This is a genomic window from Citrobacter sp. MGH110, from assembly GCF_001037515.1.
GTDB lineage: Bacteria > Pseudomonadota > Gammaproteobacteria > Enterobacterales > Enterobacteriaceae > Citrobacter > Citrobacter portucalensis.
In genome coordinates this window covers 519,041-576,711 of sequence record NZ_KQ089831.1, presented here as the reverse complement: position 1 = coordinate 576,711, position 57,671 = coordinate 519,041, and the positions used below count along the sequence as shown (strand labels likewise).

General features: G+C 51.3%; 55 protein-coding genes and 1 pseudogene (2 of these 56 running past the window's edge). 29 read left to right on the top strand and 27 right to left on the bottom strand.

Features of this window, described 5'->3' with window-relative positions; all coding sequences use genetic code 11:
* Window positions 1-1,563: pseudogene (locus SK38_RS18780) on the bottom strand (aryl-sulfate sulfotransferase) (it extends 234 nt beyond the left edge of the window).
* Window positions 1,564-1,959: 396 nt separating this feature from the next.
* Here SK38_RS18780 and SK38_RS24340 point away from each other — a divergent pair.
* A complete protein-coding gene (locus SK38_RS24340; protein ID WP_003828416.1) occupies window positions 1,960-2,136 on the top strand; it encodes a hypothetical protein in 177 nt (58 codons plus the stop codon).
* A gap of 65 nt (window positions 2,137-2,201) precedes the next feature.
* Here the strand turns inward: SK38_RS24340 and zupT are convergent, their stop codons facing one another.
* Window positions 2,202-2,975, bottom strand: coding sequence for a zinc transporter ZupT (gene zupT, locus SK38_RS18775; RefSeq protein ID WP_048236777.1), 774 nt, complete (start codon window positions 2,973-2,975; stop codon window positions 2,202-2,204).
* Between the two features lie 147 nt (window positions 2,976-3,122).
* Between zupT and ygiD the strand changes: the two genes are divergently transcribed.
* Entirely contained in the window at window positions 3,123-3,911 is a 789-nt protein-coding gene (gene ygiD, locus SK38_RS18770) for a 4,5-DOPA-extradiol-dioxygenase (RefSeq protein ID WP_032945034.1), read from the top strand.
* 85 nt (window positions 3,912-3,996) lie between these two features.
* Here ygiD and SK38_RS18765 read toward each other — a convergent pair whose 3' ends face one another.
* From SK38_RS18765 to tolC, 3 genes are all read right to left on the bottom strand, one after another.
* Window positions 3,997-5,157 (bottom strand): glutathionylspermidine synthase family protein, encoded by a 1,161-nt coding sequence (locus SK38_RS18765; RefSeq protein ID WP_008785828.1) that lies wholly within the window; start codon window positions 5,155-5,157, stop codon window positions 3,997-3,999.
* Between the two features lie 5 nt (window positions 5,158-5,162).
* Window positions 5,163-5,840: a DUF1190 family protein gene (locus SK38_RS18760; RefSeq protein ID WP_003024591.1), complete on the bottom strand. Its 678-nt coding sequence runs from the start codon at window positions 5,838-5,840 to the stop codon at window positions 5,163-5,165.
* 147 nt (window positions 5,841-5,987) lie between these two features.
* Window positions 5,988-7,466, bottom strand: a complete 1,479-nt coding sequence (tolC, locus tag SK38_RS18755; RefSeq protein ID WP_100247260.1) for an outer membrane channel protein TolC — start codon at window positions 7,464-7,466, stop codon at window positions 5,988-5,990.
* 199 nt (window positions 7,467-7,665) lie between these two features.
* Between tolC and nudF the strand changes: the two genes are divergently transcribed.
* Genes nudF through parE form a run of 5 tightly spaced genes read left to right on the top strand, consistent with a single transcriptional unit; the run spans window position 7,666 to window position 12,071 of the window.
* Entirely contained in the window at window positions 7,666-8,298 is a 633-nt protein-coding gene (gene nudF / locus SK38_RS18750; protein ID WP_032945031.1) for an ADP-ribose diphosphatase, read from the top strand.
* Window positions 8,295-8,717, top strand: a complete 423-nt coding sequence (locus tag SK38_RS18745) for a DUF1249 family protein (protein WP_003024582.1) — start codon at window positions 8,295-8,297, stop codon at window positions 8,715-8,717. Before nudF ends, SK38_RS18745 begins: the two co-directional genes overlap by 4 nt.
* 24 nt (window positions 8,718-8,741) lie before the next feature.
* Window positions 8,742-9,569: a 3',5'-cyclic-AMP phosphodiesterase gene (gene cpdA / locus SK38_RS18740; RefSeq protein ID WP_008785825.1), complete on the top strand. Its 828-nt coding sequence runs from the start codon at window positions 8,742-8,744 to the stop codon at window positions 9,567-9,569.
* Window positions 9,569-10,150, top strand: coding sequence for an esterase YqiA (yqiA, locus tag SK38_RS18735; protein WP_003024575.1), 582 nt, complete (start codon window positions 9,569-9,571; stop codon window positions 10,148-10,150). Before cpdA ends, yqiA begins: the two co-directional genes overlap by 1 nt.
* 28 nt (window positions 10,151-10,178) lie before the next feature.
* Window positions 10,179-12,071 carry a DNA topoisomerase IV subunit B gene (parE, locus tag SK38_RS18730; protein ID WP_003024571.1) on the top strand — a complete coding sequence of 631 codons (1,893 nt, stop codon included), beginning with the start codon at window positions 10,179-10,181 and terminating at the stop codon, window positions 12,069-12,071.
* A gap of 106 nt (window positions 12,072-12,177) precedes the next feature.
* Here parE and SK38_RS18725 read toward each other — a convergent pair whose 3' ends face one another.
* The 4 genes from SK38_RS18725 to qseB all read right to left on the bottom strand — a co-directional run bounded on the left by SK38_RS18725 (window position 12,178) and on the right by qseB (window position 15,219).
* Entirely contained in the window at window positions 12,178-12,492 is a 315-nt protein-coding gene (locus SK38_RS18725; RefSeq protein ID WP_003024557.1) for a putative quinol monooxygenase, read from the bottom strand.
* Window positions 12,493-12,522: 30 nt separating this feature from the next.
* A complete protein-coding gene (locus tag SK38_RS18720) occupies window positions 12,523-13,104 on the bottom strand; it encodes an NAD(P)H-dependent oxidoreductase (RefSeq protein ID WP_003828397.1) in 582 nt (193 codons plus the stop codon).
* 109 nt (window positions 13,105-13,213) lie between these two features.
* The gene (qseC, locus tag SK38_RS18715) at window positions 13,214-14,563 is read right to left on the bottom strand and encodes a quorum sensing histidine kinase QseC (RefSeq protein WP_048236775.1); all 1,350 of its coding nucleotides are present in this window, start codon (window positions 14,561-14,563) and stop codon (window positions 13,214-13,216) included.
* On the bottom strand, window positions 14,560-15,219 hold the full coding sequence (gene qseB / locus SK38_RS18710; protein ID WP_048236774.1) for a quorum sensing response regulator transcription factor QseB: 660 nt from the start codon (window positions 15,217-15,219) through the stop codon (window positions 14,560-14,562). The genes qseC and qseB overlap by 4 nt, the downstream gene beginning before the upstream one ends.
* A 148-nt stretch (window positions 15,220-15,367) precedes the next feature.
* On the opposite strand from qseB, the gene SK38_RS18705 reads away from it, so the two are divergent.
* From SK38_RS18705 to ftsP, 4 genes are all read left to right on the top strand, one after another.
* Window positions 15,368-15,766 (top strand): YgiW/YdeI family stress tolerance OB fold protein, encoded by a 399-nt coding sequence (locus tag SK38_RS18705; RefSeq protein ID WP_003024544.1) that lies wholly within the window; start codon window positions 15,368-15,370, stop codon window positions 15,764-15,766.
* A gap of 118 nt (window positions 15,767-15,884) precedes the next feature.
* Window positions 15,885-18,143 carry a DNA topoisomerase IV subunit A gene (gene parC / locus SK38_RS18700; protein WP_003828391.1) on the top strand — a complete coding sequence of 753 codons (2,259 nt, stop codon included), beginning with the start codon at window positions 15,885-15,887 and terminating at the stop codon, window positions 18,141-18,143.
* A 195-nt stretch (window positions 18,144-18,338) separates the two neighbouring features.
* On the top strand, window positions 18,339-19,076 hold the full coding sequence (plsC, locus tag SK38_RS18695; protein WP_003024540.1) for a 1-acylglycerol-3-phosphate O-acyltransferase: 738 nt from the start codon (window positions 18,339-18,341) through the stop codon (window positions 19,074-19,076).
* Between the two features lie 71 nt (window positions 19,077-19,147).
* Window positions 19,148-20,560, top strand: coding sequence for a cell division protein FtsP (gene ftsP, locus SK38_RS18690; RefSeq protein WP_008785819.1), 1,413 nt, complete (start codon window positions 19,148-19,150; stop codon window positions 20,558-20,560).
* A gap of 16 nt (window positions 20,561-20,576) precedes the next feature.
* Here the strand turns inward: ftsP and SK38_RS18685 are convergent, their stop codons facing one another.
* On the bottom strand, window positions 20,577-22,052 hold the full coding sequence (locus SK38_RS18685; protein ID WP_048236773.1) for a TrkH family potassium uptake protein: 1,476 nt from the start codon (window positions 22,050-22,052) through the stop codon (window positions 20,577-20,579).
* Window positions 22,053-22,251: 199 nt separating this feature from the next.
* On the opposite strand from SK38_RS18685, the gene SK38_RS18680 reads away from it, so the two are divergent.
* On the top strand, window positions 22,252-24,423 hold the full coding sequence (locus tag SK38_RS18680; protein WP_003024532.1) for a YgiQ family radical SAM protein: 2,172 nt from the start codon (window positions 22,252-22,254) through the stop codon (window positions 24,421-24,423).
* Window positions 24,424-24,526: 103 nt separating this feature from the next.
* Here the strand turns inward: SK38_RS18680 and SK38_RS18675 are convergent, their stop codons facing one another.
* The 4 genes from SK38_RS18675 to yqhD form a co-directional block, all read right to left on the bottom strand.
* Window positions 24,527-24,982, bottom strand: a complete 456-nt coding sequence (locus SK38_RS18675) for an HIT family protein (protein ID WP_008785817.1) — start codon at window positions 24,980-24,982, stop codon at window positions 24,527-24,529.
* 44 nt (window positions 24,983-25,026) lie between these two features.
* Window positions 25,027-26,481 (bottom strand): DASS family sodium-coupled anion symporter, encoded by a 1,455-nt coding sequence (locus SK38_RS18670; RefSeq protein ID WP_003828381.1) that lies wholly within the window; start codon window positions 26,479-26,481, stop codon window positions 25,027-25,029.
* Window positions 26,482-26,669: 188 nt separating this feature from the next.
* A complete protein-coding gene (gene dkgA, locus SK38_RS18665; protein ID WP_008785816.1) occupies window positions 26,670-27,497 on the bottom strand; it encodes a 2,5-didehydrogluconate reductase DkgA in 828 nt (275 codons plus the stop codon).
* 224 nt (window positions 27,498-27,721) lie between these two features.
* Entirely contained in the window at window positions 27,722-28,885 is a 1,164-nt protein-coding gene (gene yqhD, locus SK38_RS18660) for an alcohol dehydrogenase (protein ID WP_048215537.1), read from the bottom strand.
* Window positions 28,886-29,079: 194 nt separating this feature from the next.
* Between yqhD and SK38_RS18655 the strand changes: the two genes are divergently transcribed.
* Window positions 29,080-29,979 carry an AraC family transcriptional regulator gene (locus SK38_RS18655; RefSeq protein WP_048215538.1) on the top strand — a complete coding sequence of 300 codons (900 nt, stop codon included), beginning with the start codon at window positions 29,080-29,082 and terminating at the stop codon, window positions 29,977-29,979.
* A gap of 70 nt (window positions 29,980-30,049) precedes the next feature.
* Here the strand turns inward: SK38_RS18655 and yghB are convergent, their stop codons facing one another.
* Window positions 30,050-30,709, bottom strand: a complete 660-nt coding sequence (yghB, locus tag SK38_RS18650) for a DedA family general envelope maintenance protein YghB (protein WP_003024510.1) — start codon at window positions 30,707-30,709, stop codon at window positions 30,050-30,052.
* A 131-nt stretch (window positions 30,710-30,840) separates the two neighbouring features.
* Complete coding sequence (gene metC, locus SK38_RS18645; RefSeq protein WP_032945009.1) at window positions 30,841-32,028, bottom strand: cystathionine beta-lyase; 1,188 nt, start codon at window positions 32,026-32,028, stop codon at window positions 30,841-30,843.
* Between the two features lie 250 nt (window positions 32,029-32,278).
* Between metC and exbB the strand changes: the two genes are divergently transcribed.
* Both exbB and exbD read left to right on the top strand, forming a co-directional pair.
* Entirely contained in the window at window positions 32,279-33,013 is a 735-nt protein-coding gene (gene exbB, locus SK38_RS18640) for a tol-pal system-associated acyl-CoA thioesterase (protein WP_003024507.1), read from the top strand.
* A 6-nt stretch (window positions 33,014-33,019) separates the two neighbouring features.
* On the top strand, window positions 33,020-33,445 hold the full coding sequence (exbD, locus tag SK38_RS18635; protein ID WP_008785812.1) for a TonB system transport protein ExbD: 426 nt from the start codon (window positions 33,020-33,022) through the stop codon (window positions 33,443-33,445).
* Window positions 33,446-33,522: 77 nt separating this feature from the next.
* Here exbD and SK38_RS18630 read toward each other — a convergent pair whose 3' ends face one another.
* Both SK38_RS18630 and SK38_RS18625 read right to left on the bottom strand, forming a co-directional pair.
* Window positions 33,523-33,930 (bottom strand): hypothetical protein, encoded by a 408-nt coding sequence (locus SK38_RS18630; protein WP_008785811.1) that lies wholly within the window; start codon window positions 33,928-33,930, stop codon window positions 33,523-33,525.
* 1 nt (window position 33,931) lies between these two features.
* Window positions 33,932-34,336, bottom strand: coding sequence for a hypothetical protein (locus SK38_RS18625; RefSeq protein WP_008785810.1), 405 nt, complete (start codon window positions 34,334-34,336; stop codon window positions 33,932-33,934).
* 104 nt (window positions 34,337-34,440) lie between these two features.
* Between SK38_RS18625 and SK38_RS18620 the strand changes: the two genes are divergently transcribed.
* A complete protein-coding gene (locus SK38_RS18620) occupies window positions 34,441-34,944 on the top strand; it encodes an ESA_00282 family adhesion-associated protein (RefSeq protein ID WP_008785809.1) in 504 nt (167 codons plus the stop codon).
* A gap of 68 nt (window positions 34,945-35,012) precedes the next feature.
* Here the strand turns inward: SK38_RS18620 and SK38_RS18615 are convergent, their stop codons facing one another.
* Window positions 35,013-36,053 (bottom strand): aldo/keto reductase, encoded by a 1,041-nt coding sequence (locus SK38_RS18615; protein WP_032945003.1) that lies wholly within the window; start codon window positions 36,051-36,053, stop codon window positions 35,013-35,015.
* Window positions 36,054-36,208: 155 nt separating this feature from the next.
* Here SK38_RS18615 and yghX point away from each other — a divergent pair, with 155 nt between their 5' ends.
* The 11 genes from yghX (at window position 36,209) to hybG (ending at window position 46,076) form a co-directional block, all read left to right on the top strand.
* Window positions 36,209-37,096 carry a YghX family hydrolase gene (gene yghX / locus SK38_RS18610; RefSeq protein ID WP_020996329.1) on the top strand — a complete coding sequence of 296 codons (888 nt, stop codon included), beginning with the start codon at window positions 36,209-36,211 and terminating at the stop codon, window positions 37,094-37,096.
* A gap of 215 nt (window positions 37,097-37,311) precedes the next feature.
* Window positions 37,312-38,952, top strand: coding sequence for a methyl-accepting chemotaxis protein (locus SK38_RS18605; protein ID WP_048236772.1), 1,641 nt, complete (start codon window positions 37,312-37,314; stop codon window positions 38,950-38,952).
* A gap of 84 nt (window positions 38,953-39,036) precedes the next feature.
* Window positions 39,037-39,324, top strand: a complete 288-nt coding sequence (locus SK38_RS18600) for a DUF2623 family protein (protein ID WP_003024490.1) — start codon at window positions 39,037-39,039, stop codon at window positions 39,322-39,324.
* Between the two features lie 188 nt (window positions 39,325-39,512).
* A complete protein-coding gene (hybO, locus tag SK38_RS18595) occupies window positions 39,513-40,631 on the top strand; it encodes a hydrogenase 2 small subunit (protein WP_003024486.1) in 1,119 nt (372 codons plus the stop codon).
* A 2-nt stretch (window positions 40,632-40,633) separates the two neighbouring features.
* Window positions 40,634-41,620 (top strand): hydrogenase 2 operon protein HybA, encoded by a 987-nt coding sequence (gene hybA / locus SK38_RS18590; RefSeq protein ID WP_003828357.1) that lies wholly within the window; start codon window positions 40,634-40,636, stop codon window positions 41,618-41,620.
* Window positions 41,610-42,788: a Ni/Fe-hydrogenase cytochrome b subunit gene (gene hybB / locus SK38_RS18585; RefSeq protein WP_003828354.1), complete on the top strand. Its 1,179-nt coding sequence runs from the start codon at window positions 41,610-41,612 to the stop codon at window positions 42,786-42,788. The genes hybA and hybB overlap by 11 nt, the downstream gene beginning before the upstream one ends.
* On the top strand, window positions 42,785-44,488 hold the full coding sequence (hybC, locus tag SK38_RS18580; protein WP_048236771.1) for a hydrogenase 2 large subunit: 1,704 nt from the start codon (window positions 42,785-42,787) through the stop codon (window positions 44,486-44,488). The genes hybB and hybC overlap by 4 nt, the downstream gene beginning before the upstream one ends.
* On the top strand, window positions 44,488-44,982 hold the full coding sequence (locus SK38_RS18575) for a HyaD/HybD family hydrogenase maturation endopeptidase (protein ID WP_032944999.1): 495 nt from the start codon (window positions 44,488-44,490) through the stop codon (window positions 44,980-44,982). The genes hybC and SK38_RS18575 overlap by 1 nt, the downstream gene beginning before the upstream one ends.
* Window positions 44,975-45,463, top strand: coding sequence for a hydrogenase-2 assembly chaperone (hybE, locus tag SK38_RS18570; RefSeq protein WP_008785804.1), 489 nt, complete (start codon window positions 44,975-44,977; stop codon window positions 45,461-45,463). The genes SK38_RS18575 and hybE overlap by 8 nt, the downstream gene beginning before the upstream one ends.
* Window positions 45,456-45,797: a hydrogenase maturation nickel metallochaperone HypA gene (hypA, locus tag SK38_RS18565; protein WP_003828349.1), complete on the top strand. Its 342-nt coding sequence runs from the start codon at window positions 45,456-45,458 to the stop codon at window positions 45,795-45,797. The genes hybE and hypA overlap by 8 nt, the downstream gene beginning before the upstream one ends.
* A gap of 30 nt (window positions 45,798-45,827) precedes the next feature.
* Entirely contained in the window at window positions 45,828-46,076 is a 249-nt protein-coding gene (gene hybG, locus SK38_RS18560) for a hydrogenase maturation factor HybG (RefSeq protein WP_003024459.1), read from the top strand.
* Between the two features lie 94 nt (window positions 46,077-46,170).
* Here the strand turns inward: hybG and yghU are convergent, their stop codons facing one another.
* Window positions 46,171-47,037, bottom strand: a complete 867-nt coding sequence (gene yghU / locus SK38_RS18555; protein ID WP_048236769.1) for a glutathione-dependent disulfide-bond oxidoreductase — start codon at window positions 47,035-47,037, stop codon at window positions 46,171-46,173.
* Between the two features lie 218 nt (window positions 47,038-47,255).
* On the opposite strand from yghU, the gene SK38_RS18550 reads away from it, so the two are divergent.
* Together SK38_RS18550 and gss are read left to right on the top strand one after the other, a co-directional pair.
* Entirely contained in the window at window positions 47,256-49,544 is a 2,289-nt protein-coding gene (locus tag SK38_RS18550) for an FdhF/YdeP family oxidoreductase (protein ID WP_048236768.1), read from the top strand.
* A 153-nt stretch (window positions 49,545-49,697) separates the two neighbouring features.
* The gene (gss, locus tag SK38_RS18545; protein WP_048236767.1) at window positions 49,698-51,557 is read left to right on the top strand and encodes a bifunctional glutathionylspermidine amidase/synthase; all 1,860 of its coding nucleotides are present in this window, start codon (window positions 49,698-49,700) and stop codon (window positions 51,555-51,557) included.
* A gap of 1,545 nt (window positions 51,558-53,102) precedes the next feature.
* Here gss and SK38_RS18535 read toward each other — a convergent pair.
* The 7 genes from SK38_RS18535 to tssM all read right to left on the bottom strand — a co-directional run.
* Window positions 53,103-53,561 carry a lysozyme inhibitor LprI family protein gene (locus tag SK38_RS18535; protein ID WP_048236766.1) on the bottom strand — a complete coding sequence of 153 codons (459 nt, stop codon included), beginning with the start codon at window positions 53,559-53,561 and terminating at the stop codon, window positions 53,103-53,105.
* Window positions 53,562-53,683: 122 nt separating this feature from the next.
* Window positions 53,684-54,055: a hypothetical protein gene (locus SK38_RS18530; RefSeq protein WP_048236764.1), complete on the bottom strand. Its 372-nt coding sequence runs from the start codon at window positions 54,053-54,055 to the stop codon at window positions 53,684-53,686.
* 8 nt (window positions 54,056-54,063) lie between these two features.
* Window positions 54,064-54,504 (bottom strand): hypothetical protein, encoded by a 441-nt coding sequence (locus SK38_RS18525; protein ID WP_048236763.1) that lies wholly within the window; start codon window positions 54,502-54,504, stop codon window positions 54,064-54,066.
* 19 nt (window positions 54,505-54,523) lie between these two features.
* Window positions 54,524-55,396 (bottom strand): hypothetical protein, encoded by an 873-nt coding sequence (locus SK38_RS18520; protein ID WP_048236762.1) that lies wholly within the window; start codon window positions 55,394-55,396, stop codon window positions 54,524-54,526.
* A 32-nt stretch (window positions 55,397-55,428) separates the two neighbouring features.
* Window positions 55,429-55,908, bottom strand: coding sequence for an Hcp family type VI secretion system effector (locus SK38_RS18515; RefSeq protein WP_048236760.1), 480 nt, complete (start codon window positions 55,906-55,908; stop codon window positions 55,429-55,431).
* A gap of 22 nt (window positions 55,909-55,930) precedes the next feature.
* Complete coding sequence (locus SK38_RS18510) at window positions 55,931-57,277, bottom strand: VasL domain-containing protein (RefSeq protein WP_048236759.1); 1,347 nt, start codon at window positions 57,275-57,277, stop codon at window positions 55,931-55,933.
* 10 nt (window positions 57,278-57,287) lie between these two features.
* Window positions 57,288-57,671: the 3' portion of a type VI secretion system membrane subunit TssM gene (gene tssM, locus SK38_RS18505; RefSeq protein ID WP_156183274.1), read on the bottom strand. 3,048 nt of this gene lie beyond the right edge of the window; the window shows 384 of its 3,432 coding nt (coding positions 3,049-3,432); its start codon lies off the right edge, out of view; the stop codon is at window positions 57,288-57,290.

The following is a 57,671-nucleotide window of genomic DNA, read 5'->3' as shown; positions in this document are numbered from 1 at the left end:
ATAACCGCGCTCTTTCCCGTATTCCCAAACTTGCTGAACGGTTCCTTTTTTCTCGTCAATTTTATATTCGACGAACCGGGAGTATTTCATTGTAGGTAGAGCCGGTTGTTCGAGTCCACGGCCATCGCCATTGTCAAAGATGGTTAGTGTTCCTTTGCTGGAGAGCCAGGCGGTGTGTTGGGTGTAGGTAAAATCGAAATCAGTATTCTCGCACTTACCGTTTTCATCACACTTCAGCGCGTTGCCCTTATCATCAACCGGTTTTAACAGTTTGCTTGCCAGCGCCTTATTCCAGCCTTTAGACGGTGCCAGGATCCATTTCACCTGTTTATCGCGACCGATTTTGACGACACCCTGATGGCGGGAAGAAAGAATGATGGAGTCATCTTTAGCGTCATAGGCAATGGAGTTGACGTGAGCCCAGTTACGGCCCGCACCAACGCCGAGGGCGTCACCATAGGGGGTATCTGGCTCCAGTTTCGCCTGTTGGCCTGCGTGAGCGAGATCCACGTTGACGCATACCGCGCCTGCGTCCAGCGCACCCAGTAGCGCGTCACGCATCGGGTCGAGAATTTGTGTCAGATCCCATACGTCAACAACACGTCCAGATTTATCGACTTCAATAATCTGGTCGCGGATGGTATGTACGTGAAGGCCATCTTCTTTGCGATAATCGCGTTTACCCACGCGAAGCAGTACGGTGCCGTTCACTGTTTCGACCGACTCATGCGACGCGTCGAGGAATCCGCGAGGCAGCTTATGGTCGGCCAGAACTTGCCCCAGCATATCGAATTCATACCAGTGCTGGCCCTGGACGGCGGTGAAGGTGCCTCGCGGTGTTTCACGAATACCCATCAGGTAGCCGCGCTTGTTGATATCCATGTCATGGCCGTCATAGAAGGTGTCCTGATCCAGCCACCACCGATATTCACCTTCCGTATCGACGACAAAGGTAAAGGGTGCGATATCAAAGGGGAGTGCGCCGCCAGCAGGACCCGCATCCAGGATGCCGGCATTTTTATCTTTTTCGCCATGCCAGTGGAATTCTGCACCCTGCGGGGTAAAGGTGTGGGTATTCACCAGATAAAGACGATCTTCAAAACCCGGTGCTACTTTAATCACTTTTGTTTGCTGCAAATCAGATATTGAGCGGTTATCCATGTAGTGATTTACGATGGCGGAAGTTTGCACCACATAATCATCTTTCATGGCCTTACCGTTTTCTTTATATTCAACGGTTACCTTATTTGCGAACTTTTGATAAAGGCCAAAAATAGGAATGCCATCGTACGTGGCGAGTGACTCTTTGCCGACGGTATAAGTCACCGGAACGCCTTTTTCACCTTTACCATGGACGGTAACTTTAACATCTGAAATAACGTGGCTATCTAATTCAACCAGCGCAGTAAGCGGGGCATTTCCATAAGGGTCAACTACTATTGCGCCCAATTTTCCTGCAGGTTAGGCCGGTTGAAAACCAGCGGCAAGAGAGTTTCCTGCTGCTAATCCAAATGTCAGTGCCAGAGTCCCTGCCAGAAGTGTTTTTCGGTATTGTGTAAACATGGATATATCTCCTTATATTACCTATAAATATAATCTTGCTGAATATATTATGTTATTACTGTTTTGATAAAATAAAGCAGCATTGCTAATACTACTTTTGTAATGCATTAATTAATATTGATGAAATGTATTATTCTTCAGGAGCTAATTTTTATTATTTTTTTGATAGTATGAGTGAGATATTTTAAGAACAATATTTATTATTGCGTAGTGTGATCTTGTCGACATTGTTTTAATTGTTTATAACGAGTTTGGCTAATAGCGTAGCCGCTGATTTATATGATCGAAATCATATATTTGTTTCTGAAATATGCCACTATATGAGTATGTCAGAATAAGGTTGTGTAAAATTTTAACGTTAAATGTTTAATGATGTTAAATTTTAAGGGTAGAAGAATGTTTATTGCCTGGTATTGGATTGTATTAATTGCACTCGTTGCGGTGGGTTATTATTGCCATATGAAACGTTATTGTCGGGCATTCCGCCAGGACAGAGATGCCTTACTTGAAGCGCGAAACAAACTCTTTCGTCGCTCTGGTGAAGATAACAGCGCGATTAAGGAACAGGATTAGTCCTTCATATTCTGCTATGGATGAGCGGATGCTGTAAATTTGCAGGGTGGCATCCGCCCTCTGGATTATCCGATTCCCATCGACTGGAGGATGACGAGGCTTAATCCCATCACCGACATTCCACATAACACCCCATAACTAGGATTATTATTGGGATCGATCTCTTTTGCCAACGGCATCAATTCATCGACGGACAGCGCCACCATAATACCTGCGACAGCCGCCATTATTGCCGCCATCACCACCGGTGATATCAGGCTACCGAGAATTAACCACGCCAGTACGCCGCCCAGTATTTCTGCCATACCTGAAATCCCTGCCCAGAATATCGCCGTACGTTTGGAGCCTGTGGCGGCATAGACGGGACCCGCCACCGCTAATCCTTCAGGAATATTGTGCAATGCAACGGCGAGGGCAATACCAAAGCCCAGCTCAAGGTTGCTACTGGCGGTAACAAACGTCGCAATCCCTTCAGGAAAGTTGTGCAGGCTGATGCCGAGCGTTAATAAAATCGCGGTGCGTTTAATAGAGCCGGGTAGAGGCTGCGTTGTTTTTTGTACCAGATCCTGAGGGTGCGCGTGCGGCAATAGACGATCCAGGCCAAAGTAGCCCAGTAAGCCGACGATAAACATTCCGTAGCCCAGCACTGGCGACATACCTTCAGCGACCAGCGCAGCAGGTAGCATCTCCATAAGGGAGATCAGTAACATAATCCCGGCGGCGAAGCCTAAAGAAAAGGCGAGAACGCGGTTAGACGGTTTTTGCCCTAACACGCCGAGAAATGCGCCGATAAACGTGGCGGCACCTGCCAGTAAAGTCAGAAGTAAAGGTACTGACATCGACAAATAAAACTCCTTATCAATCTGCTATCCGGGTTGGATCGTCAAAATAACTGATGATCTTCATCATCGTTATCTGAGTTCTTCATCAACCGAATAAGCGTATTGTGGTGGTATCAAAATGACTCCCTCAGTAAGGATATCATCATGTCTTCAACTCGTATGCCAGCATTGTTTTTGGGTCACGGTAGCCCGATGAATGTTCTGGAAGATAACGTTTATACCCGTGCCTGGCAGCAACTGGGGGAAACGTTGCCGCGTCCGAAAGCCATTGTGGTGGTCTCGGCGCACTGGTTCACCCGTGGAACGGGTGTGACTGCGATGGAAGCCCCCAAAACGATCCACGATTTTGGCGGTTTTCCGCAAGCATTATATGACACCCATTACCCGGCTCCCGGCTCGCCTGAACTGGCGCAGCATCTGGTTGACTTACTTGCTCCAGTGCCTGTGACCCTGGACAAAGAAGCCTGGGGTTTTGACCACGGTTCCTGGGGCGTGCTGATCAAGATGTATCCGAATGCGGACATTCCGATGGTGCAGTTGAGTATCGACAGCACCAAACCCGCGTCATGGCATTTTGAGATGGGCCGTAAGCTGGCGGCGCTGCGTGATGAAGGCATTATGCTGGTGGCCAGTGGTAACGTGGTGCATAACCTGCGCACTGCGCGTTGGCACGGTGAGAACACGCCTTATCCGTGGGCGACTTCATTCAATGACTATGTTAAGGCAAACCTGACATGGCAGGGACCGGTTGAGCAGCACCCATTGGTGAACTATCTCGATCATGAAGGTGGATCGTTGTCGAACCCGACGCCGGATCACTATCTGCCGCTGCTGTATGTACTTGGGGCTTGGGATGGTAAAGAGTCTGTCACTATCCCGGTAGATGGTATTGAGATGGGAAGTTTAAGTATGTTGTCGGTGCAGGTTGGATGATGAATGCCCGATGGCACTGCGCTTATCGGGCATTAAGTTCGCGCCGTAGGCCGGGTAAGGCGAAGCCACCACCCGGCACTCTCAATTATTCGACAAAAATATGCGGATAGAAACGTGACAGATCCTGCGTGATCAACGCGCGGTCTTCACGAATGCCGATCCCGGCTGGTTGATCGTTGATCAGCCAGCTGCCAATCAGCATATAGCTGTCGCCAAACTTCGGTAGCTGATGGAACTGCTGCACGATCATGCCTTCTTCACCGTACGGTCCTTCCACGGATTCGATCGTTTTACCGTTCTCAACGATGGAGACGTTAGCCCCCTCGCGCGAGAAGATCGGTTTTACGACGAATTTATCCATCTGCGGATGGTCGTCTTCGGCGAAGTACGCTGGCAGCAGGTTCGGATGGTCCGGGAACATTTCCCATAACAGCGGCAACAGTGCTTTGTTGGAGATAATGCTCTTCCAGGCCGGTTCCAGCCAGCGAACGCCAGCGTCTTCCAGCTTGGTGGAGAACATTTCACGCAGCATGAATTCCCACGGATAGAGCTTGAACAGGTTAGCGATTACCTGATCCTGCATGTCGGTGAACTGACCTTTTTCACCAAGACCAATATCTTCTACATAGAGGAATTCTGTAGCGATCTCAGCTTCGGCAGCGCAATCCTGCAGATACTGGATCGTACCGCGATCTTCTACCGTATCACGACAGCAGGTCAGATGAAGCAGTTGAAAACCATACTGCTCACGCAGCTCGGTGAAACGCTCGATCAGTTTTTCCTGCAGACTGTTGAACTGATCGCTGCCTTCCGGCAGGTTGCCCGCATTGAGCTGATCTTCCAGCCAGATCCACTGGAAAAACGCGGCTTCGTACAGCGAGGTTGGCGTATCGGCGTTGTTTTCTAAAAGCTTGGGTTCACCCGTGCCGTCCCATGCCAGATCGAGACGTGAATAGAGCGACGGTTGCTGTGTCTGCCAGGACTGGCGGACAAAGCCCCAGGTATGCTTCGGAATGCGAAACTTGGTCATCAACTCATCGCTGGCGATGACCTTTTCCACCACCTTGAGGCACATTTGATGCAGCTCTGCGGTGACCTCTTCCAGCTTTTCAACCTGAGCAAGAGTGAGCTTATAGTACGCGTCTTCACACCAGTACGGCTCGCCGTACATCGTGTGAAAATTGAAACCGTATTCGGTGGCTTTGTCGCGCCAGTCCGGGCGCTCAACAATACTGACTCTTTCCATGACGATCAGCCACCCATTGAACGTGTGGTGGTACCGCTTGCGCTACGCTGCATGGTGCTCTGTTTGGCCACAGACTCACCAAATCCGCCGCGGGTTACGGTAGAGGTGGTGGCTGGTTTCGGTGCCATAGCGGTTTTCGGTACGGTCATGGTGCGACCCGGCGTTGCTGCGCCGTAGTTTTTACCGCTGGCATCCGTGTATTTGCCGTAAGCCGGGCTGGCTGGGTTTTTCGAGCTGAACAGCGGTTGCTGAGCGCCCATTCCGCCGCCCATCAGTCGGCCCATCATGTAGCCCGCCATCAGCGGCATCCAGAAGCTGCCGCTGCTTTGATTCTGTGCCTGAGCCTGGCCTTCACCGGTCGGTGCCATACCCGCTTGCGCAGGAGCCTGCTGGCACTGGCCTTCGCCGAATTCAGCGATACAGTCTTCACGAGTGGCGTATTTTGGCGCGGTACGTTCAGCTTCTTTCAGCGCATTGTTAAACGCGGTAGTACATTCGGCGCTTTTACCCGGATTCGCCGCAGAGCAGTCGTCAGCGTTCTGATAAAGCGAAACCGTTTCGTCGCTCTTTTCACAGCCCGCGAGCATAAACACAGCGGTAACTGCCAGGGCGACAGGAGTCAGATGGCGCGCGCTCCAGCTTTTGCGGAACGAGGCGTGATGTATAGATTTTGTCCGTTTCATTTATGTCTTCCAGTACCCAGTGGTAACTCTGCTCAGAATAGAGGATGACTGGTCGAAATTGAAGCGGTAAGAGGCGAGAATGCGGAAGAAGGGGCGGATCTTTACGTTGTCTTACGTTCAGACGGGGCCGAAGCCCCGTCATCAGCATCAGTTACGGAACGGGTTGTTGCCGGTGCTGCTGGTTGAACGTGCTGCTGTCGGCTGTGCCGCAGGCGTCGCGCTGTTGGACGTATAACCGTCCGCTGCGGCGTCTTGCTGCGCATTTTCCGGCGCGATCGTATCCGGAGTCGTGGATACTGGTTTACCCAGCGTATTGTTCAGTGCCACCAGATCCTGCTCGTTCAGCGTACCGAGCGCAGATTTGACGTTTAACTGGTTAATAAGATAGGTATAACGCGCATTCGCCAGTTGCTGCTTAGCGTTGTACAGCGTGGTGGTGGCATCCAACACATCCACAATGGTACGTGTACCTACGGAATAGCCGGCTTCCATCGCATCCAAAGAACTTTGTGCAGAGACAACCGCTTGTTTGTAAGCGTTAATGCTACTGATAGACGCATTAATGTTGTTGAACGAAGAACGAACGGTCTGCACCACGCTGCGGTGTGCGCTTTCCAGTTGTTCACTCGCGCCAACAAAGTTGTACTGCGCTTGTTTCACCTGCGAGTTAACCATCCCACCCTGATACAGCGGCAGTGAGAAGCTCAGACCGATTTTATTCTGGCCCATGTTGCTGTCGTCATACTGGGAGGTGTTGGTTTTAGACCCGCTGTACGAGGTATCAGAAACGCCGGTTGAGGCGGTCAAATCCAGGGTCGGTAAATGACCATCCTGCGCCAGACGAATTTGCTCACGTGCCAGATCCTGGCTCAAACGGGCCTGCAATAACGACAGGTTGCGGTTTTCTGCTTCTTTCAGCAGCGCGTTCACCGCCTGCGGTTTGTTGGTCTTAAAACCATCAACGTTCAGTGAAGCCAGTTCCGGGTAGTAGTTACCGGTTACCTGGCGCAGCTGTTCTACCGCGTTATCCAGATTGTTACGCGCGGTAACTTCATTCGCCAGTACAGTATCGTATTGTGAACGGGCGTTTTGTACGTCAGTGATGGCAACCAGGCCAACGTTAAAACGCTGAGTGGTCTGATCTAACTGACGATAGACCGCATCTTTCTGTGCCTGAGTGTAAGAAAGCACGTCAATTGCGTTTAGTACGTTAAAATAGGCCGTGGCGGTATTCAGGATCAGCGTTTGCTGATCGGTCTGATAGGTCACGTCCTGGATGCCCGCTGATTTTTCTTGCAGCGTCAGGGCACGCCATTTAGACATGTCAAAAATAGACTGAGTTAACTGCAAAGATGCGCTGGTGGCGTTGGAGTTGACGCCATTTGCATCACGGTAGCCATTGCTGTAGGTGTAATCGGCACCTAAACCCAGTTGCGGCAGTAATGGGCTACGCGCTTCGTTAATTTTTTCGAATGCAGCATCGCGATCGGCGGCGGATTTACGCAATTCCGGGTTGCTCAGGCGTGCTTGCTGATAAACCTGCATCAGGTTTTCTGCCTGGCTCAAAGTACTGAACCCCGACAGGCTCAGGCCGATAAGGATGGGGAGCAATTTCTTCATTTGCATTCCTTGTTGTGAAGCAGTATTTAGCGCTGATCAAATTGTAAAAATATTTGCTGATTCTAGCAGAATCCGCCACTTCAAAAAGTTGGCGTTACGTGCCATACGGCGTTAATTTGCATCAATTTAACACAAGGGCGTTCAAACATCAGTCAAACGACCTTGAAATTCACATTTTAATCACTATTGGTTTCAGGACAGCACAATGCGTAAACCAGACAACTTGCCAATGACTTTCACTAAAAATGATGTAGAAATTATTGCACGAGAAAAGCTATACCGCGGTTTTTTTTCACTGGATCTTTATCGGTTTCGCCATCGCCTGTTTAACGGGGGGATGAGCGGCGAGGTAACGCGCGAAATTTTTGAGCGCGGACACGCGGCAGTCTTGCTACCCTTTGACCCTGAGCGAGATGAAGTTGTGCTGGTCGAGCAGATCCGTATCGCGGCATTTGATACCAGCGAAAGCCCGTGGTTACTGGAAATGGTGGCCGGGATGATCGAAGAGGGCGAAACCGTTGAAGATGTAGCCCGTCGTGAAGCAATGGAAGAGGCCGGGCTGGAAGTTAAACGGACGAAGCCCGTTCTGAGCTATCTGGCAAGCCCGGGTGGCACCAGTGAGCGCCTGTCTATTTTAGTCGGCGAAGTGGACGCCACGACCGCGAGCGGGATCCATGGTCTGGCTGATGAAAACGAAGATATTCGTGTTCATGTGGTGAGCCGGGAACAGGCTTATCAATGGGTTGAAGAGGGGAAAATCGACAACGCAGCGTCTGTCATCGCCTTGCAATGGTTACAGCTGCACTATCAAGAGTTAAAAACTGAGTGGAAAAAATGAAGCGTTACACACCTGACTTCCCTGAAATGATGCGTCTGTGCGAAACCAACTATTCGCAATTGCGCCGCCTGCTGCCACGTAATGATGCGGCCGGTGAAACAGTGAGCTATCAGGTAGCAAACGCACAATATCGGTTAACGATCGTGGAATCGACCCGATACACTACGCTTGTTGCGATCGAACAAACGGCACCGGCCGTCACATACTGGAGCCTGCCGTCATTGACCGTGCGCCTGTATCATGACGCAAGGGTGGCTGAAGTGTGTTCAAGTCAGCAGATCTTTCGCTTCAAAGCGCGGTATGATTATCCAAATAAAAAGTTGCATCAACGCGACGAAAAGCATCAAATTAATCAGTTTTTGGCCGACTGGTTACGGTACTGTTTAGCACATGGAGCGATGGCGATTCCGGTTTATTAGCGTCGTGAAACCTAAGGACACCATTTGGAAAGCCTGTTAACCCTTCCTTTGGCTGGTGAGGCCAGAGTCAGGATCTTACAAATTACAGACACTCACCTGTTTGCCGAAAAGCATGAAACGCTGCTGGGTGTGAACACCTGGGACAGCTATCAATCCGTACTGGATGCAATACATGCAGAGTCGCCTGAGTACGATCTGATCGTCGCGACGGGTGATTTGGCGCAGGATCAATCCGCTGCGGCTTATCAGCATTTTGCTGAGGGCATCGCAAGTTTTCGTGCGCCCTGCGTTTGGCTACCGGGCAATCACGATTTTCAGCCGGCAATGTACAGCGCGCTGCAGGATGCGGGCATTTCCCCGGCCAAACGCGTTTTCATTGGCGAACAGTGGCAAATATTGCTGCTCGACAGCCAGGTGTTCGGCGTTCCCCACGGTGAGTTAAGTGAATTCCAGCTCGAATGGCTGGAGCGTAAACTTGCTGATGCGCCAGAGCGTAATACCTTGCTGCTTCTGCATCATCATCCTCTGCCTGCGGGCTGCAGCTGGCTCGATCAGCACAGTCTGCGTAATGCCGCTGAGCTGGATAACGTGCTGGTGAATTATCCTCGCGCCAGGTATCTATTGTGCGGGCATATTCATCAGGAACTGGATCTGGACTGGAACGGTCGCCGTCTGCTGGCGACGCCGTCGACCTGCGTGCAATTTAAACCGCACTGTTCCAACTTCACATTGGATACCATCAGCCCAGGCTGGCGGACGCTGGAGCTTTTTGCCGACGGGACGTTGCAGACTCAGGTACGTCGTCTGCAGGGTAATCGGTTCCACCCTGATACCGCTTCAGAAGGCTACTGATGTCTACGCTTCTCTATCTTCACGGATTTAATAGCTCTCCTCGTTCGGCGAAGGCGTGTTTACTGAAAAACTGGCTGGCGGAACACCACCCGCACGTTGAGATGATCGTGCCGCAGCTACCTCCGTATCCGGCGCAGGCCGCAGAGATGCTGGAATCGATCATTCTTGAACACGGCGGAGAGTCGCTGGGGATTGTCGGTTCCTCTTTAGGCGGCTATTACGCCACCTGGCTGTCGCAATGTTTTATGCTGCCGGCAGTGGTGGTGAACCCTGCCGTACGGCCTTATGAACTGCTGGTCGACTATCTCGGTCAAAACGAGAACCCCTACACGGGGCAGCAATATGTGCTAGAGTCACGCCATATTTACGATCTTAAAGTCATGCAGATTGACCCGCTGGAAGCGCCGGATTTGATCTGGCTGCTCCAACAAACGGGCGATGAAGTGTTGGACTACCGCCAGGCGGTGGCGTATTACGCCTCCTGCCGTCAGACAGTTATTGAGGGCGGAAACCACGCATTCACGGGCTTCGAAGATTATTTCAACCCGATTGTCGATTTCCTTGGACTGCACAGTTTCTGACGATCAATTCGAATTGCTTATTTAAACCATGACGCAAACTTATAACGCTGATGCCATTGAGGTACTCACTGGGCTTGAGCCGGTACGCCGTCGCCCTGGGATGTACACCGATACGACCCGTCCGAACCATCTTGGGCAGGAAGTGATTGATAACAGTGTGGATGAAGCACTGGCGGGCCACGCGAAACGCGTGGACGTGATCTTACATGCCGACCAGTCTCTGGAAGTCATTGATGACGGACGCGGCATGCCGGTAGATATTCACCCTGAAGAAGGCGTTCCGGCGGTTGAGCTGATCCTCTGTCGTCTGCACGCGGGCGGCAAGTTCTCTAACAAGAACTACCAGTTCTCCGGTGGTCTGCACGGTGTGGGTATCTCCGTTGTTAACGCCCTGTCCAAACGTGTGGAAGTGAACGTGCGCCGCGACGGGCAGGTATACAACATCGCGTTTGAGAATGGCGATAAAGTGCAGGATTTACAGGTTGTCGGTACCTGCGGCAAACGCAATACCGGGACCAGCGTGCACTTCTGGCCCGATGAAAGCTTCTTTGACAGCCCGCGTTTTTCTGTTTCGCGCTTAACGCACGTACTGAAAGCAAAAGCGGTACTGTGCCCTGGCGTTGAGATCACTTTTAAGGATGAGGTCAACAACAGCGAACAGCGCTGGTGCTACCAGGACGGTTTAAATGACTATCTGAGCGAAGCGGTGAATGGCCTACCGACGCTGCCGGAAAAACCGTTTATCGGTAATTTCAGCGGTGAGACGGAGACGGTGGACTGGGCGCTGCTCTGGCTGCCGGAAGGCGGCGAGCTGCTGACCGAAAGCTATGTGAACCTGATCCCAACCATGCAGGGCGGTACGCACGTTAACGGTCTGCGTCAGGGACTGCTGGATGCGATGCGCGAGTTCTGCGAATACCGTAACATCCTGCCGCGTGGCGTGAAGCTGTCGGCGGAAGATATCTGGGATCGCTGTGCTTATGTGTTGTCGGTAAAAATGCAGGATCCGCAGTTTGCCGGACAAACCAAAGAGCGCCTCTCTTCGCGTCAGTGTGCGGCATTCGTCTCTGGCGTGGTGAAAGATGCATTCAGTTTGTGGCTGAACCAGAACGTGCAGTCAGCCGAACTGCTGGCTGAGATGGCGATTTCCAGCGCGCAGCGTCGTCTGCGTGCAGCGAAAAAAGTAGTGCGTAAAAAGCTGACCAGCGGTCCGGCACTGCCGGGTAAACTGGCGGACTGTACCGCACAGGATCTTAATCGCACCGAACTGTTCCTTGTCGAAGGTGACTCGGCGGGCGGATCGGCCAAGCAGGCGCGCGATCGTGAATATCAGGCGATCATGCCGCTGAAAGGTAAGATCCTCAATACCTGGGAAGTCTCTTCCGATGAAGTGCTGGCTTCGCAGGAGGTTCACGATATTTCCGTGGCGATCGGTATCGATCCTGACAGCGACGATCTAAGCCAATTGCGCTACGGCAAGATCTGTATCCTGGCGGATGCGGACTCCGATGGTCTGCACATCGCTACGCTGCTGTGCGCGCTGTTTGTGAAGCACTTCCGCACGCTGGTGAAACACGGTCACGTCTACGTGGCGCTGCCGCCGTTATACCGTATCGACCTCGGTAAAGAGGTGTATTACGCGCTGACGGAAGAAGAGAAAGCGGGCGTACTGGAGCAGTTAAAGCGCAAGAAAGGCAAGCCGAACGTGCAGCGCTTTAAAGGTCTGGGTGAAATGAACCCGATGCAGCTTCGTGAAACTACGCTGGATCCGAACACCCGTCGCCTGGTGCAGCTCATTATCGATGATGAAGACGATCAGCGTACCAACGCAATGATGGATATGCTGCTGGCCAAGAAGCGTTCTGAAGATCGTCGTAACTGGTTGCAAGAGAAAGGCGACCTGGCGGATCTCGAAGGGTAATTGCATGTAGAAAAGCCGGAGACGGGCGTAAAATGCCTTATCCGGCTCTCATCTGACGAAGCGATTTATGCCGGATAGCTAAGCGTCACCCGGCAAATCGACAATCTTAAATGCCCGACTCCAGAATACGAATATTCATGTCCAGCACGTCACCTTTCACGGCTTCGCTGTAGGCTTTCATATGCGGGGTCTGCAAATGCGCTTCAAGATGCGCGATGCTTTCCCATTGCTCAACCATCACGATTGAATCTGGCGCTGTGGTCTGAAAACTCACACCTGCGGCGTGATCCACCATCGGCGCATAGCCGTGGCAGCCTTCTTCTTTCAGTACGGTCGGAACGATTTTGGCAAACTGATCCAGTACCGCCTGGCGGTGATGTTGACCTGGACGTGTACGGATTTCTGCAATAACGGTAAGCATGGTTAACTCCTTCTAATTCCAGGTTACCAGTTAACCAAAAATTTCGGTCAGATGCTTGCGATATTCTGCGATATAACGCGGGACGTCCGGCATTTTAATCACGTCATTGGTGATAAAGGTCGGCAGCGCTTCCATTCCCAGGAACTGGTTTGCTTTATGGAACGGGAGATAGACGCCATCAACGCCAACGCCATGGAAGAACTGGTCTTTTTCAGTGAAGGCTTCCATCGGTGCGTTCCAGGTCAGGGACAGCATGTATTTTTTGCCCTGAATCAGCCCGCCGGAGCCGTATTTTTTTGAGGCATCTGAACGTGTGCGGCCGTCGCTGGCGTACAGCGTACCGTGACCTTCGGTAAACACGTCATCGATGTATTTTTTCACGGTCCACGGTGCGCCCATCCACCAGCCTGGCATCTGCCAGATAACCGCATCGGCCCAGACGAAATTCTGCACTTCTGCTTTTACGTCATAATCGCTGTCTGCGCGTACGACTTTAACATCATGCCCGAGGTCGCGCAGGATACCGTCCGCGACCTCGGTCAGGGTGTCATTCAGTTGACCATTAGAATGGCCGAATTTTTTCGCCCCGTTGATAATCAGAATGTTGCTCATTTTGTGTCCTCAAGGAAATACGTTTGAGGACGATTTTACTCCCACCAGCGGTACGGTGAAATTAGCAAAATGTGCAAAGTCTTTTGCTATATGAGCAACAATAACGCAATTACCAACTGACTTTTGCTTCAAAGCCACCTTCCGGAGCGTTGCCGAACGAGGCTGACATTCCATGCAGTGTTGCGATACGACGGACAATCGACAGGCCGAGACCGCTGCCGGTCACGCTTTGTCCCGGTGGACGATAAAAGCGTTCACCGATGTGTGTAAGTACCTCTGGCGCAACGCCAGGACCGTTATCTTTGACGCTGAAGTTACGGGCGTTGAGCGTCACTTCCACAATGCTCCCCTGCGGACTGTAGCGAATGGCATTATCCAGCAGATTTCGTACCATCAGGCTCAGCAACAGCGGCTGTCCTGTACGCGTGATATTGTGCGCGTTAATCTGCAAACGTACGTCAATGTGCGCCTGCTGGGCCGGGTGGTAGATATCCATCACCGCGGATTGCAGTAGCTCCTCCAGCGAGATTTCTGCCACATCCTGAAGATTATCGAGGGAGTCGAGGCGCGAAAGCGTCAGGAGCTGATCGACCAGTCGGGTGGCGCGTTCAATTCCCGCATGCAGCTGTACCAGCGCTTTTTCCCGCGTTTGCGGGTCGTCGTCTGACAGTTGCACCACTTCGGTTTGCACCTTCAGCGCGGTCAACGGACTGCGCAGCTCGTGAGCGGCGTCAGAGGTAAAGCGCCGTTCGCGGACCATCATAGAGTGGATGCGGGTAAACAGCTGATTAAGCGATTCAACCAGCGGGCGCACTTCGCTTGGCACACCTTTCGGGTCGAGCGGTTCTTCTGACTCCGGGGCGCGCCAGCGCAGAGCTTGCGCCAGTTTTTTTAGCGGCCTGAGTTCGCGACTCAGCATGACCACCAGGATCAGCAACATCAGCGGCAGCGCAACCAGCCACGGGGTTAACTGTGCGGTAAGGATCGACAGCGCCATATCCTCCCGGTATTCCCACTCCTGGCCCACCACAATGCGATATTTTCCATCAGCGGAATTCAGCCACAGGAAGCGCCAGGAATCGTTGTCGCCCCTTAGTTGGCCGTCGCTAAACCCCTCCCGGCTGTAGCTGTAGGGAATATCCTGGCCATTGTCGCCATCGTGTAGCACCGTTTTGCCGTCGGTGGAGTAGATGGCAAACGCCAGTGCGTCGTCATCAATATGGCCATGTTTCAGTTTTTTTGGCGTGCGGGCCATATTGTTTGAGGTGGTGACATCGCTGATATCCAGCGTGCTAAGCCGCTTGGCGAACAGCATCAGCTGCGTATCAAACAGCTCATCGACATTATCGGTAGTCTGCCTCCAGGCCACAAAACTGGATACGGCCCAGGTTGCTGAGGCCAGAATCAGAAAAATAAGCGTTAGCCTGACTCGCAGGCTGAGGCGTTGTGTGAGTTTCATGCGCCACCCAGGGTATAGCCAATGCCATGCACGGTACGGATAAAGTCGCTGCCGAGCTTACGGCGTAAGTGATGGACGTGGACCTCAATCGCATTGCTGGAGACATTTTCGTCCCAGGTATACAGTTTTTCTTCAATCAGTTTGCGGGGCAGGACGCGACCTTTGTTGCGCATTAGCAGTTCCAGCAGCGCGAACTCTTTAGGTTTGAGTGACAAAGGTTCACCCGCCGCCGTGGCGACCAGCGCGCCGGGATCGAGCGTTACCTGGCCATGACACAATGTGTTGCTGGCCTGGCCGCTGGCACGACGTACCAGTGCCTCCAGTCTGGCGGCAACTTCGATCAGCGCAAAGGGTTTGCACAGATAGTCATCTGCGCCCAGGCGCAGGCCTTCAACGCGTTCTGCCAGTGCGTCGCGAGCGGTCAGAATCAGCACAGGCTCCTGCTTTCCGTTGGCTCGCCATTCGCGCAAAATGTCCCGTCCGTCTATGCCTGGCAGCGTCAGGTCGAGGATTACCGCATCGTAAGGTGCGCTGTAGAGTGCTTCTTTCCCTTGGCGACCTTCGGTAAACCAGTCGATGCTGAAACCCATTTTACTCAGACCTGTTTTCAGGCCATCGCCAATCAACGTGTCATCTTCGATCAGTAAAATACGCATATGTTCATCCCTGCGAACTCATTTGCAGTTAGTAAACCTGTGGCTACAGCCTCTGTACAGCAAAAAAAGTATCTTTTTTTGCCTTAAGAACTTGTTAAGGATTAACTTATTTAATAGTCGTAAACCAACATGAAAGGGAGACATGACGATGAAAAAATTAGCTGCAATGGTTGCCGTAATGGCACTGTGTTCCGCACCTGTTCTGGCAGCTCAGCAGGGCGGCTTCTCTGGGCCAACAACAACCACCACGCAGAGCCAAAACGGCGGATTTGTCGGCCCGAACGGTAGCAGCACGACGGTAGAAAGCGCCAAATCACTGCGTGATGACACCTGGGTTACCCTGCGCGGGAACATCGTTGAGCGTATTTCCGACGACCTGTACGTGTTTAAAGATGCGACCGGCACGGTGAATGTGGATATCGACCACAAGCGCTGGAACGGCGTAACCGTCACACCGCAGGATGTGGTTGAAATCCAGGGTGAAGTGGATAAAGACTGGAACTCCGTTGAAATCGACGTAAAACAGATTACCAAAGTTGCTAAGTAATCCCCATCAGGGCCGCATTCGCGGCCCTTTTCTTTGTGACTCAACACGCCAGATAGGGTAGTATCTGCGGCAATATTGCCCTTCAATAGAGGGGTACAAAGTTGAGGAACCACGATTAATGAGCGATATGGCAGAGCGCCTGGCGCTGCATGAATTCACGGAAAACGCCTATCTGAACTATTCCATGTACGTCATCATGGACAGGGCGTTGCCGTTTATTGGCGATGGTTTGAAACCCGTTCAGCGTCGCATCGTATACGCGATGTCCGAACTGGGGCTGAATGCCAGCGCCAAATTTAAAAAATCCGCCCGTACCGTCGGTGACGTGCTGGGTAAATACCATCCGCACGGCGACAGCGCCTGCTATGAAGCGATGGTGCTGATGGCGCAGCCGTTCTCTTACCGTTACCCGCTGGTTGACGGGCAGGGGAACTGGGGGGCACCGGACGATCCGAAATCCTTCGCGGCGATGCGCTATACCGAATCCCGTCTGTCTAAATATGCGGAAGTCCTGCTGGGCGAACTCGGTCAGGGAACGTCGGACTGGGTGCCAAACTTCGACGGCACCATGCAGGAGCCGAAGATGCTGCCTGCTCGTCTACCAAATATTCTGCTGAACGGCACGACCGGTATTGCCGTTGGTATGGCAACGGACATTCCGCCACATAACCTGCGTGAAGTGGCAAAAGCAGCGATTACTCTGATTGAGCAGCCGAAAACGACGCTGGATCAGTTGCTGGATATCGTGCAAGGGCCGGATTACCCGACCGAAGCGGAGATTATTACTTCGCGCGCGGAAATTCGTAAGATTTACGAGAATGGACGCGGCTCCGTACGTATGCGTGCGGTATGGACGAAAGAAGACGGCGCGGTGGTGATTTCCGCGCTGCCGCATCAGGTTTCCGGGGCAAAAGTGCTGGAGCAGATCGCTGCTCAAATGCGCAATAAAAAGCTGCCGATGGTAGACGACCTGCGCGACGAATCGGATCACGAAAACCCGACCCGTCTGGTGATTGTCCCACGCTCTAATCGTGTGGATATGGAGCAGGTGATGAACCACCTGTTTGCCACTACCGATCTCGAAAAAAGCTACCGTATCAACCTGAACATGATCGGTCTTGATGGTCGTCCGGCGGTGAAAAACCTGCTGGAGATCCTCACCGAATGGCTGGCGTTCCGCCGCGATACCGTGCGTCGCCGCCTGAATTATCGTCTGGAAAAAGTGCTCAAGCGCCTGCACATCCTTGAAGGTTTGCTGGTGGCGTTCCTCAACATTGACGAAGTCATCGAAATTATTCGTCATGAAGATGAACCTAAGCCTGAGCTGATGTCGCGGTTTGGCATTTCTGAAACCCAGGCTGAAGCCATCCTTGAGCTGAAATTGCGCCACCTTGCCAAACTCGAAGAGATGAAAATCCGCGGTGAGCAGGATGAGCTGGCGAAAGAGCGCGATCAGTTGCAGGCCATTCTGGCTTCCGAACGTAAAATGAGTAACCTGCTGAAGAAAGAGCTGCAGGCCGATGCAGACGCCTATGGCGACGATCGTCGTTCTCCGTTGCAGGAGCGCGAAGAAGCGAAGGCGATGAGCGAGCACGACATGCTGCCATCTGAGCCGGTGACCATTGTGTTGTCCCAGAGTGGCTGGGTGCGTAGCGCGAAAGGCCACGACATCGATGCGCCAGGATTAAGCTATAAAGCGGGCGACAGCTTTAAGTCGGCAGTGAAGGGTAAGAGCAACCAGCCGGTGGTGTTCGTGGACTCGACCGGACGCAGCTATGCCATCGACCCGATTACGCTGCCGTCGGCGCGCGGTCAGGGTGAACCGCTGACCGGGAAGCTCACGCTGCCGCCAGGCGCGACGGTTGAGCACATGCTGATGGAAGGCGACGATCAGAAACTGCTGATGGCCTCCGATGCGGGCTATGGTTTTGTCTGTACCTTCAATGACCTGGTCGCACGTAACCGTGCGGGTAAGGCGTTGATTACGCTGCCAGAAAATGCGCGCGTGATGCAGCCGGTGGTGATTGAAGATGAAACCGACATGCTACTGGCTATTACTCAGGCTGGCCGCATGTTGATGTTCCCGGTGAGCGATTTACCGCAGTTGTCGAAAGGCAAAGGGAACAAGATCATTAATATCCCTTCAGCGGAAGCGGCGAAAGGCGAGGATGGCCTGGCGCAACTTTACGTGCTGCCGCCGCAGAGCACGCTGACCATCCACGTCGGTAAGCGCAAAATCAAACTGCGTCCTGAAGAGTTGCAGAAAGTGACCGGAGAGCGCGGCCGTCGCGGCACGCTAATGCGTGGTCTGCAGCGTATCGACAGCATTGAGATTGACTCGCCTCGACGCGCCAGTCACGGCGACAGCGAAGAATAACGCTACCGTCCGGCTCTCCCTGTTAAAGCCCAGGGAGAGCCAACGTTAAAAATTCCCGTGAAACCGTTGTTTATTCGTGCGTTGCGATTAACAATACGCTTTTCCAGAGAGCCGCCCTTAACAAAGCCCTAACCTGATACCGCGTGATGAATCAGGTGACGTAAAATACCAGGCTCTTAGGCCTTAGAGGTTGTTATGCTATATATTTTTCGTTTAATTATTACTGTTATTTACTGCGTTCTGGTCTGTATTTTCGGTTGCATATACTGTCTGTTCAGCCCACGAAATCCAAAACATGTTGCAACGTTCGGCCATATGTTTGGCCGCCTGGCTCCCCTTTATGGCCTGAAGGTCGAGTGCCGCATGCCGGCAGACGCGCAGAACTATGGTAATGCTATCTATATTTGTAACCATCAGAACAACTATGACATGGTTACCGCTGCGAATATCGTTCAGCCGCCGACGGTGACGGTAGGTAAAAAAAGCCTGCTGTGGATCCCTTTCTTCGGGCAGCTGTACTGGTTAACCGGTAACCTGTTGATTGACAGAAATAACCGCGCTAAAGCGCACAGCACCATTGCTGCCGTGGTGAATCATTTCAAAAAACGTCGCATTTCTATCTGGATGTTCCCTGAAGGGACGCGTAGCCGCGGTCGCGGTCTGCTGCCGTTTAAAACCGGCGCGTTCCATGCAGCGATTGCTGCTGGTGTCCCGGTCATTCCGGTGTGCGTTTCCACAACCTCGAACAAGATAAAACTCAATCGACTCAATAATGGTCTGGCAATTGTCGAGATGTTGCCACCGGTGGATATTAGCCACTTTGGGAAAGATCAGGTTCGTGAACTGGCAGCGCATTGCCGCACGCTGATGGAACAAAAAATCGCAGAACTCGATAAAGAAGTTGCTGAGCGGGAAGCCGCCGGTAAGGTTTAATCCGCGCAATTCGGGTTTTTTACAGGAAATGACTTCCTGCGTGTTAATAGCCAGTTTTTTATGGAGTTTATATGTCATTCAGTCGGCGTCAGTTCATTCAGGCATCGGGGATCGCACTGTGTGCAGGTGCTGTTCCGCTGAAGGCTAATGCTGCCGGTCAGCAACAACCGTTACCCGTGCCTCCGCTGCTGGAATCCCGCCGGGGGCAGCCGCTATTTATGACGCTGCAACGTGCGCACTGGTCCTTTACACAAGGCACGCGCGCACCTGTCTGGGGAATTAACGGCCGCTATCTGGGACCGACAATCCGCGTCTGGAAAGGGGATGACGTCAAGCTTATCTACAGCAACCGTCTGACTGAAAATGTCTCGATGACCGTCGCCGGGTTACAGGTACCTGGCCCGCTGATGGGCGGCCCGGCGCGCATGATGTCCCCGAATGCTGACTGGGCGCCGGTGCTACCGATTCGCCAGAATGCCGCCACGTTGTGGTATCACGCTAATACGCCAAATCGTACTGCTCAGCAGGTCTACAACGGTCTTGCCGGGATGTGGCTGGTTGAAGATGAAGTGAGTAAATCACTGTCTATTCCCAACCACTATGGCGTGGATGATTTTCCGGTCATTATCCAGGACAAGCGGCTGGACAACTTTGGCACGCCGGAATACAGCGAGCCCGGCAGCGGTGGTTTTGTCGGTGATACGCTGCTGGTCAATGGGGCGCAAAGCCCGTATGTCGAAGTCTCCCGCGGCTGGGTGCGCTTGCGTTTGCTGAACGCTTCAAACTCGCGTCGTTACCAGCTGCAAATGAGCGATGGCCGTGCGCTGCATGTGATTTCCGGCGATCAGGGTTTTTTACCTGCGCCTGTTTCGGTGAAGCAGCTCTCGCTGGCACCGGGCGAGCGTCGTGAGATCCTGGTGGATATGACTAACGGTAATGAGGTCTCTATCACCTGTGGTGAGGCGGCCAGTATTGTCGACAGGATCCGCGGGTTCTTTGAGCCCTCCAGTATTCTCATCTCCACGCTGGTATTGACGTTGCGCCCGACAGGTCTTCTGCCGCTGGTGACTGACAGCCTGCCAATGCGCCTGCTGCCAACGGAAATCCTCAGCGGTTCGCCGATTCGCAGCCGTGATATCAGCCTGGACGACGATCCTGGCATCAACGGTCAGCTGTGGGACGTCAATCGTATGGATATTACTGCCCAGCAGGGCTCCTGGGAGCGCTGGACGGTGCGGGCGGATATGCCCCAGTCCTTCCATATTGAAGGTGTTTCGTTCCTGATCCGTAATGTGAATGGCGCGATGCCGTTCCCGGAAGACAGAGGCTGGAAAGATACTGTCTGGGTTGATGGCCAGGTTGAATTACTGGTTTATTACGGACAGCCTTCCTGGGCCCATTTCCCGTTCTACTTTAATAGCCAGACGCTGGAAATGGCGGATCGTGGCTCAATTGGACAGATGTTGGTGAACCCGGCACCATAATGCGCCGGGGTTTTCGTTACGCCCGCCAGAACATGCGCGAGAACAGGATCAGAATGGGGTAAATCTCCAGACGCCCCATGATCATGGCTGCACACATCAGTAGCTTTGCTTCCTCGTTTAAGGTACCAAACGTCGTGGCAGTGACGCCAAATCCTAGCCCCATATTGTTGATGCAGGCGGCGACGGTGGCGAAAGAGGAGAAGAGATCGTAGCCCATCAGATTGAGCGCCCAGATAAAAAAGCTAGTGAACAAAACGTAGAGAAAGAAAAAGCTCCATACCGAACGCACCACCCGGTCACTTACCACGCTATTGCCCACTTTGATATTCAGCAGGGCGCGAGGGTGCGCGAGCTGGTGTAACTCCTGGCGGCACTGCTTGAACATAATCAAAAAGCGCAGCACCTTAATCCCCCCGCAGGTCGAACCCACACAACCGCCGAAGAAACTGGCGCTGAGCAGCATGAAGATCGTGTGCGAAGGCCACTGCGCGTAATCCGCCGTCGACAGGCCATTATCTGTCAGCATCGAACTGGCCAGAAAAAAAGCATGCACCAGGCTGTCCGTTAATCCGTACATGCCTGCCCGCCAAACTTGCCAGGTGGCGATCAGAGTGACCACCAACGCAATAAGCAAAAAGAAACGCAATTCGGCATTACGACGAAAGGGTTTGAAGGTACGTTTCACGATAGCAACGTACCAGAGGGTGAAGTTAAACGCAGACAGCAGTGAAAATACCCCGGCGACAAGCTCAATGGCATGGCTGTTATAAAAGCCGATGCTCTCGCTGCGAGTGGAAAATCCGCCGAGAGAGACCGTCGACAACCCGTGGCATAAGGCGTCGAAAAACGACATCCCGGCAGCCCAGTAGGCCAGAGTACAAATAAGACCCAGAATGACATAGGTCATCCACAGCGTGCGTGCAGTATCAGCAAGTCTTGGCGTGAGGCGTTCTTCTTTAAAAGGGCCCGGCATTTCAGACTGATACAGCTTCATGCCACCAATACCCAGCAGAGGCAATACCGCCACGGCGAGGACGATAACACCCAGACCGCCAATAAAATTGAGCTGAGCCCGATAGTACAGATACGACTTCGGCAAGGCGCTGACGTCATCAATCACCGTTGCGCCTGTAGTGGTAATCCCAGAAACTCCTTCAAACAGGGCATCCGCAAAAGAGAGGTTTAAGCCATCGTCCATCCACATCGGCATCGCGCTGATAAACGAAAACAATAGCCAGAACAGGACGATAATGACGAAACCATCCCGGGTGCGCAGTTGAATCCCCGCATGTTTGGTTGCCAACCACGCCCCGCCGCCGAGGGTGAAGAAAGTCATAAACGTGCTGAAAAAAGCGAACAAGCTCCGCTCTTTGTTTAACAAAGCGATGAGCATCGGTGGCAGCATAGAAAAGCTGTAGAGAAGAACCAGAAATCCGCACAGGTGAACAACAACCCGTAACTGGGAAATATGCAGTGAATCGTTGAGTCGCAATGAAAAATCCCCCGCCGAAAAAGAGTTATCTCAGTTGGCCGGCATGGTCTTAATTATGATCGATAAAAATGATCGTCGTAAAATTTAACAATTTATATAACTTTCTACTGGTCTGGTTCAGACTCCACTTCATTTCTTGCCGACATACAGCGTATAATCCTCGGCCTTTGATTATTTTTTTACCATTTTTGGAAGCATTATGAGCGCAATATCCCTGATCCAGCCGGACAGAGACCTTTTCTCCTGGCCGCAGTACTGGGCTGCCTGTTTTGGCCCGGCACCGTTTTTGCCGATGTCACGCGACGAAATGGACCAACTTGGCTGGGATAGCTGCGACATCATTCTGGTTACCGGCGATGCATACGTCGATCATCCCAGCTTTGGCATGGCAATTTGCGGACGTATGCTGGAAGCACAAGGCTTTCGCGTAGGGATTATCGCCCAGCCGGAGTGGAACAACAAAGACGATTTTATGCGTTTGGGTAAACCGAACCTGTTCTTTGGTGTGACCGCAGGCAACATGGACTCGATGATCAACCGTTACACCGCCGATCGCCGACTGCGCCATGACGATGCCTACACACCGGACAACGTTGCGGGCAAACGTCCGGACCGCGCCACGCTGGTCTATACCCAGCGCTGTAAAGAAGCATGGAAAGATGTGCCGGTTATTCTCGGCGGTATTGAGGCCAGCCTGCGCCGTACCGCGCACTATGACTACTGGTCCGATACCGTTCGTCGCTCTGTTCTGGTGGATTCCAAAGCCGACATGCTGATGTTCGGCAACGGCGAACGTCCGCTGGTGGAAGTGGCGCATCGTCTGGCGATGGGCGAAACCATCGATCAGATCCGCGACGTGCGTAACACTGCTATTATGGTTAAAGAAGCGCTGCCGGGCTGGAGTGGGGTGGATTCCACGCGCCTCGACACGCCGGGTAAGATTGACCCGATCCCGCATCCGTATGGTGAAGATCTGCCGTGTGCTGACAACAAGCCGGTCGCACCGAAAAAGCAGGAAGCGAAAGCGGTAACCGTACAGCCGCCGCGCCCGAAACCGTGGGAAAAAACCTACGTGCTGCTGCCGTCCTTCGAAAAAGTGAAGGGCGATAAAGTGCTGTATGCGCATGCGTCGCGTATCCTGCACCACGAAACCAACCCAGGCTGTGCGCGTGCGCTGATGCAAAAGCACGGCGATCGCTACATCTGGATCAACCCGCCAGCCATTCCGCTCTCTACCGAAGAGATGGATAGCGTCTTTGCGCTGCCGTACAAACGCGTGCCGCATCCGGCGTATGGCGACAGCCGCATTCCGGCCTATGAGATGATCCGTTTCTCGATCAACATTATGCGTGGCTGCTTTGGCGGCTGTTCGTTCTGTTCGATCACCGAGCACGAAGGTCGCATCATCCAGAGCCGCTCTGAAGACTCGATCATCAATGAAATCGAAGCCATTCGCGACACCGTTCCAGGTTTTACCGGCGTGATTTCCGACCTCGGCGGCCCAACGGCGAACATGTATATGCTGCGCTGTAAGTCACCGCGCGCGGAGCAGACCTGCCGTCGTCTGTCATGCGTCTACCCGGATATCTGTCCGCATATGGACACCAACCACGAACCGACGATTAACCTTTATCGTCGTGCGCGTGATTTGAAAGGCATTAAAAAGATCCTCATCGCTTCGGGCGTGCGTTATGACATCGCGGTTGAAGACCCGCGCTATATCAAAGAACTGGCGACCCACCACGTTGGCGGCTATCTGAAGATTGCGCCAGAGCATACCGAAGAAGGCCCGCTGTCGAAGATGATGAAGCCGGGGATGGGCAGCTACGATCGCTTTAAGGAATTGTTCGATACCTACTCTAAACAAGCGGGTAAAGAGCAGTACCTGATCCCGTACTTTATTTCCGCGCACCCGGGTACGCGTGATGAAGATATGGTGAATCTGGCGTTGTGGTTGAAGCAACGTCGTTTCCGTCTGGATCAGGTGCAGAACTTCTATCCATCACCGTTGGCGAACTCCACAACCATGTATTACACCGGGAAAAACCCGCTGGGTAAAATTGGTTATAAGAGTGAAGATGTGGTGGTGCCGAAAGGTGATAAGCAGCGTCGTTTGCATAAAGCCCTGCTGCGTTACCACGATCCAGCAAACTGGCCGTTAATCCGCCAGGCGCTGGAAGATATGGGTAAAAAGCATCTGATCGGCGGTCGTCGCGAATGTCTGGTCCCGGCGCCTACGCTGGAAGAGATGCGAGAAGCGCGTCGCCAGAACCGTCATACTCGCCCGGCATTGACCAAGCACACACCGGTGGCGCATCAGCGCCAGACGCCAGCCGCAAACAAAAAACGCGGGAAAGTGGCAGGGCGCTAATCTGCCTTGCCCGGTGGTGAAACGCTTATCAGGTCTACGAATAGCACGATTTTGTAGGCCGGATAAGGTGCTTGAACCGCCATCCGGCAGAGAGACTCAGTATTTATGCTTCACGAATTCTGGCCGCTAATGCGGCCAGTTTTGCATCATCCGCCCGTTCATGATCGTGTGAAGAAAGATATCCTTCATACTGCTCGAAAAATTTGTTCTGCCGCGCTTCAATCGGTTTCCAGTGGGTTAGATCGCCAGTGCCATGCATGGGGCTTAATTTGCTGTGCACATGGTCTACGCCGAAACCTTCGAAGAACATCCCCGTACGACTGACATCCGGGAAAGCCTTATCCAGTTTCTTAGCCACTTTTTGGGTCGCCAGCATCAGATCAGCCAGTGCCTGCGGCGGCATATCGAAGGCATAGCTGGGATAATGCTTTTTCGGGATCACCACGGTAAAACCGTCGGTGTTCGGGAAAATCGACAGAAAAGCCAGATGATGCTCGTCTTCCCAGACCTTATGGCAGGGTGCTTTACCTTCAACTATTTGACAGAAAATACAGGTCATTCCTTTTCTCCGCAGGTAAGGTGATTCGTCAGGACGCAGTCAGTTTAGTACAGACCCAACACCTTCCACCACATCAGACCCACGGTGATAAACACCGCCTGGTTAAACAAGCTGATGATAAATCCTGTACGCCACCAGACGCCCGTTGGAACGTACCCGGCACCAAACAGGATTGGACCGCGAGCATGGGTGTACTGGGTGAGCGAGCAGTACAAACTGCTGGTGAAGGCCAGCATTAATGCCGTGGGGGCTGCTGGAATATTCAGATGCAGGCCGACACCAAGGAAAACGGCGTACAGCGCGGCAATCTGTGCATTACCGCTGGCAAAAAAGTAGTGGGTATAGAAGTAGGCAGCGTTCAGCAGCAGCAGGACGATCACCCAACTGGTACCGTGCATAGTACTGCTCAGGCTATCGCCGATCAGATTGCCAAACCAGGTGGTGAAGCCCAGTTTTTTCAGTTGGTTCGCCATCATCAACAGCGCGGCAAACCAAATCAGTGTGTCCCATGCGCCTTTCTCGCTCTTCACATCTTCCCAGCTCAGAACGCCGCTTAGCAATAAAATGGACAGTCCCACGAACGAGGCAGTGGTGGCGTCGACGCCTAACGTATCGCCAAAAATCCACAGCACCAGCAGTACGCCGACGGTAGCCAGCATCAGCCATTCGCCGCGAGACATACTGCCCATTTCCGCCAGCTCTTTGCGCGCCAGGTTAGGGGCATCCGGCGTGTGTTTAATTTCCGGGCGCACGATCCAGTAGACCAGCAGTGGAACCAGCAGTAAGGACACCAGGCATGGCAGCAGCGCCGCCATAAACCAGCCGCCCCAGGTCAGCGTGACGCCCGCATTGGCCGCCAACTTCACCGCCAACAGGTTGCCGGTATAGCCGGTCATAAAGAGCGCGGCGGTGACGTCGTTGACGTTGCCAATACAGGTGATAAGAAAGGTACCGATTTTACTGCGGGACTCATCTTCCGGGTTCGAATGGAAACTGCGTGCCAGAGAGTCAGCAATCGGATAGATGACGCCGCCGCAGCGTGCTGTATTACTCGGCATTGCCGGGGAGAGGATCAGATCGGCAAAGGCCAGACCATAGGCGAGTCCCAGCGTGCGCTTGCCGAGCAGACGGATCATCTGCAGCGCAATGCGTCGTCCGAGGCCGGTTTTGATAAACCCGCGGGCAATCATAAAAGCCACGACGATAAGCCAGATAAGTGAACTGTTCAGCTCACTCAGTGCCGTGGTGATAGCGCCGCTGGCGGTTTTATCCCCGGCGGCATAGGCGAGTGCAAAAACCGTAATCCCAATAATGCCGACCGCGCCGATGGGTAAAACTTTTGCCACGATAGAGGCAATAGTCGCGACGAAAATGATTGCCGAATGCCAGGCTGGCGCACTTAGCCCGGAAGGTGGAGTAAGCTGCCACAGTCCGGCAGAAATGAATATTATAAGAATTAATGGGAGCCATTTGACTCCGCTACTTTTTTTCTCAGTCACGTTTACGCACCTATGGATATGGTGAATGTATTCATCAAATAAATATATTTATTTAATAATTAACAGGTTATATTGCGTAATGCTGCTCCAGCGACTGCAAGAAATACATCAATATATGTGTGTGAATTGTTTCCTGATATTTCAAATCAGTAAAGGCCCGACGAGAGTGTCGGGCTGGAGGGAAGGGGTTAACCGCCGAACTGATCCGGGTCTGGCCCCAGACGTTTGCCCTGATCGAGTTTCGCGATTTCGCCTAATTCGTCTTTATCCAGGCGGAAGTCCCAGACGTTAAAGTTTTCTGCGATACGCGCAGGGGTGACCGATTTTGGAATCACCACCAGCCCGCTATCTAGGTGCCAGCGGATGACAATCTGCGCCGGTGATTTGCCATATTTCTCAGCGAGGTCACGGATGATCTTTTGATCAAAGACGTCTTTGCCGCCCTGCGCCAGCGGGCTCCAGGATTCGGTCTGGATTTTATGCGTTGCGTTCCAGGCGTGCAGTTGGCGCTGTTGCATAAGCGGATGAAGTTCGATCTGGTTAATCACCGGAGGTACGCCGGTTTCATCCATCAACCGCTGGAGATGATTGATCTGAAAGTTGCACACGCCGATGCTCTTAATCAGCCCTTCTTTTTGCAGGTCGATCATGTTTTCCCACGCTTCAACGTAGTGGTCGATCGCCGGAACCGGCCAGTGCATCAGGTATAGATCGAGGTAATCAAGTTGGAGTTTTTCCATGCTTTCGAGCAAGGCTTCCCGGGGGCGTTTTTGGTCATCATTCCACAGCTTGGTGGTGATGAATAACTCGTCCCGTGGTACGCCAGCATCGCGTATTGCTTTGCCGACACCTTCTTCGTTTTTGTACGCCGCAGCGGTATCAATTGAGCGATACCCTACTTCCAGCGCTTTATGAATGGCGGTGATGACTTCTTCGTTGCTTGCCTTCCAGACCCCCAGGCCCAGTTGTGGCATGACGTTACCATCCTGTAGCTTGATAATGGTTGGACCGGTCATAATTCCCCCCCACACTTAATCCTTCAGGCTGCCTCTTTGTTGGCTGCTTGCGTTTACCCCGGTCACGTACTTATGTACGCTCCCGGGGATTCACTTAATTGCCGCCTCGATGCATCATGAATGATTGGGTGTAAATTGAGTTCACCGGAGCAAGCCCCGGTGAGTTAGGTGTGACTTAAGCCTGGTATAAATACCCAAAAACGAAAGGCGGAGGTTAAAAAACCTTAGCGGGCAGCTTCGTAAATCCGACGGCTGACTTCAAGCGTAATATCCTGATGTTCGCCCAGTTGCGTACCCCCGTGTGCTTCCAGTTTTTCCAGCAATGCCGGGATGGAGCTACCGTCCAGGCCATAGTCAGACAGGCGAGTGGGTACGCCCATTTGTTCGAAGAAAGCACGGGTAGCGGCAATGGCAGCGTCGATGCGCTGGTCGTCGGAACCTTCGGTGATATTCCAGATACGCTCTGCGTATTGCAGCAGTTTGGCACGCTTGGTATCACGTTTTTCATTCCACAGCGCTGGCAGAACGATGGCCAGCGTTTGAGCATGATCCAGACCGTGCATTGCGGTCAGTTCATGGCCCAGCATATGCGTTGCCCAGTCCTGCGGTACGCCTGCGCCAATCAGGCCGTTCAGCGCCTGGGTTGCCGCCCACATGACGTTCGCACGCACGTTGTAGTTTTCCGGCTCCTGCAAGGCTTTCGGACCTTCTTCTACCAGCGTGAGCAGAATGCCTTCGGCAAAGCGATCCTGAATTTTCCCGTCTACCGGATAAGTCACATACTGTTCCACGGTATGAACAAAAGCATCCACAACGCCGTTTGCAACCTGACGCGGCGGCAGGGTGTAGGTGTAAACCGGATCCAGAACGGCAAACACTGGCTGCACAAACGGGGTCATAAAGGCCAGTTTATCGCCGGTGGTTTTACGCGAAATTACCGCGCCGGAGTTAGATTCAGAGCCGGTTGCAGGCAGGGTTAATACGGATCCCATCGGGATGGCGCTTGTTACGTCGTTGCCATGGGTTTCCAGAATGCGCCATGGATCGATGCCGTCAGCGTACTGTGCCGCTGCCGCGATGAATTTGGTGCCGTCCAGCACTGAACCGCCACCTACCGCCAGCAGAAACGTCACTTTCTCATCACGCACGATTTTTACTGCGTTCATCAGCGTTTCGTAAGACGGGTTTGGCTCGATACCGCCAAACTCCAGCACATCCAGGCCTTTCAGCGCGTCCTGAACCTGTGCCAGGACGCCAGTTTTTTTCACGCTGCCGCCGCCATAGGTAACCAGTACGCGAGCGTCCTGAGGAATTTGATCGCGCAGCTCAGCAATCGCGCCTTTACCAAACAAAATACGTGTTGGGGTATGGAGATTAAAGTTGTTCATTGCTCGTTCCCTTTGGTGGGTAATAAAAGAGGGCAGGTGAGTGTCTGCCGGATGATGAACATTGTGGTCGCCCGCCGCGCTGCTCTCAATGCTCATTTCTGCCGATGTCTTGCCCATTTCTACAGACTGCTGGAGAAAACGGATAAATCTGCGCATTATGTCAGGGTCGAAAACCGATGATGAAATGGTGCCCCATGAACCGTGATGAGATCTGTCTTCTGCTGACAGATAAAATTAAGCAGCTGAAAAACAATGAAAATAGACTTAACGAACTGCTGCCAGATGTCCGCCTGCTACACGGTACGGAGCCGGCGGCGCGTACACCGGTCATGTATCAGCCAGGCATCATATTTCTCTTTTCGGGACATAAAATTGGTTACATCAATGAGCGCGTATTTCGCTATGACGCCAACGAATACCTGCTGCTAACCGTACCTTTACCCTTTGAATGTGAAACCTATGCGACGCCGGAGGTTCCTCTGGCCGGTATTTATCTGAATGTCGATATCCTGCAATTGCAGGAGCTGTTGATGGACATTGGGGAAGACGAGCTGTTCCAGCCCGCCATGGCGGCCAGCGGGATTAACTCTGCAACGCTCTCTGACGAAATTCTCTGCGCTGCTGAGCGCCTGCTGGATGTGATGGAGCGACCGCTGGATGCGCGCATCCTGGGGAAACAGATTATTCGCGAGATCCTCTACCATGTGCTGACCGGACCGCGCGGCGGCGCGTTACTTGCGCTGGTCAGTCGCCAGACGCATTTCAGTTTGATAAGCCGGGTACTGAAGCGGATTGAAACCAAGTACACCGAAAACCTCAATGTAGAACAGCTGGCGGCAGAGGCGAACATGAGCGTGTCGGCGTTTCATCATAATTTTAAAGCGGTGACCAGCACGTCGCCGCTGCAATATCTTAAGAGCTATCGCCTGCATAAAGCACGGATGATGATGGTTCACGATGGGATGAAGGCCAGTGCGGCTGCCATGCGCGTCGGCTATGAGAGCGCATCGCAATTCAGTCGGGAGTTCAAACGTTTCTTTGGTGTAACGCCGGGGGAAGATGCGGCAAGAATTCGTATGATGCAGGGGAGTTGATTTCTTGTAGGCCTTAAAGCCGCGCGCCATCAGGCATAATGCCGGGAATTACCCCGGCTACGGATAATACTCAGGCGCTACAGTATTTTTTTTTAATCACCACGAACAATGTTCCCAACAATCCTGCGGTTAACAGGGCAATCGGCAGGATCATTAGAAAGGTCATCACCTGATCTTCATGGCGTTTAACGAACGGGATCATGCTCAGCGCATAGCCGAAACTGGTGACGACGGTGACCCACAGCAGGCCACTCAGCCAGTTAAAAAACTGGAACCGACGGTTAGGAAGCCCTGAAATGCCCGCCATCGTTGGCAGCAAGGTGCGAACAAACGCCAGGAAACGCCCTGCCAGCAGCGCCATCAGACCGTGTTGGTCAAACATGCAGGTCGCGCGCTGATGGTATTTTTCCGGTAATTGCGCCAACCAGCCTTTCACCGTGCGCGTGTTGCCTAGCCAGCGTCCCTGAATATAACTCAGCCAGCAGCCCAGACTGGCTGCGGCCGTCAGAATAGCTATGGTAGGTAAAAAACTCATCACGTCCTGAGCGATCAGCGCTCCTGCCAGTAATAACAGGCTGTCTCCGGGTAAAAAGGAGGCGGGCAGCAGGCCATTTTCTAAAAACAGCGTGGCGAACATGACGAAGTACACCACGCTCACAACGTGCGGATCCGCCAGTGCGGCAAAATCGTGTTGCCAGAGCGCGGAGACAATATCTTGAATGACTACCATGGACTTTCCTGTGGAACAGCGTTTATGTGTGGATTGTACTCCTGAATTGCCCGGGATGCCTTGATCCCGGACGCAACAATTGCAGACTTTTCCACCAGAAGTGTCTGCATATATGTCCATCTGTGGCAATTTTACTCGATTCGGGCAAATCCTGCGGCCAAATCGGCAATCAGATCGTCAACATTCTCTAAACCGATATGTAAACGGATGAGCGTTCCGCTGAAATCCACCTCGCCTTGCGGACGGATTGCCGCAATGTGTTCCGGCTGGTTGGCGAGAATCAGCGACTCAAAACCGCCCCAGGAGTAGGCCATACTGAACAGGCTGAAGTGATCCAGATACGCAGCAAGCTCCTCATTATTGAGCTTCTTATTCAATACAAAGGAGAACAGGCCGCTGCTGCCGGTAAAATCACGCTTCCAGAATTCATGCCCTTTACTGCCGGGCAGTGCCGGGTGGTTCACGCGGGCGACCTGCGGATGGCTGGCCAGCCACTCGGCGACCTTTAAGCTGCTTTCATGGTGCTGACGCAGGCGAACGCTCAGCGTACGCAGTCCACGGCTGGTCATATAGGCGGTATCGGCGTCCAGCATTTGCCCCATCAGATAGGCATTTTCGCGCAGTTGATCCCAGCAGCGGGCATTAGATACCGCCGTGCCGACCATGCCGTCAGAATGACCAATCAGATATTTGGTGCCTGCCTGAATAGAGATATCAATGCCAAAATCCAACGCTTTGAACAGCACCCCGGCAGCCCAGGTGTTATCAATCATGATGATTGCATCCGGCGCGACGCTTCTGACGGCGGCAACAATAGCTGGAACATCATGCACTTCCATAGTGACAGAGCCGGGAGATTCCAGAAATACGACTTTCGTGTTCGGCTGTATGTGCTTAACGATATCGGCGCCAACCAGCGGATCGAACCAGCCGGTGGACACGCCGAGCTTGCCGAGAATTTTGGTGCAGAAATCCTGACTGGGTTCATAGGCGGTATTGGTCATCAGCACATGATCCCCTTGCTCCACAAAGGCAAGGATGGTGTTGGCAACGGCCGCCGCACCGCAGGGGAAGAGCGCGCAACCCGCACCACCTTCCAGTTCGCACATCGCTTCCTGCAGAGAGAAATGCGTCAGGGTTCCGCGACGCCCATAGAAAAGCGCACCGTTCGCCCGGTTGTGCGTGGCCTGTTTTTTGGCCTCTACGGTGTCAAATACCAGCGAAGAAGCGCGCTGGATCACGCTATTTACCGAGCCCAGCGTGTACTTTTTACTGCGTCCTGCGTGAACGAGTTTGGTTTCAAGTTGTTTATCTGCCATGTTGTCTTACCTGTTTTTATACGTCTGGATGTCTAAACTACCATGAATCAAAGATGACGCATCCTGCAGAACGGTCATACAGTAGAAAATAATCTCAAAATGCTTCTGGTGACTTTTTTACTGCGTAAGCGCAAGGAAAAGAAACCAAAGGTGCGGCAATATGTAAATAGTAATGAGAACGACTATCAATTCGACGTCGTTTTGATATGATTACGCTCAGATTTTGTGATTTGCGTCCTGGAGATACAGAGTGGGTAATAATTTGATGCAGACGGATCTTTCCGTCTGGGGTATGTATCAGCACGCCGATATCGTGGTTAAGTGCGTGATGATTGGGCTGATTTTGGCGTCAGTGGTCACCTGGGCTATCTTCTTTAGTAAGAGCCTTGAGTTCTTTACTCAGAAACGCCGCCTTAAGCGTGAACAGCAACTGCTGGCGGAAGCCCGCTCTTTAGATCAGGCAAGTGAAATTGCCGCAGGATTCGATGGCAAAAGCCTGGGCGCACAGTTGATTAACGAAGCGCAGAACGAGCTGGAACTGTCAGAAGGCAGCGACGATAACGAAGGCATTAAAGAGCGTACCGGCTTCCGTCTGGAGCGTCGTGTGGCGGCGGTAGGTCGTCATATGGGCCGCGGTAACGGATACCTGGCCACCATCGGGGCTATCTCTCCATTCGTCGGTCTGTTCGGTACCGTATGGGGCATCATGAATAGCTTCATCGGGATTGCACAAACTCAAACGACCAACCTCGCCGTTGTTGCGCCGGGTATCGCAGAAGCGCTGTTAGCGACCGCAATTGGTCTGGTTGCAGCAATTCCAGCGGTTGTTATCTACAACATTTTCGCACGTCAGATTGGCAGCTATAAAGCGATGCTGGGCGATGTCGCGGCACAGGTGCTGTTGTTGCAAAGTCGCGATCTGGACCTGAATGCAAGCGCATCCGCGCATCCGGTACGTGCAGCGCAGAAATTACGTGTAGGATAATGTTCCATGGCAATGAGCTTTAATGAAAACCTGGACGATAACGGTGAAATGCATGAAATCAACGTGACGCCGTTTATCGACGTTATGTTGGTTTTATTGATCATCTTTATGGTTGCCGCGCCGTTGGCAACCGTAGATGTGAAGGTGAATCTCCCTGCCTCCACCAGCACGCCGCAGCCGCGTCCGGAAAAACCGGTTTACCTGTCAGTTAAAGCCGATAAGAGTATGTTTATTGGCAACAATCAGGTGACGGATGAAACCATGATTAACGAGCTAAATGCGTTAACTGACGGGAAGAAAGACACCACGATTTTCTTCCGGGCAGATAAAACCGTTGATTATGAGACCATGATGAAGGTGATGGATACGCTGCATCAGGCGGGCTTCCTGAAGATTGGTCTGGTTGGCGAAGAGACTGTGAAAGCGAAGTAATCTTCCTCATTGCCGGGTAATGGTTGCCGCCTTACCCGGCGTGTCTCCCCTGATTCAACTCCCTCGCACACTTGTTCTTATCTGTTCTCATCTAACGCGACCGTGGTTATCCTGGTGGGTTCGTAGTTCCCTTCAGACAGCTTTCGCGTCAGGCGTAAGGTGGCCGTTTCCCGCGCGAGTATATGCTGGTAGGTGCTTTCCAGTCGGGCCATGATTTTGTCCCGCAGTTCTGGTTGCTGCTCCATAATGGCTTCGATCGCGGCACCGTAGATCTCTTCTTTAGCCTGTAGCGAGTAAATTTCACGGCGATTTTGCCATTTCATCCGCACCAGTGCAGCGGGAATAGAGACTATCTCCTGAGCAACGCTTTCCAGTGTCGCGTTTTTATTGGCAATCAACACGGCTAAATTTTGCTTTAAGACAAACTCATCGCTTTTATGGTTATCTAAAGCCAAATAAACATTATTATCCTCAACATCTTTCATTTTATTTCTCTTCCAGAGAATAAAAAATAGGGTCGCTGGTTTCACGGGTAATTAAATTAAGCCAAATTTTGTTGCCCTGTTCATTTATGATGGCTGTTTTTTGAGTCAAAATTTTACTTAATTCTTGTGCATTAATGTCGCCTTCTGCCTGTAGTGAATTGAGCAGGCGAGAGAATGACTCAATTTTTGCTGCACGAAATAGGCGCTCTTTTAAATGGCGGTCGCACTCTTCAAATAGCATATTTCGTGACTGGCCGGTAGCAGCAGAGCTAATCAAAATGTCGGATTCGTAATCGCTTAATGTTATCTTCCCCTGAGTCAAATTTTCACTATTATCTGTGGAGGTGGTATTGTCAGGTGAGCTGGATAAGTGAAAACGCGAGGGAACAAGATGCTCGGGAAGCATGTTGAAATATCCTTTGATGCCAATGATATGTTGTTTTAAATAAACCATGCCGCGTTGACAATAGCATGGCGTAATTTTAAAATCAAAAAAAATGGAGCCAGTATATGAACAGTATATTTTATTCTGTTATTACCCTGCTATTGCTGACCTGCGGGGTACTTTTGTTGATGCGCAGTGCAAATAAAAACCGTAATGCAGAAAATGGATACGCTGAAAACCAGCCGGAAATACTGAGTAAAGAAGAGGGTGAAGATCATTTCTCGGTACTGATGAATTCGATTACTCCGGTTTGGTATTGGCGTGTCAATCACGAATATATCGATTTTATCCACTCGACGATCAAACGGATGACAATGGTGGAGCTGAATGAGACGCCAGGGCTATTTGATGCACAGCGGCGTTGCAGCGATCTCAACTCTGCGGTGTATAAATATTACGACAATATTAAAAAACGCTGTCTGAGTGGCGAGAAAGTCCCGCATGCCGATTTGGACGTGCTTAACTTACGTCAGTGCTTCAGGGAGTTCAGCCTGGAAGCCTATCCTGCACTTGTCGCGCTGGTGTGGCCGGAATATCAGCGCCCAGAAATCAAAGCAGAAGAGGTGTGAGGAGCTGGCTGGCCCGTATTACGTACCGGGGAGGCTAACGCCGCCACCCGGCACGGGATTACCTACGGCTATTTGTCAGATGAGGCCTGCCACAGGTTCAGCTTACCGTCCGCGACGTGCTTATCGATCTGCGCCAGTTCTTCGGCGCTGAACGTCAGATTCGCCAGCGCCTGAACGTTTTCTTCCAGTTGCTCCGGTCGACTGGCGCCAATCAATACCGACGTTACCCTGTTGTCTTTTAGCAGCCAGCTTAAGGCCATTTGTGCCATCGACTGTCCACGCTGTTGCGCCATCTCATTAAGCAAACGCAGGCTGGTAAGGTTTTCTTCCGTCAGCATGTTTTCCGTTAACCCACGAACTTTTTTCCCTTCACGCTGCATGCGTGAACCTTCCGGAATACCGTTAAGGTATTTCCCCGTCAGCAGTCCCTGAGCCAGCGGCGTAAATGCGATGCAGCCCATGCCGTTGGATTCCAGCGTATCCAGCAGGCCGCTGCTGTCTACCCAGCGGTTAAGCAGGTTGTAAGACGGCTGATGGATCAGCAATGGAATTTTCCATTCCCGCATCAGCTCGGCCATTTTCTGCGTACGTTCCGGAGAATAGGATGAGATGCCGACATACAGCGCTTTACCGCTTTGCACGGCGTGGGCCAGCGCCGAGGCGGTCTCTTCCATTGGCGTATTTTCGTCAACGCGGTGAGAGTAGAAGATATCGACATAGTCGAGACCCATGCGTTTCAGACTCTGGTCGAGGCTGGCGAGCAGGTATTTGCGCGAACCGCCAGAACCGTATGGCCCAGGCCACATGTCATAGCCTGCCTTGGTGGAGATAATCAGTTCATCGCGATAGTGTGCAAAATCCTCGCGCAGTAATCGGCCAAAATTCTCTTCTGCGCTGCCTGGTGGCGGCCCATAGTTATTGGCTAAATCAAAATGCGTGATGCCTAAATCAAATGCTTTACGCAACAGGGCGCGCTGTGAATCCAGCGCCTGAACGTGCCCAAAACTGTGCCATAAACCCAGCGATAGCGCGGGTAAACGCAAACCGCTGCGCCCACAGTAGCGATAGAGCATCTGCTCGTAACGTTCAGGATTGGCAAACCAGGCCATGAGATCTCCTTAGTGCAGGTGAATTTCGAAACAACGTTTCTATTCTAGCGGGTTCATGGTGAATATCCCGTTCACCAGGTCACACTGAGATGAAAAACTGGGCAAAAACAGGTCACTGTGCTTTGCTTAAAAAAACATCAATCAGGAGTGCGACGATGCCGCGTTTGACTGCCAAAGATTTTCCGCAAGAACTGCTCGACTACTATGACTATTACGCGCATGGCAAAATAACGAAACGCGAGTTTCTCAATCTGGCAGCGAAATATGCAGTGGGTGGCATGACGGCGTTGGCTTTATTCAATTTATTGAAACCCAACTATGCCCTCGCAACGCAGGTAGAATTTACCGATCCCGATATTCTGGCGGAATATATTACCTATCCTTCGCCTGAAGGGCATGGTGATGTGCGGGGGTATTTAGTTAAACCTGCGAAGGTGACAGGGAAAGTTCCGGCGGTGGTGGTAGTGCATGAGAATCGTGGGCTGAATCCGTATATTGAAGATGTGGCGAGACGGGTGGCGAAGGCGGGCTTTATGGCACTTGCGCCGGATGGATTAAGTTCGGTAGGGGGATATCCTGGCAATGATGATAAAGGTCGGGAATTGCAGCAGCAGGTTGATCCCGTAAAGTTGATGAATGATTTTTTTGCCGCCATTGAATTTATGCAACATTATTCAGGGACGACGGGAAAGGTAGGTATCACCGGATTTTGCTACGGTGGTGGTGTGTCGAATGCCGCTGCTGTGGCTTTCCCTGAACTGGCCTGCGCGGTGCCTTTTTATGGGCGGCAGGTTCCTGCATCAGATGTCCCCAAAATAAACGCGCCTTTATTACTGCACTATGCGCAATTAGACACACGTATTAATGAGGGATGGCCTGCCTATGAAGCGGCGCTTAAGGCCAATAAGAAAGTCTATGAAGCCTATATCTATCCCGGCGTTAATCATGGCTTTCACAACGATTCGACCCCCCGTTATGATAAAGCTGCCGCTGATTTAGCCTGGGAACGTACTCTTGCGTGGTTTAACAAATATTTGCGATAGAAAACAATAGATTATTTAATGCTTATAACTAATTACCTGAATAATAATGCTACCTAATTTCATTAGCATTCATATTGATATAGTGTGGAGAGAGAGTGGGTGTACTTAAGAAAGTAAAAAAATAAAGAACGCATTATATCTTCTCTACTGCCTGCCGATAACAAGGATAAGTATCGCCTGATGGCGAATTCCTCATCAACGGCAAGGAAATTATTATGCGTTTGCTGAAAAACTTCACTATTCGTATTGTCATGTTGGCAATACTGGGACTTTTTTGCCTGCTCTGGTCGGGCGTGGGTTTATTCAGTCTTCATTCGTTATCAAAAATATCTGAAGGCAATGATATTGACCGTCATCTTGTCCATCAGATGACGGTTCTCAGTCAGGGCAACGATCAGTACTTTCGCTTCGTAACGCGCTTAAGTCGCGCCATGGATGTCAAAATGAGTGGCGGAACGCCTGATTTTGCGCCAGCGCAACAGTCCCTGGAGAATATGAGCAAAAAACTCCAGGAGATGAAAACGTTGTCTCCGGGACCAATGGATCCTGACATCGCTAACGCAGTACTGACGAAGTGGCAGGCGCTGCTGGACAACGGCGTGATCCCGCAAATGCAACTGGCGCAGCAGGGAACGCTTACGGCCTTTGCTGAGCATGCCAGCACTGTTACACCCGCGTTGAGCCGTGAATTTGGCGCCAGTGCCGAGCGTTTTAACGCCACGGCAGGTGAGCGACTCGATACCACCCGCGTGATGGTCGATGGCAAAACCTCTATCATCCGGACGCTAATTATCACCGCCGTGATCCTTGGGATTGCCCTCCTTTTCTTTACCGACCGCTACCTTGTTTCCATGATGGTGAAACCGCTGGGACGTATTCGCCAACAGTTCCAGCAGATTGCGCAGGGCGATCTTAGCCATCCCATCGAAGATTTTGGTCGTAACTGTGTGGGTCAACTGGTGCCGTTATTGTGCGCGATGCAGGATAGCCTGCGTGAAGCCGTCAGTACCATCCGTTCAGGTAGTGACAACATCTGGCGAGGGGCGACGGAAATTTCCACCGGGAATAACGATCTCTCCTCACGTACTGAAGAGCAGGCTGCGGCACTGGAAGAGACCGCTGCCAGCATGGAGCAACTGACCGCAACGGTAAAACTGAACGCAGAAAATGCGCGTGAAGCCAGCCTGCTTGCCGATACGGCCACAGAAACGGCAGGCAAAGGGAGCACGCTGGTTTCAGAAGTGGTAGAGACGATGGACGGCATTGCCGCCAGCTCTAAACAGATTGCGGAAATCACGTCAGTTATTAATAGCATTGCTTTCCAGACCAACATTCTGGCGCTGAACGCGGCGGTTGAAGCAGCCAGGGCAGGCGAGCAGGGGCGCGGTTTTGCCGTCGTCGCCGGTGAAGTACGTAACCTTGCCAGTCGCAGCGCCGGGGCGGCGAAAGAGATTGAGACGCTGATTGGCGAGTCATCGCGTCGTGTTGATCAGGGTGCTCGTTTGGTTAAAGAAACAGGATTAACCATGGAGGCGATTCTGCGCGGCGCCACCGAAGTGACTGTCATCATGAAGCAAATTGCCTCTGCCTCGGAAGAACAGAATAAGGGTATCTCGCAGGTGAGCGTGGCGATCACGCAGATGGACAGCGTAACGCAACAGAATGCTGCGCTGGTAGAACAAGTTTCCGCCGCGGCAGTGGCGCTGGAACGACAAACAGAGGAGCTGCAACGCTCGGTGCAACAGTTCCGCCTTTCCGCTAATGATGTGCAATACGCAGCCAGCCAAACCACTTCCTCTTCAGCAGACAGCAAAACGTCTGCGGCCGCTAAAACGGATGAGTGGGTGTCCTTTTAAGCCGTTATAAAAAGTTCGTGATACCTCTGATCTTTGCTTAAAAAATCGCTATATAATTTATTATATAGCGATTGGAGGTTATGCATGGACAACCATTTTGGTAAAGGTCTGATGGCCGGATTAAACGCCTCAAGTGCGGACAGTGCACGCTCAGTGGCGAATTTTTGTGCGGATTATAAGCGTGGTTTTGTGCTGGGATTTTCACATCGAATGTTTGAAAAAACGGGCGATCGACAGCTCAGCGCGTGGGAAGCAGGGATCCTGACGCGCCGTTATGGGCTGGATAAAGAGATGGTGATGGATTTCTTTAAAGAGAACCAGTCCAGTACAACAATTCGGTTTTTCATGGCCGGCTATCGACTCGAAGCTTGATCCGAAAGGGGTATTATCTTGCTTTAATTAATTACACTATTGACCTACGCCTTCGTTTTGTTGCTCCGCCGAAGTATTATAATGCACATAACCATATAAAAAGTGTGGTAATGGCGCGCCGATCGCAATATGCAACATGCGAATGGTGCAAAATAAAAGCCAGGTCTTCGCAACGGAATAACTATAAAATGACTGGAGATAACTCTCTCATCAATTCGAGCGGCATTAATCGCCGTGATTTCATGAAGCTTTGTGCAGCACTGGCCGCTACCATGGGGCTCAGTAGCAAAGCCGCCGCAGAAATGGCCGAATCAGTTTCTCGTCCTCAGCGCCCACCGGTTATCTGGATTGGTGCTCAGGAGTGTACGGGTTGTACTGAATCGCTGCTTCGCGCGACACACCCTACAGTGGAAAACCTCGTTCTGGAGACAATCTCTCTGGAATACCATGAGGTGCTCTCTGCCGCCTTCGGCCATCAGGTTGAAGAGAACAAACATAACGCTCTGGAGAAATACAAAGGGCAATATGTTCTGGTAGTAGATGGTTCTATCCCACTGAAAGATAATGGTATTTACTGCATGGTTGCCGGTGAGCCGATCGTGGATCACATCCGCCGGGCCGCAGAAGGCGCAGCCGCTATCATTGCCATCGGCTCTTGCGCCGCGTGGGGTGGTGTTGCTGCCGCTGGCGTTAACCCAACGGGTGCCGTCGGCCTGCAAGAAGTTCTGCCAGGCAAAACCATCATCAACATCCCCGGCTGTCCGCCGAACCCGCATAACTTCCTCGCAACGGTCGCGCATATCATCACTTATGGTAAGCCGCCGAAGCTGGATACCAAAAACCGTCCGACATTCGCCTATGGCCGTTTGATTCACGAACACTGCGAACGTCGCCCGCACTTCGATGCTGGTCGTTTTGCTAAAGAGTTTGGTGATGAAGGCCACCGTGAAGGTTGGTGCCTCTACCATCTGGGCTGTAAAGGACCAGAAACCTACGGCAACTGCTCAACGCTGCAATTCTGCGATGTGGGCGGCGTGTGGCCGGTGGCTATCGGTCACCCTTGCTACGGCTGTAACGAAGAAGGCGTCGGCTTCCATAAAGGTATTCACCAGCTTGCTCATGTAGAAAACCAAACGCCGCGTTCCGAGAAACCTGACGTCAACATGAAAGAAGGCGGCAATGTTTCTGCCGGAGCGATTGGACTGCTGGGTGGCGTAGTAGGACTGGTTGCCGGCGTCAGCGTGATGGCGGTTCGTGAACTGGGGCGTCAGCAGAAGAAAGATAACGCTGACTCACGGGGAGAATAACCGTGAACAGACGTAACTTTATTAAAGCAGCCTCCAGCGGGGCATTGCTGTTGGGCGCCGCGCCGTCCATCAGCCATGCGGCTGCAGAAAACCGTCCGCCGATCCCTGGTTCTCTTGGGATGCTCTATGACTCGACGCTGTGCGTAGGCTGCCAGGCCTGTGTCACCAAGTGTCAGGATATCAACTTCCCGGCGCGTAACCCGGAAGGCGAGCAAACCTGGTCGAACAACGACAAACTGTCGCCGTATACCAATAACATCATTCAGGTGTGGCGTAGCGGAACAGGCGTTAACAAAGACCAGGAAGAAAATGGTTACGCATACATCAAGAAACAGTGCATGCACTGTGTTGATCCGAACTGCGTTTCCGTTTGCCCGGTCTCCGCGCTGAAGAAAGATCCGAAAACCGGCATCGTCCATTATGACAAAGATGTCTGCACGGGCTGTCGTTACTGCATGGTCGCCTGCCCGTACAACGTGCCTAAGTACGATTACAACAACCCGTTTGGTGCGCTTCACAAATGTGAACTGTGTAACCAGAAAGGCGTTGAGCGTCTGGACAAAGGTGGTTTACCGGGTTGTGTTGAAGTGTGCCCTGCCGGTGCGGTGATTTTTGGTACGCGTGAAGAGCTGATGGCTGAGGCGAAAAAACGTCTCGCGCTGAAGCCAGGTAGCGAATACCACTATCCGCGTCAGACGGTGAAAGCAGGCGATACCTATCTGCATACGGTACCGAAGTACTACCCGCACCTGTACGGTGAGAAAGAAGGTGGTGGTACGCAGGTTATGGTACTGACGGGTGTTCCTTACGAGGATTTGGATCTGCCGAAGCTGGATGATCTTTCAACTGGTGCGCGTTCCGAACATGTTCAACATTCCCTGTACAAGGGCATGATACTACCCCTGGCTGCGCTGGCGGGCTTAACCGTGCTGGTTCGTCGTAACACGAAAAACGACCATCACGATGGAGGAGACGATCATGAGTCATGATCCTAAACCGCTGGGCGGAAAAATAATCAGCAAACCGGTCATTATTTTTGGGCCGCTTATCGTCCTGTGTATGCTCCTGATCGTGAAACGTCTGGTCTTCGGACTGGGCTCAGTCTCCGATCTGAACGGCGGTTTCCCATGGGGTGTATGGATCGCGTTTGACCTGTTGATTGGTACTGGCTTCGCGTGCGGTGGTTGGGCGCTGGCGTGGGCGGTGTACGTTTTCAACAGAGGACAATACCATCCATTGGTTCGTCCGGCGCTGCTGGCGAGTCTGTTTGGCTACTCGTTGGGTGGTCTGTCGATCACCATTGACGTCGGTCGTTACTGGAACCTGCCGTATTTCTACATTCCGGGCCACTTCAACGTGAACTCGGTACTGTTCGAAACGGCGGTCTGTATGACCATCTATATCGGCATCATGGCGCTGGAATTTGCTCCGGCTCTGTTTGAACGCTTGGGGTGGAAAGTTTCCCTCAAACGTTTGAATAAAGTGATGTTCTTTATTATTGCCCTCGGCGCGCTGCTGCCAACCATGCACCAGTCTTCAATGGGTTCATTGATGATTTCTGCGGGTTATAAGGTGCATCCGCTATGGCAAGCTTATGAAATGCTGCCGCTTTTCTCGGTATTAACCGCCTTTATTATGGGCTTCTCGATCGTCATCTTTGAAGGCTCGTTGGTACAAGCCGGTCTGAAAGGTAACGGTCCGGACGAGAAAAGTTTGTTCATCAAGCTGACGAATACCATCAGCGTGCTGCTGGCGATTTTCGTCGTCCTGCGCTTTGGCGAACTGATCTATCGCGACAAGCTGTCCTATGCGTTCTCAGGCGATCTTTACTCCCTGATGTTCTGGCTTGAAGTCGTGCTGATGGTCTTCCCACTGGTGGTGCTGCGCGTCACTAAGCTGCGTAATGACTCGCGCATGCTGTATCTGTCTGCGCTGAGCGCGTTGCTGGGTTGTGCAACATGGCGTCTGTCCTATTCGCTGGTGGCGTTCAATCCTGGTGGTGGCTACCACTACTTCCCGACCTGGGAAGAGCTGTTGATTTCTATTGGTTTTGTGGCTATTGAGATTTGTGCATACATCGTACTCATTCGTCTACTGCCGATACTTCCTCCTTTAAAACAAAACGATCAAAATCGTCATGAGGCGAGCAAAGCATGAGCCAGAGAATTACTATTGATCCGGTAACCCGTATTGAGGGTCATTTACGCATCGACTGCGAAATCGAAAATGGCGTGGTATCTAAAGCATGGGCTTCCGGTACCATGTGGCGCGGCATGGAAGAGATCGTGAAAAACCGCGATCCGCGCGATGCCTGGATGATTGTGCAGCGTATCTGTGGTGTTTGTACGACCACTCACGCTATCTCTTCCGTTCGTGCAGCAGAAAGTGCGCTGAATATTGATGTTCCGGTGAACGCACAGTATATCCGTAACATCATTCTGGCCGCGCACACCACGCATGACCACATTGTTCACTTCTATCAGCTGTCTGCGCTGGACTGGGTGGATATCACCTCTGCCCTGAAAGCTGACCCAGCGAAAGCGTCTGCCATGCTGAACGGCGTGTCCTCCTGGCACCTGAACAGCGCAGAAGAGTTCACCAAGGTTCAGAACAAGATCAAAGATCTTGTTGCCAGCGGTCAGTTAGGCATTTTTGCTAACGGTTGCTGGGGTCACCCGGCAATGCAGCTGCCGCCGGAAGTGAACCTGATTGCGGTCGCACACTACCTGCAAGCGCTGGAATGCCAGCGTGATGCCAACCGCGTTGTGGCACTGTTGGGCGGTAAAACGCCGCACATCCAGAACCTGGCGGTAGGTGGGGTTGCTAACCCAATTAACCTTGACGGTCTCGGCGTGCTGAACCTTGAACGCCTGATGTACATCAAGTCCTTCATCGATAAGCTGAGCGACTTCGTTGAGCAGGTGTACAAGGTTGATACCGCGGTTATTGCTGCGTTCTATCCTGAGTGGCTGGAACGTGGTCAGGGTGCGGTTAACTATCTGAGTGCGCCGGAATTCCCGACAGACGGTAAAAACGGCAGCTTCCTGTTCCCGGGCGGTTATATCTCCGATGCTGATCTGTCGACCTATCGTCCGATCACCTCTCACTCCGATGAGTACCTGATCAAAGGGATTCAGGAGAGTGCGAAACACGCGTGGTACAAAGACGAAGCGCCGCAGGCTCCGTGGGAAGGCACAACGGTTCCTGATTACACCGGTTGGTCAGATGACGGCAAATACTCCTGGGTTAAAGCGCCGACCTTCTACGGCAAAACGGTTGAAGTGGGTCCGCTGGCCAACATGCTGTGTAAACTGGCAGCCAAACGCGAGTCTACTCATGCCAAGCTGAATGAAATCATCGCGATTTACACCAAGCTGACCGGTAAAACTATCGAAGTGTCGCAGTTGCACTCTACGCTGGGCCGTATTATTGGCCGTACCGTTCACTGCTGTGAACTGCAGAACGTTCTGCAGGATCAGTACAATGCACTGATTGTGAACATCGGTAAAGGCGACCACACCACCTTCGTGAAACCGGATATTCCGGCAACAGGCGAATTCAAAGGTGTTGGTTTCCTCGAAGCGCCACGCGGTATGCTGTCTCACTGGATGGTGATTAAAGACGGCATTATCAGCAACTACCAGGCGGTTGTACCGTCAACCTGGAACTCTGGCCCACGTAACTTTAATGATGAAGTGGGACCGTATGAGCGCTCGCTGGTAGGTACGCCGATTGCCGATCCAAACAAACCGCTGGAAGTGGTTCGTACCATTCACTCCTTCGACCCTTGTATGTCATGTGCGGTGCATGTGGTGGACGTTGACGGGAACGAAGTGGTCTCAGTTAAGGTTCTGTAATGCGGATATTAGTCTTAGGGGTCGGCAATATTTTGCTGACCGACGAAGCCATCGGGGTACGTATCGTTGAGGCATTAGAGCAACGGTACATCCTGCCAGACTTTGTTGATGTTCTGGACGGTGGTACGGCTGGGATGGAGCTTCTCGGCGATATGGCGAACAGAGATCATCTGATCATTGCTGACGCCATTGTGTCGAAGAAAAACACGCCAGGAACGATGATGGTCCTGCGGGATGAAGAGATCCCAGCGCTGTTTACCAACAAAATCTCACCGCACCAGCTTGGCCTGGCCGACGTATTGTCGGCCCTGCGTTTTACCGGCGAGTTTCCGAAAAAGCTGACCTTAGTCGGCGTTATTCCGGAATCGCTGGAACCGCATATCGGGCTAACGCCAACGGTTGAAGCGATGATTGAACCTGCGCTGGAGCAGGTTCTTGCCGCGCTTCGCGAATCAGGCGTTGAAGCGATCCCTCGGGAGGCGGCTCATGTCTGAGGAGTTTGTCGGTTTTCAGACGGCCCCGAAGACGCAGATTCAGGCAGCGTTTGAAGAGGTTGCCCGGCGTTCGATGCACGACCTCTCGTTCTTGCATCCGAACATGCCGGTATATGTCTCTGATTTTACGCTGTTTGAAGGACAGTGGACGGGGTGTGTTATCACACCCTGGATGCTCAGCGCACTGATTTTCCCCGGACCGGACCAGATCTGGCCGGTGCGTAAAGTCAGTGAAAAAATCGGGTTGCGTCTGCCGTATGGCGAGATGACCTTTACCGTTGGTGAACTGGAGGGCGTATCGCAATACCTTTCCTGTTCACTGATGTCGCCGCTTTCGCACAGTATGTCGGCGCAAGAAGGTGTGCGTCTGACTGACGATTGCGCGCGCATGCTGTTATCGCTGCCGGTGAGCGATCCGAATGCGCCGCAGCTAAATCGCCGCGCGCTGCTGCTGGGTCGTCGGAACTGCGAAAATGCATGAGCTGTCCCTTTGTCAGAGCGCGGTTGAGATTGTTCAACAGCAGGCAGAGCAGCACGGTGTCAAACGTGTAACCGGCGTTTGGCTGGAAATCGGAGCGCTCTCGTGCGTTGAAGAGAGCGCCGTCCGTTTCAGTTTCGACATCGTCTGTCAGGGCACGCTGGCGCAAGGGTGTGAGCTGCATATTGATTACAAACCAGCCCAGGCATGGTGCTGGGATTGCAGTCAGGTTGTGGAAATCACCCAGCATGATGCGCAGTGTCCACTATGTCAGGGCGATCGTCTGCGGGTTGATGCAGGCGATTCACTGAAAGTGAAAAGTATTGAAGTCGAATAACCCATAGGTTGCTATGGGGCGGAGTCAGATATGTGTATTGGAGTCCCTGGTCAGGTTCTGGCCGTTGGTGAAGATATTCACCAGCTTGCGCAGGTTGAAGTGTGCGGCATCAAACGTGATGTCAATATTGCCCTGATTTGTGAAGGTGATACCGCTGAGCTGGTCGGGCAATGGGTGCTGGTGCACGTAGGGTTCGCCATGAGCATCATTGATGAAGATGAAGCTAAAGCCACGTTAGACGCACTTCGCCGCATGGAGTACGACGTCACCAGCGCGTGACAATCGGTTAGTGCCTGATGGCGTTGCGCTTATCAGGCCTACGCCTTCTATGTAGGCCGGATAAGGCATTTATGCCGCCATCCGGCATCTTGCGTTAGCCCTGGCGCTTATCTTCGGTATTGGTGTCGAAGTCGCTGGCGTCATGACGTTCATGAAGCTGCTCGTTCAGCGGCCCGTTAGTGCGGTTTACAATACGACCTCGCTTAACTGCCGGACGCGCGGCAACCTCTTTTGCCCAGCGCTGCACGTGCTTGTAACTTCCTGCATCGAGGAACTCTGCCGCGTCGTACACGTTACCCAGCACCACATTGCCAAACCATGGCCAGACCGCCATATCGGCAATGGTGTATTCATCTCCTGCCACAAACTGATTCTGTGCTAATTGCTTATCCAGCACGTCGAGCAAGCGCTTGGCTTCCATAGTGAAGCGGTTAATAGCGTACTCAATTTTAACCGGCGCATAGTTATAAAAGTGACCAAAACCACCGCCGAGGAACGGCGCCGCACCCTGTAACCAGAACAACCAGTTCAGCGTTTCAGTACGTTTTGCCAAATCCTGCGGCAGGAAATAACCGTATTTTTCCGCCAGATAGAGCAGGATTGCGCCAGATTCGAATACGCGAACCGGTGGGTTTTGCGAGTGGTCGCGCAGCGCCGGGATCTTCGAGTTCGGATTCACCTCAACAAAGCCGCTGGAAAACTGATCGCCATCGCCAATGCGGATAATCCAGGCATCGTATTCTGCGCCCTTCACACCCTGCGCCAGTAACTCCTCCAGCATAATCGTCACTTTCTGCCCGTTTGGCGTACCCAACGAATAGAGCTGTAGCGGATGCTTGCCAACCGGCAGCGTCCTCTCGTGGGTGGCGCCGGAAATCGGGCGGTTGATATTGGCGAAAGCGCCGCCGTTCGATTTTTCCCACGTCCAGACTTTCGCGGGCTGATAGGTATTGTCTGACATATTGACCTGCCTTCTGAGTGGTTGTGTTGATGCAGTGTAGCAGTTAGGTAGAACTCAATTTAACAGATTGGGACTTTATGTCGCTTTGTGCTGAAAGGGGAAGATAAATCTAACCCGTTCATTGTACCTGGCTCGTACTCCATGAAGAGGAAATCAATGTTGGACGGAAATTGCTACCGTATTCACCATCAAAAATTGGCGGTGAATAAGCAGTAATAATGAAAAATGGTGTTCCAGGAGTAAGCGGTTATCAGGGCCCTGCGGGTGGGTGGGGTGCGGTAAAAGCCGTCACTGCTTCGGTGTTTTCGCAAAAGGCTGTCGCGCGCGACATTATCGCGATGTTCAAAATGAACCAGGTGAAAGGGTTCGATTGTCCGGGCTGTGCGTGGCCGGACCCCGGGCATCGTGCGCCAATGGAGCTGTGCGAAAATGGCGTTAAGGCGGTTTCCTGGGAGACAACCAGTAAGAAAGCGTCACCGGAATTTTTCAGCCGTCACCCAGTTTCCACACTCTGGCACTACAGCGATTATGAACTGGAAAACATTGGTCGTTTGACGCATCCAATGAAATACGATGCAATGTCAGACACCTGGCAGGCGGTGGATTGGGATATCGCCTTTCGGGAGATCGGCGAGCGTCTGCGCAGCTATGACTCAGCACAACAGGTTGAGTTTTATACCTCCGGCAGAACGTCAAATGAGGCGGCGTTCCTGTATCAGCTGTTTGCCCGCGAATATGGTAGCAGCAACTTTCCTGATTGCTCAAACATGTGCCACGGACCGACCAGCGCAGGGCTAACGCCGGCCATTGGCCTTGGGAAAGGGACCGTTGAACTTGATGATTTTGACCACTGCGATCTGGTGATTTGTATCGGGCATAACCCAGGTACTAACCATCCACGCATGCTGACCACCTTACGCGACGTTGCCAAACGTGGTGCCAAAATTATCTCCATCAACCCGCTGAACGAAAGGGGGCTTGAGCGCTTTAGCTTCCCGCAAAGCGCGAAAGAGATGTTCACCGGACAGGCGACGGAGCTGAGCAACGACTACTACCAGGTAAAAATGGGCGGTGACGCCTCGTTGCTCAAAGGCATAATGAAGGCGCTGATCGAAATGGACGAAGCGCGGATCCTACTGGATCAGCAGCCGACGCTCGATCATGCGTTTATCGACCAACATACCGCGGGATATGCAGCGCTGTATGACGACTTACGTCAGCATAACTGGGCTGAGCTGGAACAGGACTCGGGCCTGACGCGCAGTCAGATGGAAGATCTGGCGCACAGCTACAGTAAATCCAGCGCCACGATTGTTTGTTATGGTCTGGGCATCACTCAGCATAAAAACGGCACCGAGAACGTCCAGCAGCTGGTAAATCTGTTGCTGCTGAAAGGCAATATGGGTAAGCCGGGGGCGGGGATCTGCCCGTTACGCGGCCATTCTAATGTGCAGGGCGATCGTTCTGTGGGGATCAACGAAGCGGCGTCCGAAGACTTCCTGCAACGCCTTGAGAAGCATTTTTCTATTCGCGTTCCGCGCAAGCATGGACGCTCCAGCGTGGAGAGCATTCGGGCCATCGAGCGGGGAGACGCAAAAGCGCTCATCTGCATGGGCGGCAATCTGGCGGTAGCGATGCCCCAGCCGCAGCGTACCTTTGCGGCGATGAAAAATCTGGATCTGCAGGTCCATGTGGCGACCAAACTGAACAGATCGCATCTGCTGCTGGCAAAGCATAACTACCTGCTACCTGCATTAGGCCGAACGGAGCGCGACATGCAGGCGACGGGGATCCAGTCAGTGACCGTCGAAGATTCTATGTCGATGGTTCACGCTTCCTGTGGCGCGCTGAAGCCGGCTTCCCGCTGGCTAAAATCGGAACCCGCGATTGTGGCGGGCATGGCGCGTGCCACGCTGCCGCATTCTCCGATCAGCTGGGAAGCATTTACCGGGGACTACGCGTTGATCCGTGACGCCATTGAAGCCGTGATCCCGGCGTTCCACGATTACAACGCACGTATTGCCGAGCCGGGCGGATTTCGTATGGATACGCCTGCTTCGCGCCGTGAATGGCGAACGGAGAATGGCAAAGCCAACTTTATCGTCAGCCATCAGCGGGCGGTAGAGCGGGAACATCAGCCTGCTGATGCACTGGTTCTGGCGACGCTGCGTAGCCACGATCAGTACAACACCACGATTTATGGTATGAACGATCGCTATCGTGGCATTACTGGCCGTCGGGATGTGGTGTTTTTAAGCGCCGAAGAAGCGACGAGCCGCGGTCTGAGCCAGGGTGATGTGGTCAACGTTCAGGCGCTGGACGACAACGGTCAGCCCTGCGCGGATCGCATCATGTACGGCTTAACGGTGGTGATTTACAACATGGCGGCTGGCTCAATTGGCGCTTATCTGCCTGAAGCGAATGTCCTGCTTTCGCTGGATGCAGTAGATACACAAAGTTTGACTCCGGCGTATAAAAGCGTACCGGTCACCCTGACCAAAGCGTAGTTCCTGCTGTGAATTTTTCGCCTCTGAGCGCCAGCCGCTGCGTTGAGGTGTATGATGATGTCGACCTCTGTCCGGTTAGTGTCGCAGAGCAGGCAATCAGAGCGAAAAATTCACGCCAACCTGCTCAGGCTGTATTGTTTTGAGGTAAGGTGCATGAGCAAAGGAACGACCAGTCAGGATGCCCCATTCGGGACATTATTGGGCTATGCCCCAGGTGGCGTAGCAATCTACTCTTCAGATTACAGCTCCCTCGACCCACGGGACTACGACGATGATGCAGCATTTCGCAGCTATATCGACGATGAATACATGGGCCACAAATGGCAGTGCGTAGAGTTCGCACGCCGCTTTCTCTTCCTTAACTATGGCATGGTCTTCACCGATGTGGGTATGGCCTGGGAGATCTTCTCCTTACGCTTCCTGCGCGAAGTAGTGAATGACAACATCCTACCGTTACAGGCATTTCCGAATGGTTCGCCCCGCGCGCCGGTAGCAGGGGCTCTGCTTATCTGGCAAAAAGGCGGTGAATTTAAAGATACCGGGCATGTGGCGGTCGTCACCCAGTTGCTGGAAAACAAAATCCGTATTGCCGAACAGAACGTGCTCCATACGCCGCTGCCTCCCGGACAGCAGTGGACCCGCGAACTGGAGATGGTGGTTGAGAACGGTTGTTACACCCTGCGTGATACCTTTGACGATACGACTATTCTTGGTTGGATGATCCAGACCGATGATACCCGTTTCAGCCTACCGCAGCCGGAGATCGCCAATGACTCGCTAAAAATTGGCGGCGCGCGACTGGAAGATAACGGGCAATTTGACGGTAAATGGCTGAATGAGCAGGATCCGCTGCAAAAAGCCTACGTGCTGGCGAACGGCCATGTGATTAATCAGGACCCGCATCAGTACTTCACCATTACCGAGAGTGCCGAGCAGGAACTGATTAAAGCCACTAACGAGCTGCACCTGATGTATCTGCACGCGACTGACAAGGTGCTGAAAGACGACAACCTGCTGGCGCTGTTTGATATCCCGAAAATCCTCTGGCCGCGCCTGCGCCTTTCCTGGCAGCGTCGTCGGCATCATATGATTACGGGGCGTATGGATTTCTGTATGGATGAACGTGGACTGAAGGTGTATGAGTACAACGCCGATTCCGCATCGTGCCATACCGAAGCCGGTTTGATTCTCGAAAGATGGGCCGAGCGTGGTTACATAGGGCAGGGACACAACCCGGCTGAAGGGTTGATCAACGAACTGGCAGGGGCCTGGAAGCACAGCCGCGCACGTCCGTTTGTCCACATCATGCAGGATAAGGATATCGAGGAAAACTATCACGCGCAGTTTATGCAGCAGGCGCTGCGTCAGGCCGGGTTTGACAGCAAAATTCTGCGAGGTCTGGATGAACTGCGCTGGGATGACGCCGGTCAATTGATTGACGGGGACGGCCGTCTGGTGAACTGCGTCTGGAAGACCTGGGCGTGGGAAACCGCAATTGAGCAGGTGCGCGAGGTCAGCGAAACGGAGTACGCCGCGGTGCCAATTCGTACCGGGCATACGAATCAGGAAGTGCGCTTAATCGATGTGTTGCTGCGCCCGGAAGTGCTGGTCTTCGAACCTCTGTGGACGGTTATCCCTGGCAATAAAGCGATTCTGCCGATCCTCTGGCAACTGTTCCCGCACCACCGTTATCTGCTTGATACGGATTTCACTGTTAATGAAGAGCTGGCGCAAACCGGTTATGCGGTGAAACCTATTGCAGGACGTTGTGGCAGCAACATCGATCTTGTGAGTCATCAGGAAGAGCTACTGGATAAAACCAGCGGTAAGTTTGCCGAGCAGAAGAACATTTATCAGCAGCTTTGGTGTCTGCCAAAAGTTGCCGGTAAATATATCCAGGTTTGTACCTTTACCGTAGGTGGTAACTATGGCGGTACCTGCCTGCGTGGTGACGAGTCGCTGGTGATTAAAAAAGAGAGCGATATTGAACCGCTGATTGTGGTGAAGGAATAATCGCGCAACCCCTGTGATGGTGATGTTACCATCACAGGGGTTATTTGATGGGAATAATTTTCGAAATACTCGAAAGCAAGAACCCGCCTTTCGGGCGGGTTCTTTAAATAGTGGTGCCGGACTCGGTGTAGTTCTTTGGGCTAATGAACTGTTTTCAATAAGAATGCTATTTTTTAGTTTGCCAAGACCACCGGACAGACCACCACAAAACGAACCCTTATCGAATTGCAGGGTTAACCTGCTGGTTTAAACACAACCAGATGATGTGAGTTTGGTTACTACTTCTCTCTCTCTAAATTATTGTGTAAATGCTAAAGTGCTAATCATAAAATCACTCATTACTTTTACTTTTTATCCGCGACTTTTTATATTCGTCATATATTATGATGGTGTCATCATAGACCGTTAGTCTTGCGGCATATCATAAATAACGATATGGTTAACATTTTCTGCAAACAAATAGTTGCAGTAAGAAAATACCATAATGAAATTAATTATAATAAGGAATCTCTTGTGCATAATAATCTCTATATGTAATCGTTAAGCCATTTTATTTATGAAATATTCATCTCGGTTTTGCAATATAATGAAGATATTGGAATCCCATAACCGGAAAGCGCTCCAATACTAAGTGATGAATAGCCGCATTGTTTTTCCCTGTAAAGGATAAAATAACGATGAAATTCGGGGGGGGTTATTCTTGCAAGGTGAATGTTAGAATCGTATGCAAGGGTCCCATCTTCATTAAGGCCTCTTTTTTTTCTTCATTATTATCGAATTTTTCCAGCCTTTTTTGTGCATTAATTTCTTCTTTTTTAAAGCGATAACACTTTGCTGGTATTTGTCCATAAGGCACCAGTAAACTCTATCTTGTTGTATTAACTGGTCGTATGAACAATCAGATGTTTCTATAGCGTGTGCGCTGGCAGTGTTATATATAAATAAAATATATAGAATGTTTTTTATGTTCATTGATTAGTATCCTTAAGAATTATTTTTCTCATTCGCAATAATGATAATATATGTGAGTATTATAGTTTGTTGTAATCTCCTTTGTGAGCTAATTTTTTAGTCGTAAGTAACTATAATTAAACTTCAGCCTTTGTATTCAATGATGATTCTGTGTTGGCTTGTTATAGTAATATTGACAGACGATTTCTGACAACCTTATTCCCTATTTAACAATTTTACCTTCATAATCATGATAAAGAAAAATAGCATCATCTGTCATAGTCAGAATTGGTAAAGTCTCATGGTTATTAGTATACTTTATCTTCAGTCTACTTTTCCATGAGTCTAAGTTTGAACAGTATTTATGTATGTTTTTTACGGTATCATCCAAAACTGGGTTTTTTGTTATTGAAAAAGATAGGTAAACAATACAATTATCGGTGTATAAACTTAGTTGACGAACTTCTTTGGGGATTTTAGAAGATAAATAATAATACCCGTCTGGGGTATATGTTTTTGAATATTCTGGCTCCTCACGTGAATATGATGAGTTGCACACAAAAAGTAAAAAGCATAACAGTAAACGGGTCATGGTTATTTTATATCCTCTGTATAATTAGGAATATCAGCATGCATCAATTGTTCGGCTCTTTGTCTGTTTAGTTCAGCCATACAGGAATATATGCGAGTAAAACTCCCCACACCATTTCCCCATGATTCTGCAAACGAGCACTGAGCAAGACGATAACGAATAAACTCTTGATTAGATTTATCCAGTCTGTAAAGTGCAATCGGGATAGCATCATCCAGTGCTGCACTTTTGACTTCAGACCATTTGTTTATACGTAATCTGATATTTTCTTCGGCCTTTCTCAGCGTTATAGTGCTTTCAATGACTTCATTTCTCAGGCAGTCGACAAGATCCGCCTCTTCTCCTGATTCACAGTTGTTTTTACTTAGATAATAAACATTATTTGCATATGTGCTATGGATTGAGGAAATGCTAATTATCAGCGGAGCTAATATTATCAAAATCTGTGAAATACTAATCATTGATTTTTATTTCCTGTTGCAGAGGTAAATAATACATATATATAAGATAATTTTTTGCATACTTAGAATCGCTACCACCATTATAACTACATCCATTAGATTATTTAATGATAGTCACAAAGTTACTTATGGCTTTCATTTTTTATCCACGTCTTTTTATATTCGTCATATATTATGATGGTATCATCATAGACCGTTAGTCTTGCCGAATAATCTTTATTATTTTTGTATTTTATTTTCATCGAGAGTAATTTATTTTCAATGTTTGAGCAGTCTCTTTTAATCGAATCCTCTACAAACTGATAAGTCAATTTTTCTTGACGAACATCAAAATCTCTTATCCATCCTTCACAGGAATCAGCGGTTTCAAAAAAATCCCGCAAGTCTTGCGGCATATCATAAATAACGATATGGTTAACATTTTCTGCAAATAAATAGTTGCAGTGAAAAAGTACCATAATGAAATTAATTATAATGAGGAATCCCTTGCGCATAATAATCTCTATATATAATCGTTAAGCCATTTTATTTGTGAAATATTCATCTCGGTTTTGCAATATAATGAAGATATTGGAACCCTATAACCGGAAAGCGCTCCAATACTAAGTGATGAATAGCCGCATTGTTTTTCCCTGTAAATGATAAAATAACGATGAAGTTCGGGGAAGGTTATTCTTGCAAGGTGAATGTTAGAATCGTATGCAAGGGTCCCATCTTCATTAAGGCCTCTTTTCTTCCCTTCATTATTATCGAATATTTCCAGCCTTTTTTGTGCATTAATTTCTTCTTTTTTTAAAGCGATAACACTTTGCTGGTATTTGTCCATAAGGCACCAGTAGACGTCACCCTGTTGTATTTCATTATTACATTTAGCAGGATCGATGTTATGCGCATTGGCTGCACCACATATAAAAAAAAGAAATAGAATTTTTTTTATGTTCATTGATTATTCCTTGTAAACGTTATTTTCTCTCATCTGCAACAATGAGATCGTATGTGAATCTGATTTTATCCGCATAGGTGTGATCCCCTCTATGACCAGGTTGTGCATTTGCTGGGTCTATATTATATTGTTTTTGAATGTTTTCAGGTGTAAATAAAAACCATCCTGGTATATACTGTTCTAAATGTGCTTTTTTATATTTAAGTTTATTCCTTGGGTGAATGATTTTAACTCCATTCAGTGTAGTAAGCACACCCTGTGTTGTGCCTATTTTCTTGGCTATGGAGCTATAACCACGATCGCCAGTAACGACTTCATAAGTATATTCATTTTCATCATCATATACAGTTTTATCTTTTTCTGTTTCTGACATTTTTATCATTAAAAGAGCAATGCCAGCCCTGATATTATATTCTGGATTGCTCCTTATGAGATCTGTCTTATTGATTAAATAAGTACTCCATGTTTTCGGGATTATGATATTGTACTTTCTAGGGCGAGCAGGAATGGCCACTTCTTTGATCCCCTCATCTCCTGTGTTTCCTATCTGTATTGGTCTTGTTTTCCACGCCGCTACCGTCGCACCTGTTTCAGTCCATATCATTGCCTTAATCAATTTCCAGTCCAGTGGCTTATATTTTTCGATATTTTTAGATGTTGATAAATGCTGATTAATCTCAGATACAAGTTTCCTGATTGTATTATCATAAATATACCAGTCAGGATTCCCAATTGCTTTTTCCCGACCAGTCTTCCATTCATCAAGAGAGCTGAGTTTTTTGGGGGGGTGTCCAGAACCCTTTCCTGTTGTCCGGGTTTTTACCTGGGGGATTTTCCTCGGATTTTCTGTTGTTGGGATGCCTTTGTGTGCCGCTGCAGTGCGCTTTACCATGTGAAACCCTCCATTCATTTGTAAAATCTTTACTAAAACACCCTCTCATCCCATAAACTGTATGCACTGGTCCCGGCAATGCAGTGCTCCCAGTTGATTGATTCATATATAAAAGAAATACTTTCCTGAGGTTGTACTTCGCTGTCAATGATTACATGTGCAATCGAGAAATTAATATCACTAATTCGGGCTTTTTTTAATTCCAGTTTGTAATATTTTTCATTAATGCCAAATCGATTTGTCCGATAAAAATCAAAAGTACAAGCCAATATTTCATTATCGTTAATTGCTTTTCCCAGCAAAGGAGATGATTTATCGACAGGTTTTTTTATCGTAACTGAATGATGATTGACATTTTGATCCCGACTTAACCCATGGGTCAGTTCATATACCATAATATGATCAAGATGCAGTAACTGAGCTTTATTACCGATAGAATCAAGTGAACAGCAACCTGCTGAAATCAATCCTTGCTTTTCACCGTTCAGTGTTAAATAAATTAAATTTGCCATGTTGTTCTCCTCGCGTTAACTATTATTTTCCGGATTTTGCATTAGTTGCCGACTCTGGCGCTACATTGCTTTTCAGCAGCAGCCAGCGGCTTAATACGCCATTCATCTGTTCATTAACTTGTTTTTCCAGCGCTTCCGTATTCCGTCCCTGTGCCCTGGCGTCCTGGTACTGTGTCAGCAGGGATTCCAGCGGCGTTTCCTGATTCAGCAGTCGTTCCGCCTGCCAGGTGACGGTTTTGATATAGGAGAGGGTAAAGCCCTGTTTCTCTGTCTCCCGTTGCATCATCAGGTCGGCAAAGTCACGCAGATTTTGCCGCGCCTGCTGCAAGCCACGCATTTGCGGGCTGCTTTGCGCGCGGGTTTTCAGGATTTCATTCCACTGCGCTGTTGCCTGCTGCTGTTGCAAACTCTCCGGCCAGCGGCTGTCTGCGGTTTGCATCATCTGCATGCCTGTTTCCAGCAGTTGCAGCGGCGAGGTGTCGGGAAGCTGTTGCAGCCGTTGCCCGTAACTGTCCAGTTCAGGCGACGACAGCCAGACTGTTGCCGCGCCCTGTGCTGTATCCCTGACTTGTGAAAGTTGTTGTTGCATCGGGTACACCTGCCACCACCAGAGTGCGGCAGCAGCAGCCGTCGTGCAGGCAATACCCGCCATAAAACCTTTACAATTCCGGCCTGGCGTGGCGCTGGCGACCGGTGTGGTGCCGTTGTGGACTTCCACCTTCATTTCCGGCAGGTCGGGCAGGGGAGGAAGGCTTTCCTCCGTGACGGGCTGTGTGCTCTCCGGGGCATAGATCAACGTTCTGACGGTGGTCTGTGACGTAGTACCCACGCTGCTTTTTGGCTGTGGTTCTAGTCGTTTACGCGTGTTCTGCACAAAATAAAGCAGGTTTTCTACGTGCGGCTGGCGTTTCAGTTCTACCTGCTGGAGTTTGTCGCAAATCAACTGCAATGCGCGCTCAGTCCGGTACAGCAACGGCAGGTTAGTGTCTGAAAAGGACAGTTGCTGGCGCAGGATATTACCGGTCCGGGTATTGAGCCAGTCAAGCATCCCGGTACGGGCTGATTCATCCTGCGGCCAGAATTTATCCCAGTCGTGGCCTATCATTGCCGCCAGTAGCTCCACCCCTTCGCAAAATCCGGCTAGCCCGTGTGTACGCGTGCGCGCCAGGGTGTAATAGGTCGCCGTGTGCAGATCCACGCCGTTGGCTTTAAAGATCGCCAGTGCCAGTGATTCCACCAGTTTCCAGTTCAGCTCCGGCTGCGACGGGTGAGAGGATTTATTGATCTCTTCCCGCAGGGCGCTAAATTCCGGCAGGCCGCGAGGATCGCTGCCGGTAACAATAATTTGTGTGAGTATGTCTTGGCTCATTTCAGCCTCCTCAGTACAGGGTATCCGGCAACCAGAACTGGCTGAACAGCCCGCCGGTGAACGGGTTATCTACCGTGTCCGTATGCACCCGGTACACCATTGCGCCGCCGTCCACGTTAAAGCGCACGCTGAATGTGCCATCCTGTACGCCGGTGAGTTGCCCTGCGCCAAACAACCTGAACTGTGCCCACGGTCCGCTGAAACCGATGCTGCGCGGCGTTTTGCCGCCGGTGCCAATCAGCGTCAGCTTGCTTTCATTACCCTCACGCATGTTATTTGGCCAAACCAGATGCGCGGTATAATTGCGGCCCTGGCTGTAGTCCACTAACTGACCGTCAAGGTTGAGTACGCTGCGCCGTTTATTGCCGGAAAGCGATACGGTTTCCACGGCAAA

Coding starts and splice junctions, on each gene's coding strand:
- SK38_RS18720 (WP_003828397.1), bottom strand. CDS start 13,104: ATGAGCAACATTCTGATTATCAACGGGGCGAAAAAATTCGGCCATTCT.
- hybG (WP_003024459.1), top strand. CDS start 45,828: ATGTGTATTGGAGTCCCTGGTCAGGTTCTGGCCGTTGGTGAAGATATT.
- dkgA (WP_008785816.1), bottom strand. CDS start 27,497: ATGACCGGTCCAACCATTATCAAGCTACAGGATGGTAACGTCATGCCA.
- SK38_RS18510 (WP_048236759.1), bottom strand. CDS start 57,277: ATGAGCCAAGACATACTCACACAAATTATTGTTACCGGCAGCGATCCT.
- SK38_RS18515 (WP_048236760.1), bottom strand. CDS start 55,908: ATGGCAAATTTAATTTATTTAACACTGAACGGTGAAAAGCAAGGATTG.
- SK38_RS18520 (WP_048236762.1), bottom strand. CDS start 55,396: ATGGTAAAGCGCACTGCAGCGGCACACAAAGGCATCCCAACAACAGAA.
- SK38_RS18535 (WP_048236766.1), bottom strand. CDS start 53,561: ATGATTAGTATTTCACAGATTTTGATAATATTAGCTCCGCTGATAATT.
- SK38_RS18525 (WP_048236763.1), bottom strand. CDS start 54,504: ATGAACATAAAAAAAATTCTATTTCTTTTTTTTATATGTGGTGCAGCC.
- SK38_RS18600 (WP_003024490.1), top strand. CDS start 39,037: ATGGACAACCATTTTGGTAAAGGTCTGATGGCCGGATTAAACGCCTCA.
- SK38_RS18765 (WP_008785828.1), bottom strand. CDS start 5,157: ATGGAAAGAGTCAGTATTGTTGAGCGCCCGGACTGGCGCGACAAAGCC.
- SK38_RS18680 (WP_003024532.1), top strand. CDS start 22,252: ATGAGCGCAATATCCCTGATCCAGCCGGACAGAGACCTTTTCTCCTGG.
- SK38_RS18620 (WP_008785809.1), top strand. CDS start 34,441: ATGAACAGTATATTTTATTCTGTTATTACCCTGCTATTGCTGACCTGC.
- SK38_RS18625 (WP_008785810.1), bottom strand. CDS start 34,336: ATGCTTCCCGAGCATCTTGTTCCCTCGCGTTTTCACTTATCCAGCTCA.
- ftsP (WP_008785819.1), top strand. CDS start 19,148: ATGTCATTCAGTCGGCGTCAGTTCATTCAGGCATCGGGGATCGCACTG.
- yqhD (WP_048215537.1), bottom strand. CDS start 28,885: ATGAACAACTTTAATCTCCATACCCCAACACGTATTTTGTTTGGTAAA.
- qseB (WP_048236774.1), bottom strand. CDS start 15,219: ATGCGTATTTTACTGATCGAAGATGACACGTTGATTGGCGATGGCCTG.
- SK38_RS18675 (WP_008785817.1), bottom strand. CDS start 24,982: ATGACCTGTATTTTCTGTCAAATAGTTGAAGGTAAAGCACCCTGCCAT.
- SK38_RS18530 (WP_048236764.1), bottom strand. CDS start 54,055: ATGCGCAAGGGATTCCTCATTATAATTAATTTCATTATGGTACTTTTT.
- SK38_RS18575 (WP_032944999.1), top strand. CDS start 44,488: ATGCGGATATTAGTCTTAGGGGTCGGCAATATTTTGCTGACCGACGAA.
- SK38_RS18725 (WP_003024557.1), bottom strand. CDS start 12,492: ATGCTTACCGTTATTGCAGAAATCCGTACACGTCCAGGTCAACATCAC.
- hypA (WP_003828349.1), top strand. CDS start 45,456: ATGCATGAGCTGTCCCTTTGTCAGAGCGCGGTTGAGATTGTTCAACAG.
- SK38_RS18655 (WP_048215538.1), top strand. CDS start 29,080: ATGAACCGTGATGAGATCTGTCTTCTGCTGACAGATAAAATTAAGCAG.
- SK38_RS24340 (WP_003828416.1), top strand. CDS start 1,960: ATGTTTATTGCCTGGTATTGGATTGTATTAATTGCACTCGTTGCGGTG.
- hybC (WP_048236771.1), top strand. CDS start 42,785: ATGAGCCAGAGAATTACTATTGATCCGGTAACCCGTATTGAGGGTCAT.
- SK38_RS18760 (WP_003024591.1), bottom strand. CDS start 5,840: ATGAAACGGACAAAATCTATACATCACGCCTCGTTCCGCAAAAGCTGG.
- yghX (WP_020996329.1), top strand. CDS start 36,209: ATGCCGCGTTTGACTGCCAAAGATTTTCCGCAAGAACTGCTCGACTAC.
- qseC (WP_048236775.1), bottom strand. CDS start 14,563: ATGAAACTCACACAACGCCTCAGCCTGCGAGTCAGGCTAACGCTTATT.
- SK38_RS18615 (WP_032945003.1), bottom strand. CDS start 36,053: ATGGCCTGGTTTGCCAATCCTGAACGTTACGAGCAGATGCTCTATCGC.
- yghB (WP_003024510.1), bottom strand. CDS start 30,709: ATGGTAGTCATTCAAGATATTGTCTCCGCGCTCTGGCAACACGATTTT.
- SK38_RS18630 (WP_008785811.1), bottom strand. CDS start 33,930: ATGAAAGATGTTGAGGATAATAATGTTTATTTGGCTTTAGATAACCAT.
- SK38_RS18550 (WP_048236768.1), top strand. CDS start 47,256: ATGAAAAATGGTGTTCCAGGAGTAAGCGGTTATCAGGGCCCTGCGGGT.
- ygiD (WP_032945034.1), top strand. CDS start 3,123: ATGTCTTCAACTCGTATGCCAGCATTGTTTTTGGGTCACGGTAGCCCG.
- hybE (WP_008785804.1), top strand. CDS start 44,975: ATGTCTGAGGAGTTTGTCGGTTTTCAGACGGCCCCGAAGACGCAGATT.
- plsC (WP_003024540.1), top strand. CDS start 18,339: ATGCTATATATTTTTCGTTTAATTATTACTGTTATTTACTGCGTTCTG.
- SK38_RS18745 (WP_003024582.1), top strand. CDS start 8,295: ATGAAGCGTTACACACCTGACTTCCCTGAAATGATGCGTCTGTGCGAA.
- SK38_RS18705 (WP_003024544.1), top strand. CDS start 15,368: ATGAAAAAATTAGCTGCAATGGTTGCCGTAATGGCACTGTGTTCCGCA.
- exbD (WP_008785812.1), top strand. CDS start 33,020: ATGGCAATGAGCTTTAATGAAAACCTGGACGATAACGGTGAAATGCAT.
- gss (WP_048236767.1), top strand. CDS start 49,698: ATGAGCAAAGGAACGACCAGTCAGGATGCCCCATTCGGGACATTATTG.
- tolC (WP_100247260.1), bottom strand. CDS start 7,466: ATGCAAATGAAGAAATTGCTCCCCATCCTTATCGGCCTGAGCCTGTCG.
- parC (WP_003828391.1), top strand. CDS start 15,885: ATGAGCGATATGGCAGAGCGCCTGGCGCTGCATGAATTCACGGAAAAC.
- nudF (WP_032945031.1), top strand. CDS start 7,666: ATGCGTAAACCAGACAACTTGCCAATGACTTTCACTAAAAATGATGTA.
- metC (WP_032945009.1), bottom strand. CDS start 32,028: ATGGCAGATAAACAACTTGAAACCAAACTCGTTCACGCAGGACGCAGT.
- SK38_RS18605 (WP_048236772.1), top strand. CDS start 37,312: ATGCGTTTGCTGAAAAACTTCACTATTCGTATTGTCATGTTGGCAATA.
- zupT (WP_048236777.1), bottom strand. CDS start 2,975: ATGTCAGTACCTTTACTTCTGACTTTACTGGCAGGTGCCGCCACGTTT.
- hybO (WP_003024486.1), top strand. CDS start 39,513: ATGACTGGAGATAACTCTCTCATCAATTCGAGCGGCATTAATCGCCGT.
- parE (WP_003024571.1), top strand. CDS start 10,179: ATGACGCAAACTTATAACGCTGATGCCATTGAGGTACTCACTGGGCTT.
- yghU (WP_048236769.1), bottom strand. CDS start 47,037: ATGTCAGACAATACCTATCAGCCCGCGAAAGTCTGGACGTGGGAAAAA.
- hybB (WP_003828354.1), top strand. CDS start 41,610: ATGAGTCATGATCCTAAACCGCTGGGCGGAAAAATAATCAGCAAACCG.
- yqiA (WP_003024575.1), top strand. CDS start 9,569: ATGTCTACGCTTCTCTATCTTCACGGATTTAATAGCTCTCCTCGTTCG.